Here is a 46259-nt window from a genome sequence, read left to right as displayed (position 1 = left end):
GTGGCCCGGGCCCCCCCCCTCCCGCGCTCCGTGGCGCACCTCCGCGCGCCTCCCCCAGGCGTGGCGCGGGCGCGCGCCGCCCGCCGCCTGCCGCCCCTCGCCGTCCTGCTGGCGTCCGCGCTGCTCGCCTCGGCGTGCGGCGGGGACGGCGGCTCGGCGGCCCCGAAGCGCGGCGGCGTCGCGGACGCGCCGCGCACCACCGCCCCCGCGCCGCGCAAGATCGTCATCATGGTCGACGCGAAGAAGACCGAGACCATGACGACCGGCGCGACCGTCGGCCAGGTGCTGGAGCAGGCGAAGATCGCGCTCGGCCCGCACGACCTGGTCGAGCCGGCCGCCGACAAGCCCGCCGGCGACGTCATCAAGATCATGCGGCTGCTGTCGGAGCCGGTGACCAAGGTCGTGAAGACGACCGCCCCGACGGTCCGCAAGAAGAGCTCGTCCGTCGCGCCGTGGAGCGAGAAGGAGCTGCGCAAGGGCCGTCCCGGCATCACGATCGTGAAGGTCGCCTACGTCCGGCGCAAGGGCCGCAAGGTCGTGAAGGTTCTCGCGAGGAAGGTCAAGCGCAAGCCCGTCGCGCAGATCATCGCGGTGGGGCCGAAGTCGGCGAACAGCGGCTCGGTGACGCAGTTGAACTGGCACGGCCTCGCCAACTGCGAGTCCCACAACAACCCCAAGGCCGTGAACCCGGCCGGGTACTACGGCCTCTACCAGTTCTCCCTGGCGTCGTGGGCGTCGGTCGGCGGCTCGGGGAAGCCGTCGGACGCCAGCTCGGCCGAGCAGACCTACCGGGCCCAGCTGCTCTACAAGCGGGTGAACGGCCGCTGGCAGGGCCAGTGGCCCAACTGCGGGAAGTTCCTGTTCTCCTGACCGGCGCCCGCGGGGCCCTGGGGACCGGGCCCGCGCGATGACAGGAGAGACTTGACGCATGGGGGACACCAGGGGCCTGCTCGGGCCGGCGGACGTGCGGGAGCTGGCCGGGCGGCTCGGCATCAGGCCGACGAAGACGCTCGGGCAGAACTTCGTCATCGACGCCAACACCGTCCGGCGGATCGTCCGGGCCGCCGAGCTGGACCCGGGCGACGTCGTCATCGAGGTGGGGCCCGGGCTGGGGTCGCTCACGCTGGCACTGCTGCCGCGGGTGCGGCGGGTCGTCGCCGTGGAGATCGACCCGGTGCTGGCCGCCGAGCTGCCGGCCACGGCCGCCGCCCGGGAGCCGGACCTCGCGGGGCGCCTTGAGGTCGTGCGCGCCGACGCGATGAGGATCGCGGAGCCGCCGGGGCCCGCGCCGACCGCCCTCGTGGCGAACCTGCCCTACAACGTCGCCGTCCCCGTCGTGCTGCACCTTCTGGCGACGCTGCCGTCGCTGCGGTCCGCGCTGGTGATGGTGCAGGCCGAGGTCGCCGACCGGATGGCCGCCGCGCCCGGCTCCAAGATCTACGGGGTGCCGTCGGTGAAGCTCGCCTGGTACGGGGAGGCCCGGCGGGCCGGGGCCGTCGGGCGCGCCGTGTTCTGGCCCGCGCCGAACGTCGACTCCGGGCTCGTGGCGTTCACCCGCCGCGACCCGCCGCCGACCGGGGCGACCCGGGAGGAGGTGTTTGCCGTGGTCGACGCCGCGTTCGCGCAGCGCCGCAAGACGCTGCGCGCGGCCCTCGCGGGATGGGCCGGGTCGGCGCCCGCCGCCGAGGAGGCGCTGCGCGCCGCGGGCGTCGACCCGCGGACCCGGGGCGAAGCGCTGGACGTGGCCGCCTTCGCCCGAATTGCCGAGTATGGTCCTTCTCGCCGGGGTGATCTCTCTCGATCCCCCGAGGCCAGAGCTCCCCGCGGGGGATGAGACAGCATCAGCACGAGCCGGAGGTCGATGTGAAGGCGCGTTCGCGGGCGGCGCGGACCCGGATGCCGATCGTGGGGACGGCACTGCTCGCGATCGCGGGCACGATCGCCACGGTCGCGGCGGGCTGCGGGGGCGGCGCCGGCGCGGCACCCAAGATCACGACGACGGCGCGGGCGGGCGTGGCGCCGGTCCCGCCGGGCCAGGGGGCCTACTTCGGGGCGTGGGTGCCGCCGGAGGGCGGCCTGCCGTCCGCCTCCGCCTCGCCGTCCCCGTCCGGCTCGCCGTCGGAGTCGCCGCCGGACTCCGGGGCGCCTTCGGGGTCGCCGTCCGGGAAGGACGCCGGCAAGCCGGGCATGGCGCCCGTCGCCGGTTTCGAGCAGCGGCTCGGCCGCCGGCTCGACATCGTGCAGAGCTACCGCGGCTGGAAGAGCGACTTCCCGGGCGCGCTGGAGAAGTCCGTCGCCGACGGCAACCGCTACCTGCTGCTGACCTGGGACGGCGGCGACGCCCGCGAGATCGTCCAGGGCGAGCACGACGACCTGATCGCCAAGCGCGCCCGCGCCGTCAAGGCCCTCGGCAAGCCCGTGTTCCTGCGCTGGTCGCGGGACATGGACAGGGCGTCCGAGCAGAAGCGCGTCCACTCGGCCGCCGACTTCACGGCCGCGTGGAAGCACCTGCGGGCGATCTTCAAGCGGGAGGGCGTCGACAACGTCGCCTGGGTGTGGTGCCCCACCGCCCGCGGCTTCAACGGCGCGAACGCGGGCTCGTACTACCCCGGCGACGACCAGGTCGACTGGATCTGCGCCGACGCCCAGCCCGGCGCCGACTACGACTACCGCGACCTGTCGGAGGCGCTGAAGCTCTTCACCGAGTGGGCCCGGGGACGCCACAAGCCCATCATGATCGCCGAGTTCGGGGTGCCGAAGTCCTACGGCCCGCGCCGCGCCGAATGGCTCCGCGAGGCCGCCAAGACCCTGCAGGACCCGCAGGTCAAGGCCGTCGTGTACTTCAACTCCGACGAGCAGGCGAAGAACGCCCGCGACAGGCGCCGCTCCTACTCGGTGACCGGCGACACGCACGCGATGTCGGCGCTGCGCGAACTCGCCACGACGCCGTACTTCAACCCCCGCAACCTCCCCGTCACAAGCGGCGGCTGAGGGTCCCGTAGGGTTTCGCGAGTGAACGCAGTGACGGTGCGGGTCCCCGCCAAGGTGAACCTCCAGTTGGGCGTCGGGCCGATCCGCGACGACGGCTACCACGACCTCGTCAACGTGTTCCACGCCGTGTCGCTGTTCGACGAGGTGACGGCCGAGCCCGCCGAGCGGCTGGCGGTGGAGGTCCGGGCGGCCCCGCACTCGCGCGTCGCGGTCGGCGGCGTCCCCACCGGCGAGGACAACCTCGCCGCCAGGGCGGCCCGGCTCGTCGCGGCGCGCCTCGGCGTCGAGACGGCCGTGCGGCTCTCGATCCGCAAGGCGATCCCGGTCGCGGGGGGCATGGCGGGCGGCAGCGCCGACGCCGCCGCCGCGCTCGTCGCGTGCGCCCGGCTCTGGGACGACCGCGAGGAGCCCGTCCTCACCCGCGACGACCTCATGGAGCTCGGCGGCGACCTCGGCAGCGACGTCCCGTTCGCGGTCCTCGGCGGCACGGCCGTCGGCGTCGGGCGCGGGGAGCGGCTCACCCCCGCCCTCACCCGCGGCGCCTTCCACTGGGTGTTCGCGACCGCCGACGGCGGCCTGTCCACGCCGGCCGTCTACGGCGAGTGCGACCGGCTCCGCCTGGCGGCGGGGGAGGCGGCCGCCTGGCCGACCGTGTCCGAGGCGCTGATGACCGCGCTCGCCACCGGGGACGCCAAGGCCCTCGGCGCCGCGCTGTCCAACGATCTGGAGCCCGCCGCGCTGTCGCTGCGCCCGTCGCTGCGCCGCACGCTCGACGCCGGCCGCGAGCTCGGCGCGATCGGGGCGCTCGTCTCCGGTTCCGGTCCCACCTGCGCGTTCCTCGCCGAGACCGACGAGGACGCCGCGGAGCTGGCGGACGCGCTGGACTCGGCCGGCGTCGCGGAGCAGATCGTCCGGGCTCACGGACCCGTCCCCGGGGCCACAGTCGTCTGACGGGACGGTGGGACGCCCCTGTCCCGGTAGCTGCCATCGTCACACAAGCGAACCTTGCTGTCGCAGAGCGCGTCTTCTATGCGTGACACCGGTTCCTCCGGGACTGACCCGACCGGCGAGGTGGAGCGATGACGTATCTGTCCGGGATGCTGAGCCTCGTGGCGATCGTCGTGATGGCGACGCTTGTTCTGCTGGCGGTGCGCCGCGACCGGGCTCTGCGCCGCAACGCCCCTGACAAGGTGGTGGCGGCCTCCGCGGGAACGGGCTCCCTGCCCGGTTCCGCCGTGCCGGGCCCCGGGGTCCCGGGGCCCGCCGTGCCGGGGCCCGTGGCGCCCGGCTCCGTGGTGCCGGGGGAGGCGGGCGGGCAGTAGGCTCGCCGCGCGGCCGGAGACCCGGGCCGCCCTGATCGATCGGTTCGCCTCCCACGGATTTCGGAACCTAGCGAAATGGCGCGTCTTGGCATGCTGACCCCCTTGATCCTCCTGCTCCTGCTCCTGCTCCTGGTCGTCGGCGTCGTCGTGGTGGTCGTGGTGGTGCTCGCCGCGAACTCGTCGAAGACCAAGAACTCCGGCGCGGCGTACGGGCCGCCCGGCGCCCCGTACCCGCCGCAGCCGCCCGGCCAGTACGGGCAGCCGGGTCAGTACGGCCAGCAGGGCCAGCCCGGCCAGTACGGCCAGCAGGGCCAGTACGGGCAGCCGGACCAGCCCGGTCAGTACGGGCAGCAGGGCCAGTACGGGCCGCCCGGCCAGCCCGGCCAGTACGGGCAACCGGATCAGCCGGGTCAGCCGGGTCAGTACGGGCAACCGGATCAGCCGGATCGGCCGGAGCAGCCCGGGTCCTCGGGCATGGCGCCACCGAACTGATCGTCTGAGCGGGGCGCGCCGTGCGAGCGGTGCGCGCGGGGCCCTACGCTTGAAGGCGCCGTGAATCTGATCAATCTTGAGAACGTCGCCAAGGCCTACGGGCCCGAACCGCTGCTCGACGCCGTGTCCCTCGGCCTGGACGAGGGCGACCGCGTCGGCGTCGTCGGACGCAACGGCGGCGGCAAGAGCACCCTCGTGTCCGTCCTCGCCCGGGAGACCGAGCCCGACGACGGGCGCGTCACCCACGCCCGCGGGATCCGGCTCGGCTACCTGACCCAGCGGGACGCGTTCGCCGAGAACGCGACCGTCCGGTCCGTGGTGCTCGGCGACCGCGCCGAGCACGAGTGGGCGGGCGACGTCCGGGCCCGCGACATCCTCGGCGGCCTGCTCGCCGACCTCGACCTGGACGCGCCGCTGGCCGGCATGTCCGGCGGGGAGCGCCGCCGCGTCGCGCTGGCCCGGCTCCTGGTCCCCGAGTCCGACCTGCTCCTGCTGGACGAGCCCACCAACCACCTCGACATCGAGGCGATCGACTGGCTGGCCCGGCACCTGAGGGGCCGCAAGGTCGCGCTGCTCGTCGTCACCCACGACCGCTGGTTCCTCGACGCGGTCACCGACCGCACGTGGGAGGTCGTCGACGGGCGCGTCGAACGCTACGAGGGCGGCTACTCCGCCTACGTCCTCGCCAAGGCCGAGCGCTCCCGGATCGCCGCCGCCACCGAGGCCAAGCGGCAGAACCTGCTCCGCAAGGAGCTGGCGTGGCTGCGCCGCGGCCCGCAGGCGCGCACGTCCAAGCCCAAGTTCCGGGTGGACGCCGCGCAGGCCCTCATCGCCGACGAGCCGCCGGCGCGCGACTCGGTGGAGCTGACCCGGTTCGCGACCGCGCGGCTCGGCAAGACCGTCTACGACATCGAGGACGTCAGCGTCCGCCTCGGCGACCGCGACCTGTTCCAGCGCATGACGTGGCGGCTCGGCCCGGGCGACCGGGTCGGTCTCGTCGGCGTCAACGGCAGCGGCAAGAGCACCCTGCTGCGCCTCCTCGACGGCTCCGTCCAGCCGGTCTCCGGCACGGTGGTGCAGGGCAAGACCGTCCAGCTCGCGCACCTGTCGCAGAACCTGGAGGAGCTCGACCCGGCCCGGCGCGTCCTGGAGTCGGTCGAGGAGATCCGCCGCCGCATCACCGTCGGCAAGCGCGAATGGACCGCGAGCCAGCTCCTCGAACGGCTCGGCTTCGCGGGCGACCGGCAGTGGACGCCCGTCGGCGACCTGTCCGGCGGTGAGCGCCGCCGCCTGCAACTGCTGCGCCTCCTGATGGCCGAGCCCAACGTCCTCCTGCTGGACGAGCCCACGAACGACCTCGACATCGAGACCCTCACCGAGGTCGAGGACCTCCTGGACGGCTGGCCCGGAACCCTCGTCGTCGTCAGCCACGACCGCTACTTCCTGGAGCGCATCACCGACCACGTCGTCGCGCTGCTCGGCGACGGCCGCGTGTCGCTGCTGCCCGGCGGCGTCGACGAGTACCTCGAACGCCGCGCCGCCGGGACCGCGCCCAAGCCCGGCGCGGTCCGCGACGAGCCCGCCGCGGCGCCGCCCAAGCCCAAGGCGGGCGGCCAGGACTGGAAGGCCCGCAAGGAGCTCGACCGCCTCGAACGCCGCCTGGAGAAGCTCGCCGGTCAGCAGGCCGCCCTCCACGAGCAGCTCGCCGCGCACGCCACCGACTACGCCAAGCTCCAGGAGCTGGACGCCCGGCTCAAGGAGGTCCAGGCCGAGGCCGCCGGCGTCGAGGAGGAGTGGCTCATGCTCGCCGAGGATCTCGGCTAGCAGGACGTTTCTGGCGGTTCGCGGGCGCACCGGGCATCATCCCTGAATGACGACCTGGATCATCAGGACGGACGAGCCGGGCGACGGCCCGCGGCTCGCCGTCAAGGACGCGATCGACGTGGCCGGGCTGCCCACCACCGCGGGCTGCCGGGCCGTCGCCGAGCGCGCCGAGCCCGCCGCCGCGGACGCGCCCGCCGTCGCGTCCGCCCGCGCGCAGGGTGCCCGCATCGCCGGGAAGACCAACCTGAACGAGCTGTGCATGGCCGCGGACGGCGTGAACCCCTGGTCGGGGACGCCGGTGAACCCGCTCGACCCGTCGCGGGTGCCGGGCGGCTCGTCGAGCGGCTCCGCCGTCGCCGTCGCCACCGGCGAGGCCGACGTCGCCTTCGGGACCGACACCTCCGGGTCGATCCGCATCCCGGCCGCCTGCTGCGGCATCGCGGGCCTGAAGACCACGAACGGCCGCGTCTCCCTGGACGGCGTGTATCCCCTGTCGCCGACGCTGGACGTCGTCGGGCCGATGGGCCGCGACGTCGCCGCGGTGGTGCTCGGCATGCGCCTGCTCGAACCCGGCTTCACGCCCGCCCCCTACGACCCGTCCATGACCGTCGCGCGCCTCCGCGTGGACGGCGTGGACCCGGCGATCGACGCCGCCGTCGACGAGGCCCTGCGCCGCCTCGGCCCCGTCACCGACGTCACGTCCGAGCACTATGCCGGCGCCGCCACCGCCAACGGCCTGATCATCAGCGACGAGGCCCCGCGCTGGAACGGGCGCCTGCTCGCCGAGCCGGACAAGCTGAGCGGCCGCATCGCGCGCCGCGTCCAGCACATGATCGACGTGTCCGGCGCCGGGATGCTCGACCAGGCGCTCGGCGTGCGGAAGGCGATCAGGGCGGAGCTCGACGCGATCCTCGCCCGGCACGCCGCCATCGCCCTGCCGGTCCTGCCGTGCCTGCCCCCGGAGCCTGATGAGGCGGACGAGTCCGACCTCGTCCTCACGACGCTCGTGGGTCAGGTCAACGTCGCCGGGCTTCCCGCCTTCGCCCTGCCCGTCCCGGTGCCCGGCTCGCACCTGCCCGCGTCCGTCCAGCTCATCGGCCCCGCCGGAGGCGAGGAACGCCTCTGCGCCCTGGCCGCCGCCCTGGAAGCCGCCCTAACGCCCTGAAACAGGGCCCTGAGCCGGGGCACGGGTCGGGCGGCCGGAAGGCGCTCTGGCGCCTGGAGGTCGCACGAACCGTCGAGCCGGGCGACCGCAGCGCCACCTCACGAACCCGCACGGGCACAGCACACCCGCACCGTGGCGTGAGGATCGCCCGGCTCGTGACGGGGGTTCCAGGGGGTCGCCCCCTGGGAGATGCCCCCCTGGGAGATCACGCGTCGAAGGGGATGAGGAGGGTGCGCAGGAGGTCGGCCAGGGCTTCGCGCTGGTCGGGGGAGAGGCCTTCCAGGATCGCCTGCTCGCGGCGGAGCAGGTCGGCGAAGGCGGCGTCGACGCGGGTCAGGCCCGCGTCGGTGAGGCGGACCTGCACGCCGCGCTTGTCCTGCGGGTCGGGATGCCGCTCCACCAGCCCCGCCGCCGCCAGCCGGTCGATGCGGTTCGTCATCGTGCCGGAGGTCACCAGGGTCGCGTGCAGGAGGCGGCCGGGGCTCAGCCGGTAGGGGGCGCCCGCCCGGCGCAGCGCGGTGAGCACGTCGAACTCCCACGGCTCCAGGCCGTGGTCGGCGAACACGGCGCGCCGGGCGCGGTCGAGGTGCCGGGCCAGGCGGGACACGCGGCTGAGGACCTGCAGCGGCCGGACGTCCAGGTCCGGGCGCTCGGTGTTCCACGCCTCGACCAGCCTGTCGACCTCATCGCGCATGCCGCCACCCTACCTGTCTTGATATCGAGAAAGACGGGGCGTGATCAGCGGTGGGCGGCCAGCGCGGCGGTGATCCGCTCGGCCGCCTCCGGCGCCTGCCGGCGCCCCTCCCGGTAGACGGGCGTCCACCGCGAGCGGTCCCCGAGGCTCGGCCCGAACGCCTCCAGCGCCCGCGCGTCCGGGACGATCCGGAGGCCACCGCCGCCGCCCCGCATGTTGGGCATCGGCTCCACCGCGACGAGCGGCCCGGCTCCCCGCGCCAGTTCCGCCTCCGACCATCCGGCGAACGCGCCGTCCATGTAGCGGCGCCCGCCGATCGGCACCGGCTCGGCGAAGCCGGGCGCCGCGCTGCTCGCGGCCACCGCCAGCGACAGCGGGACGCCGCTCGACGCGTCCCACAGCACCGGTTCGCCCGACGCGGCGTCCATCCCGGTGATCAGCAGCCGTGCGTCCGGCCACGTGTCGGTCCCGACCAGGTACCGCATGCTCGCGTGGTGGCGTTCGGCGGGAAGCGCGTCCGCCTCCAGGGCCAGCCGCCCGATCCGCCGCCTGGCCTCGTCCGGTTCCAGGCCCGGGGCGCTGCCGACCTCGAACACCCGCGCCATCACCGAGCCGTCCGCCGGCGCCGGGGGGCCGCCGCGCGGCGGCAGCTCCTCCAGCGCCGCCAGGTCCCTGCCGGTGGTGATCGCCGCGCCGGCGATGGCGCCCGCCGAGGTCCCGACGACCAGGCCCGCGGCCGCCGGGTCCACGCCCGCCTCGCGCAGCCCCGCCGCCAGCCCGATCAGCCACGCCGTCCCGACCGGCCCGCCGGGGCCGAGCACCAGCGCCCATCCGCTCTCGTCGTCCGTCATGCCGGTGAGCCTAGGAGCGCCGCGGGCGGGGGCGCATCCGTCAGGCGACCGGCCGGCGGGACACGCGCGCCAAGACTCTTGACATCAAGATATGCGCCGGGCATGATGTTTCTTGATGTCGAGACAAACCGCGGCCGTGTGGGACCCCGCGCAGTACGGGGTCTTCGGCGACGAGCGCGCCAGGCCCTTCACCGAGCTCGCCGGGCGGCTCGGCGGCGCCCCGCCCGCCCGCGTCGCCGACCTCGGCTGCGGGAGCGGAGAGCTGACCGCCACTCTGGCCGCCCGCTGGCCGGACGCCGTCATCGACGCCTTCGACAGCTCGCCGGAGATGATCGCGGCGGCCCGCGCGCACGAGATCCCGGGGCGCCTCGCCTTCCGCGTCGCCGACGTCGCCGCCTGGGAGCCCGAGCGGCCCCTCGACCTCGTCATCTCCAACGCCGTCCTGCACTGGCTCCCCGAGCACCCGCGCCTGCTGCCCCGCTGGGTCGGCGCCCTCGCCCCGGGCGGCCGCCTCGCCTTCCAGGTGCCCGGCAACTTCGACGCGCCGAGCCATGTCCTGCTCCGCGAGATGGGCCGCTCCGAACGGTGGCGTGGCAAGCTCGCCCACCTCCAGCACGACGCCCCCGTCCTCGACCCGGCCGGATACGTGGACCTCCTGGCCCGGCTCGGATGCGCCGTCGACGCCTGGGAGACCACCTACGCGCAGGTGCTGCACGGCGAGGACCCGGTCCTCGAATGGGTCAAGGGCAGCGCGCTGCGCCCCGTCCTCACCGCCCTCTCGCCCGCGGAGGCGGACGAGTTCCTCGCCGAGTACCGCGAGCGGCTCAGGCGCGCCTACCCCGCCGCCCCCTACGGCACCGTGTTCCCGTTCCGGAGGATCTTCGTGATCGCCACCACCCCCTAGACGGGATGCCGCCCGCCCCGCCCGAGGGAAGCGACTCGTTCCCCTGCGGTGTGCCATCTCCGGCGGACGGGCGGCGTCCGCGAAACCCGGCTCGCGACCCGAGACCGGCGACCCTGCCGGCGGCCTCCCGGACGAACTCCGGGCGGCCGCCGGTGCCATGTCCGGAGGCGACCATGATCATCGGTGTCCACCACGTCCAGCTCGCCGCACCGCCCGGCGCCGAGGACCGGCTCCGCGCCTTCTACGGCGGCGTCCTCGGCCTTGAGGAGGTGGCCAAGCCGCCCGAGCTCGCCAAGCGCGGGGGCGCCTGGTTCCGCGGCCCGGGCGTCGAGATCCACCTCGGCGTCGAGCCCGGCTTCCGGCCCGCCCGCAAGGCCCACCCGGGCCTGCTCGTCGACGACCTCGACGCCCTCGCGGCGCGCCTGCGGGCCGCCGGCCACGAGGTCACGCCGGACGACCTGTTCCCCGGACACCGCCGCTTCCACACCGACGACCCCGTGGGGAACCGGCTGGAGTTCCTGCGGCCTTCAGGCTGACGGGTCGGCGATCTCGTCGAAGTCGCGCAGCGTCCGGCGGTGGACCTTCTCCGCCTTCGCCGCGGCCTTCCCCTCGGCCCGCTCGGCCTTGGCGGCGGCCTTCTCCGCGCGCTTCTCCTGCCGCTCCATCTCCTTGCGGCGGCGGCGCGGGTCCAGCGACGGCCTCGGTTCGAGCCCGGACAGGCCGTTCCACGCCAGGTTCACGATGTGCGCGGCCACGTCCTCCCGGTGCGGTTTGCGGACGTCCAGCCACCACTGGCCCGTGAGCGCCACCATGCCGACCAGGCTCTGCGCGTACAGCGGCGCGAACTTGTCGTCGTAGCCGTGCCGGTCGAACTCCTGCGCCAGGATGTGCTCCACCTCGCCGGCGATCTCGCTCAGCAGGCTGGCGTAGCTGCCGGTGCCCGTCCCGCCGTGCGAGTCGCGGACGAGGATGCGGAACCCCTCCGGGCGCTCCTCGATGTACTCCAGCAGCGCCAGGGCCGCCTTCTCCAGCTTGCCCCGGTAGTGGACGGCCGAGTTCAGCGAGTCGGTGACGAGGCCCAGCAGCCGCTCGAACTCCCGGTCGACGACGACCGCGTAGAGCCCCTCCTTGCCGCCGAAGTGCTCGTACACCACCGGCTTGGACACCCCGGCGGCCGACGCGATCTCCTCCACCGAGGTGCCGTCCAGCCCGCGCTCGGCGAACAGGGTCCGGCCGATGTCGAGGAGCTGCTCGCGGCGTTCCTTGCCGGTCATCCGCTTTCTGCGGGTCCTGGGAGCGGGATCTGTCACGGGATCAATTGTGGCGGTCAAACCGCCTGCTTCGTGCGCTTCGCGGCCAGCCTGTCGGGGTTCGGCCACCGGACGTCGCGGGCCAGGCGCATCTTCTCGAACGCCCAGATGATGCGCGCGCTGATGTCGACCTGCCCCTTCAGCACGCCGTGCCGGGCGCAGGTCGGGTCCGAGTGGTGCAGGTTGTGCCACGACTCGCCCAGCGAGGGGATCGCCAGCCACCACACGTTGCGCGACTTGTCCCGGACCTCGAACTCCTCCTTGCCGAAGGTGTGGCAGATCGAGTTGATGGACCAGGTCACGTGGTGCACCAGGGTGATCCGGACGAAGCCGGCCCAGAACAGCGCCGTGAGGAAGCCCGCCCACGACATGGTGACCAGGCCGCCGATCACGGCCGGGAGCAGGAACGACACCGCGACCAGGCCGGGGAATGCCTGGTGGATGCGCCGGATGTCGCGGTCGTTGAGCAGGTCCTTGGCGAACCGCTGCTTGGAGGTCCTGTTGGCGTCGAACAGCCAGCCGTAGTGCGCCCAGGCCAGCCCCTTGGCGAGGGCCTTCCAGTCGTCGCCGAACCGCCACGGCGAGTGCGGGTCGAACTCCTTGTCGGAGTGCTTGTGGTGCCGCCGGTGGTCGGCCACCCAGGTGATGACCGGCCCCTCGATGGCCAGGCTCCCGGCCAGCGCCATGAAGATCTTCAGGCCGCGCGTGGCCTTGAAGGAGCCGTGGGTGAAGTACCGGTGGTAGCCGACCGTGATGCCGCCCGCGGACACCAGGTAGAAGACGGCCGTGAGGACGACGTCCGTCCAGCCGAGGAACCGTCCCCAGGCCAGCGGGACGGCGGCGAACAGTGCCAGGAAGGGCAGCGCGGTGAACGTGGCGATCAGCACCCGTTCTCCGTTGCCGCGCTGCTGGGGCGCGAGTTCGGGACGCCGCTGCGGGCGAGGTGGATCCATGGCCGGAGCTGTCGTCATGCGTCATCACTTCTTCCCGTGACTCGGGGCAGCCTTACCTACGCCAACGTAACCTACGAGTCCGTAGGTTGTGCAGATCCGAACAGTAAAATCAGCGGGAAACTGCCCCTTTGGCCACATAACACTCGTGCGTAACGGGGGCCGTCGGCCGCCCGCCGGGGGCGGTGGGCCCTGGCCGCTCGACCGGGCCCGGGCCGATCGGCACGCAGTGTGCTTGCTCCGTGATACACGTTCTAAACCGATCCGGACAAAACGACCATGGAGGGCGACGGTGGGCGCGTCCGGGTGGATGGCCATATGAGGTGGGCCCTCCCGGGCCCGTGTCGGTATCGTGGGGGCCGGTCGGTTCGCGGCTCTGTCCGGACCCGTCTGCTTTGATCCGGCGTGGTGTAATTGGCAGCACAAGGGTTTTTGGTGCCCTTAGACAAGGTTCGAGTCCTTGCGCCGGAGCTGTCTGAGACGCCCGACCGGGTCCCCCGGGGTGGGCGGTGGGGTGACAGGAGCGAGGTGGGCGGTATCCTGCCGGTGTCGGGTTCGCCCCGGCCTGCCGTGTCGTGCTGTCGCAGGTGGGCGGGCCCGCGACCGATCCCCGTCCGCGATGCCGAGGAGCCTCCTTGTGAGCGCTGCGAGCCGCCCGGCCGCCGTCATCGTCCTCGCCGCGGGCGAGGGCACCCGGATGAAGTCCCGTACCTCGAAGGTGCTGCACGAGCTGTGCGGGCGCAGCATGCTCGGCCACGTGCTCGCCGCCGCCCGCGAACTGGAGCCCGAGCGGCTCGTCGTGGTCGTCGGGCACCGGCGCGAGCAGGTCGTCGGGCATCTCGCCGAGCACGCCCCGGACGCCGAGGCCGCCGTGCAGGAGCGGCAGGGCGGGACGGGCCACGCCGTGCGGATGGCGCTGGAGCAGACCGGCGCGCTGGACGGGACGGTCGTCGTGACGAACGGCGACCACCCGCTGCTGCGGGGCGAGACGCTGCGGGCGCTGGTCCGGGCGCACGAGGACGAGGGCAACGCCGTCACCGTGCTGACCACCGAGATGCCGGACGCGACCGGCTACGGGCGCATGATCCGGGCGGCGGACGGCAGCGCCGAGGCGATCGTCGAGCACAAGGACGCCACCGAGGAGCAGCGCGCGATCAACGAGATCAACGTCGGGATGTACGCGTTCGACGGCGCGCTCCTGGCGGACGCGCTGAAGCGGGTGACGACCGACAACGCGGGCGGCGAGGAGTACCTCACCGACGTGGTGGCGATCCTGCGCGGCGACGGCCACCGGGCGGGGGCGCACCTGGCCGCCGACTGGGTGGAGACCCAGGGCGTCAACGACAAGGTCCAGCTCTCGCAGGCCCGCAGGCAGCTGAACGACCGCATCCTCGAAGCGCACATGCGCGCCGGGGTCACGATCATCGACCCGGCCTCCACGTGGATCGACGTGCACGTGACCGCCGAACCGGACGCGGAGATCCACCCGGGGACGCAGCTGCACGGCAGGACGCACCTCGGCGAGGGCGCGCGGGTCGGTCCCGGCTGCACGCTGACCGACACGACGGTCGGCGCCGGCGCGTCGGTGACGAACGCGGTGTGCGTCGGGGCGCGGATCGGGCCGGAGGCGTCGGTCGGGCCCTACGCCTACCTGCGGCCCGGGACGACGCTCGCGGCCGGGGCCAAGGTCGGCACGTACGTCGAGACCAAGAACGCCGACATCGGCGAGGGCACGAAGGTGCCGCATCTGACCTACGTCGGCGACGCCGAGATCGGCGCCGGCTCGAACATCGGCGCGAGCTCGGTGTTCGTCAACTACGACGGTGTGGAGAAGCACCGCAGCGTCATCGGGTCGCACGTGAAGGTCGGCAGCGACAACATGATCGTCGCGCCGGTGACGATCGGGGACGGCGCCTACACCGCGGCCGGCTCGGTGATCATCCAGGACGTCCCGCCCGGGGCGATGGCGGTCGCGCGAGGACGGCAGCGCAACGTCGAGGGCTGGGTCGAGCGGAAGCGGCCGGGGACGCCGGCGGCCGAGGCGGCCCGCCGGGCCCGGGCCGGCGAGGAGAGCGCGACTTAGCGCGCCCGAAGAGGACTGCCCCGCCTCAGGGCGGGGAGGTGGAGGACGACGGCGTCTTCCGGAACAACACAGGGCCGCCCGACCGGAGAGCGGCTCGACGACAAGACGACCCGCGCGCCGGCTCTTTGGTGCGCGGGAGTGGGGACGACAACCCACATGCAGGGCACGGTTCCATTGAGGGGGAGTTGTCAGAGGTGAGTGGGATAAAAACGAGCGGCCAGAAGAAGCTGATGCTCTTCACCGGCCGAGCCCACCCTGACCTGGCCAGGGAAGTAGCCGACAACCTCCAGGTCGAGCTGACGCCGACGTCCGCGTACGACTTCGCCAACGGCGAGACGTTCGTGCGGTTCCTGGAGTCGGTCCGCGGCTCCGACGCCTTCGTGGTCCAGAGTCACACGGCTCCCATCAATCAGTGGATCATGGAGCAGTTGATCATGGTGGACGCGCTCAAGCGCGCGTCGGCCAAGCGGATCACGGTGGTCGCGCCGTTCTTCGGCTACGCACGGCAGGACAAGAAGCACCGCGGCCGCGAGCCGATCTCGGCGCGGCTGATGGCCGACCTGTTCAAGACGGCGGGCGCCGACCGGCTGATCACCGTGGACCTGCACACCGCGCAGATCCAGGGCTTCTTCGACGGCCCGGTGGACCATCTGTTCGCGCTGGACCTGCTGGCCCGGCACTTCGAGAGCCGGCTGGACACCTCCCAGGTCACCGTGGTCGCGCCGGACGCGGGCCGGGTGCGGGTCACCGAGCGGTGGAGCGACCGGCTGGGCGGCGTCCCGATGGCGATCATCCACAAGAAGCGCGACCCGGACGTGGCCAACGAGGTCAAGGTGTTCGACGTGGTCGGCGAGGTCGCCGGCCGCACCTGCGTCGTGGTGGACGACATGATCGACACCGGTGGGACGATCGTGAAGGCGGCGGACGCGCTGTTCGACCAGGGCGCGACCAAGGTCGTCGTCGCGGCGACGCACGGGGTGCTGTCGGGCCCGGCGGTGGACCGGCTGAAGAACTCCCGGATCTCCGAGGTGGTGCTGACCAACACGCTGCCGATCCCGGAGGAGAAGCAGTTCGACAAGCTCACGGTGCTGTCGATCGCGCCGCTGGTCGCGCGTGCGATCAACGAGGTGTTCTCCGACGGCTCGGTCACGAGCCTGTTCGGCGGCCACAGCTAGACCTCGACCTCGGGCACGGCGCGTGCCGGCGGGCATGGCGGCGGCCATGGCGCCGGCAGGGCCGTGGCGTTGGGCGTTGCCGTGTTGGGCTAGACTTGTGCAACCGCGTATGCCCCAGGACGTTCAAGTGCGGTGCCCGCGAAGGGCCCGCACTCCCCGGGGAACGCAAACGAATCTTTGAGCGCGCCCGCCTTCGACGGCGCGCGAGGAACGCAACGCATCGTCCGTAGCGGACGTCCGATGCCGGACGGCCGTGGAAGCAACAACGAGGAGTTTTCGCCGTGTCCGAGGTACGCATTGCCGCCGAGCCGCGCACCGAGTTCGGTAAGGGTGCCGCGCGGCGCACCCGCCGGGCCGGCAAGGTGCCCGCCGTCCTCTACGGTCACGGCACCGACCCGCAGCACATCGCGCTGCCGGGCCACGACCTGATGCTCGCCCTGAAGACGCCGAACGTGCTGCTGACCATCGAGGGCCTCTCCGGGGGCTCCGAGCTGGCGCTGCCGAAGGACGTCCAGCGCGACCCGGTCAAGGGCTTCCTGGAGCACGTCGACCTGCTGCTGGTGAAGCGCGGCGAGAAGGTCGTCGTCGACCTGCCGGTCAACCTGGTCGGCGACGTCGTCGCGGGCGGCGTCGTCCAGCAGGAGCTGGTCCAGGTGTCGGTCGAGGCGGAGGCGACGCACATCCCCGAGGCCGTCGACCTGTCCATCGAGGGCCTGGAGGTCGGGACGCAGGTGCTGGCCGGCGACCTGAAGCTGCCGTCGGGCGTCACGCTGCAGGTCGACGCGGAGGCCCTCGTCCTGCAGATCGCCGACGCGACCGCGTCGGCCGGCGCGACCGAGACCGCGGCCGAGGCGGCCGAGGCGGCCGAGGCCGCCGCCGCCGCCGAGACCGAGGCCCCCGAGGGCGAGGCCGCCGCCGAGTGACGGCGGTGCCGCCGGGCCTCGGAGGCCCGGCGCGCGGCCGCCCCGGACGGCGGGCCGCAGGGTACTTCCACGGCCCCCGCGGGTGCGCGCACCGGCGGGGGCCGTGCTCGCGTGTGAGGAGTGCGGGTGGACGCGGATCTCTGGCTCGTGGTGGGGCTGGGCAACCCGGGGCCGTCGTATGCGAAGAACCGGCACAACGCGGGGTTCATGGTGCTGGACGTCCTGGCGGCGCGCGCCGGAGGCAGGTTCAGGTCGCACCGGGCGCGGGCGGACGTGCTCGAAGGCCGGCTGGCGGGGAAGCGGGTGGTGCTGGCGAAGCCCCGCACCTTCATGAACGAGTCGGGCGGTCCGGTGAAGGGGCTGCGCGACTTCTACAAGGTGCCGGTGGAGCGGGTGGTCGTCGTCCATGACGAGCTGGACATCCCCTTCGGGGCGGTGCGGCTGAAGCAGGGCGGCGGTGACAACGGCCACAACGGGTTGCGGTCCATCACCCGGTCGCTGGGCTCGAAGGAGTATCCGCGCGTGCGGTTCGGGGTGGGGCGCCCCCCGGGGCGTATGGACCCGGCGGCGTTCGTGCTGAAGGACTTCTCCGCGGGGGAGCGCAAGGAGCTCGACTTCGAGGTGGACCGTGCGGCGGACGCGGTCGAGGCGCTGCTGACCGAGGGGCTGGCGGCCGCGCAGAACACGTTCCACGCGGGTTGACCGATTTCGCCGCGCGACGGGCGGTGAAGAGGGTTGAATCGAGGGCGACCCGCCTTTTTCGGCCCTGCAATTGCGTCACTGTGACATAACTGACGGTGTCGGGCCGAAAATCCGTTCACCCGGGGTGACCGGTTGCGTTCGGTCGGGTGACCGCATCCGGCCTCACGATCGGTGAACGGCTGTGATCAAGGCGCAGTGGCGCCATCTTCGTGTGCGGTCGGGGCGGTTTGGGTGCGTTGTCCACGTGGGGGCTACGTTCCGCCCGTGACCACGGCAAAGCGACCGTAAGATGCAGGCCGATCGAGGTTCAGGTTCAATGTGAACCTCGGGCGACGTTCAGCCGTCTTCGGTGTGAATCGCGCTGACGAGGCGCGCGTTACACAGGATTGGTGAGTGATTTATGGCCGTCGTTGACAAGGTTCAGGCCGAGTCATCGATCCGCCATGAGCACGAGCGCGCGGCGTCGCAGAACTGGAGCCGCTCCTACCGGCGGATCGCGAGGGTTCTCGACTTCACCAGCATGCTGATGGCCGGTGTGATCGCCTTCGTGCTCAGGTTCCCGGGCGTCCCGACGGAGCTGGACGCGCCGTACGTGGTCCTGACCGTGGCCCTGCCGGTGGTGTGGGTTCCGACGCTGATGCTGTGCCGCGCCTACCAGCCGCGGTACGTGGGCGTCGGGTACGAGGAGTTCCACCGGGTGCTGCGCGCCGGGTTCATCCTGACGGCGGTGGTCGCGATCGTGGCGTACGCCACCAAGACCGACGTCGCGCGCGGCTACGTGGTGATGGCGCTGCCCCTCGGGACGTTCCTGGCGCTCCTGGCGCGGTACCGGCTGCGCAAGTGGCTGCACAAGAAGCGGTGGCACGGCGAGTGCATGCGGCGGGTCGTCGCCGTCGGGCACCGCACGTCGGTGTCCGACCTGATCCGCCTGCTGCAGAAGAAGCGTTACCACGGCATGGACATCGTGGCCGTGTGCCTGCCGCCCGCGCTCGCGGCGGGCGAGGACGCGGTCGCCGAGGTGGAGGGCGTCCCGGTGCTGGGCGACTTCGGCCAGGCGGCGGCGGTCGCCGACCGGATCGGCGCCGACTCGGTGGCCGTGCTGGCGTGCCCGGAGATGGACGGGGTGGCGCTGCGCCGGCTGGCGTGGCAGATCGAGCGCAACGACGTCGAACTGGTCGTGGCGCCCGCGCTGATGGACGTCACCGGCCCGCGGATCTCGATCCGCCCGGTGTCGGGCCTGCCGCTGCTGCACGTGGAGCATCCGGAGCTGGACGGGGGCCGCAAGGTCCTCAAGGGCCTGGTCGACCGGGTGGCGGCGCTCGGCGGGATCGTGGCGCTGAGCCCGCTGCTGCTGCTGATCGCGGTCCTGATCAAGATGTCCGGGGAGGGCCCGGTGCTGTTCCGGCAGACGCGCGTCGGGCGCGGGGGCCGGGAGTTCACGGTGCTGAAGTTCCGCACGATGGTCGCCGACGCCGAGGCGCGCCGGCTGGAGCTGCTGGCCGCCAACGACCACGACGGCGTGCTGTTCAAGATCAGGCAGGATCCGCGGGTCACGCGGGTGGGGCGCCGGCTGCGCCGGTACTCGCTGGACGAGCTGCCGCAGCTGTTCAACGTGCTGCGGGGCGAGATGTCGCTGGTGGGGCCGCGCCCGCCGCTGCCGGACGAGGTCGCCCAGTACGGCGGGGACGTCTACCGCCGCCTGGTCGTCAAGCCGGGCCTGACCGGCCTGTGGCAGGTGAGCGGCCGCTCGGACCTGTCGTGGGAGGAGTCGGTCCGCCTCGACCTGCGGTACGTGGACAACTGGTCCCTCGCCCTGGACCTGCAGATCATGTGGAAGACCTGGTCGGCCGTCTTCCGGGGCTCCGGCGCGTACTGAGCGCCCGCCGCCGGCGGCGGGCCGCTGAGCGAGACCTCGTCCCGTGGCCGGTGCGGGCCGCATGAGAAAGTAGACCGAGCAGACCAGTCGAGTCGGGAATGTGATCTCAGATGACCGAGCCAGGGGCCAGAGACGATCATTCGCTCGCGGCCGAGCTCGCCGGGACGGCGGGCCGGCTGCTGCTGGGCGTGCGGGACGAGATGGGCTTCGCCGACGCGAGGGCCCTGAAGGACACCGGCGACCTGCGGGCGCACGAGTACCTGATGGCGGCGCTCGCCGAGCGCTGTCCCGGCGACGCGGTCCTGTCCGAGGAGGGGCGGTCCTCGGTCGCCGGGAAGCGGTCCAAGGGCGACGACCGCGCACCGACCCGCAACACCGCCGACGCGGAGCGGCTCACGGCCTCCCGCGTGTGGATCGTGGACCCCCTGGACGGCACCCGCGAGTTCTCCGAGGAGGGCCGCCGCGACTGGGCCGTGCACGTGGCGCTGTGGGAGCGCGACGCGTCCGGCGCCGGCCGCCTGGCGGCCGGCGCCGTCGCGCTGCCGGCGCAGGGCCTGACGCTCCGCACGGACGCGGTGGGCGGCGCCTCGCTCGTCCGGACCGACCTCGCCGAGCCCGACCCCGTCACCGCCGGGCCCGCCGGGACGCCGCCGCCCCGCGAGGTGCCGCTGCACGTCCCGGCGCCGGACGCGGGGAAGCTGCGCATCGCCGTGAGCCGCACGCGGCCGCCGGAGTTCGTCCGGCGGCTGGCGGAGGTGATCGAGCCGGACGTGGAGCTGGTCCCGATCGGGTCGGCGGGGGCGAAGATCTCCGCGGTGCTGCTCGGCGAGGTGGACGCCTACGTGCACGCGGGCGGCCAGTACGAGTGGGATTCGGCGGCCCCGGCGGCCGTCGCGCTCGGCGCCGGGGCGCACGCGTCCCGGATCGACGGGTCGCCGCTGCGCTACAACCGTGAGGACCCCCGGCTCCCGGATATCCTGGTGTGCCATCCCATGTCGGCGTCAACGCTGCTGACCGGCATTCGGGAAGTGAGCGGCGCGCTGCCCTGACCGGTCCGCCCGTCTCCGTGCCATCGGTTGCCACTGCCAGAACAGCGTGAAAGAGCCCCATGACCATGCAGCGTCGCGATTACCTACTGTCCCAGCTGGACATCCTCGAAGCCGAGTCGATCCATATCTTCCGGGAGGTGGCGGCCGAGTTCGAACGGCCGGTGCTGCTGTTCTCCGGCGGCAAGGACAGCATCGTCATGCTGCGCCTGGCCCAGAAGGCGTTCTGGCCCGCCCCGATCCCGTTCCCGGTCATGCACGTCGACACCGGCCACAACTTCCCGGAGGTGATCGAGTACCGGGACCGCCGGGTGGCCGAGCTCGGCGTCCGGCTGGTCGTGGCGTCGGTGCAGGACGCGATCGACAGCGGCCGGGTGGTGGAGCAGAAGGGCCGCCGCGCGTCCCGCAACAGGCTGCAGATCACCCCGCTGCTGGACGCCATCGAGGAGCACCAGTTCGACGCGGCGTTCGGCGGCGCGCGCCGGGACGAGGAGAAGGCCCGCGCGAAGGAGCGGGTGGTCTCCTTCCGGGACGAGTTCGGGCAGTGGGACCCCAAGAACCAGCGCCCGGAGCTGTGGAACCTGTTCAACACCAAGATCGTGCAGGGTGAGCACGTCCGGGTGTTCCCGCTGTCGAACTGGACCGAGCTCGACATCTGGGACTACGTGCGCCGCGAGGAGCTCGAACTCCCGCCGATCTACTTCGCGCACACCCGGCAGGTGTTCGAGCGCGACGGGCTGCTCCTGGACGCCGAGACGGGCTTCGCGAACCGCGGCGACGACGAGCCCGAGTTCACGGCGACCGTCCGGTACCGGACGGTCGGCGACGCGTCCTGCACGGGCGCGGTGAAGTCGAACGCGGTGACGCTCGACGAGGTGATCGAGGAGATCGCGGCGACGCGGATCACCGAGCGCGGCCAGACCCGCGCCGACGACCGCACCAGCGAGGCCGCGATGGAGGACCGCAAGAAGGAGGGCTACTTCTGATGGCCAGCGCGAACGACCGGCTCGCCGGGGACCGGCCGGCCGAGGCCCGGCCGGCCAAGCAGATGGACCTCCTGCGGTTCGCCACCGCCGGCAGCGTCGACGACGGCAAGTCCACGCTGATCGGCCGGCTGCTGTTCGACTCCAAGTCGATCTTCGAGGACCAGCTGGAGTCGGTCGAGAAGACCAGCGCCGACCGCGGCGAGGAGTACACGAACCTGGCGCTGCTGACCGACGGCCTGCGGGCCGAGCGGGAGCAGGGCATCACCATCGACGTGGCGTACCGGTACTTCGCGACGCCGCGCCGCAAGTTCATCATCGCCGACACGCCGGGGCACATCCAGTACACCCGGAACATGGTGACCGGCGCCTCCACCGCCGACCTGGCGATCATCCTCGTGGACGCCCGGAAGGGCATCCTGGAGCAGTCGCGCCGGCACGCGTTCCTCACCACGCTCCTGCAGGTCCCGCACCTGGTCGTGGCGATCAACAAGATGGACCTGGTGGACTACGACCGGGGCGTGTACGAGCGGATCGTGGACGAGTTCACGGCGTTCGCCTCCAAGCTGGAGGTCACGGACCTGACGTTCATCCCGATCTCGGCGCTGCACGGCGACAACGTCGTCGAGCGCAGCGTGAACATGCCGTGGTACGAGGGCTCGTCGCTGCTGCACCACCTGGAGCACGTGCACATCGCCTCCGACCGCAACCTGATCGACGTGCGGTTCCCGGTGCAGTACGTGGTCCGGCCGCACGCGTCCACCGACCCCGACCTGCACGACTACCGCGGCTACGCGGGCCAGGTCGCGGGCGGCGTGCTGAAGCCGGGCGACGAGGTGGTGCACCTGCCGTCCGGGCTGACCACGACGATCACCCATATCGACGGGCCGGGCGGGCCGGTCGACGAGGCGTTCGCGCCGATGTCGGTGACGCTGCGCCTCGCCGACGACATCGACATCTCCCGCGGCGACATGATCGCCCGTCCGAACAACCGGCCCGAGGTCGCGCAGGACATCGACGCGATGGTCTGCTGGATGACCCCGGACCGCACGCTCACCCCGCGCTCGAAGCTGGTCATCAAGCACACGACCCGCACCGCGAAGGCGATGGTGAAGCAGCTGCACTACCGGCTGGACGTCAACACGCTGCACCGCGACGAGCAGGCGGCCTCCCTCGGCCTGAACGAGATCGGCCGCGTCTCGCTGCGGGTGACGCAGCCGCTGTTCGTCGACGACTACGGCCGCAACCGCCTCACCGGCGGCTTCATCCTGATCGACGAGGCCACCAACAACACCGTCGCCGCCGGAATGATCACCGGCGCGCGCTGACCCGGCTCCGCGGGGCCGGCGGGCCCCGCGGCGGCCGCCGGTCCGCCTCCTCCCGACCCCCTACGACAAGGCAGGCCCTGGATGCCCCCATCCGTCGGAGTCGTGCTTCCCACGCACGACCGGCCGGAGCTGCTGCGCCGCGCGCTGGAGTCGGTGCTGGCCCAGGAGTACGAGGGCGAGGTGCGCGCGGTCGTCGTCTTCGACCGGGCCGAGCCCGACGCGTCCCTCGCGGGGGACCGCGTCGAGGTGATCCGCAACACCCGGGCGCCGGGCCTGGCGGGCGCCCGCAACTCCGGGATCCTCGCCCTCGACACCGACCTGGTCGCGTTCTGCGACGACGACGACCTGTGGCTGCCCGGCAAGCTCGCCGCGCAGGTGAAGGCCCTGGAGAGCGAGCCGGACGCCGTGCTGTGCAGCTCCGGCATCCTGATCGACTTCGACGGGCGGGAGCTGCCCCGGCTGGCCGGGACGGACCGGGTGACCTACGACGCACTGATCCGCGACCGGATGATGAGCGTCCACTCCTCCACCTACGTGGCGCGCCGCGAACCGCTCATCGAGATCGGCATGGTGGACGAGACGATCCCCGGCAGCCAGGGCGAGGACTGGGACCTCGCGCTCCGCGCCGCCCGCCGCCACCCGGTGGTGAACGTGGACGAGCCGTACGTGCGGGTCCTGTGGGGGCTGACGTCCTACTACGCGCAGGCGTGGGAGACGAAGGTCGCCGCGCTGGAGTGGTTCCTGGAGCACTACCCGGAGATCGGCGAGGAGCCGGGCGCGGCCGGGCGCGTCTACGGGCAGCTCGCCTTCGGCTGCGCGACCGTGGGCCGCCGCAGGGACGCGCTGCGCTGGTCGGCGCGCGCCCTCAGGGCGAACCCGGCCGAGCGCCGCGTCCCGTTCGCGCTGGCCGTGGCGTCGGGGGTCGTGTCCGGCAAACGCGTCCTGCTGGCCCTGCACACCCGAGGCCGCGGCATCTGACCGCGGCGATGCCGATTCCCCTGCTTTGGCCACCTTTCCCCAAGTGGCGCCGGTAATGTCGATGGCCATCCCAGCGTTGAAGGAGCCTCTTCCGTGAACCACTTCTCCCGCCGCATCGTCGCGTCCGGGACGCTGGCGCTGGCCCTCGTGCCGGCGTTCGGAATGACCGCCGCGCCCGCCTTCGCGGGCGTCGACCTCGACGCGGTCGCCGAGGGCATCAGCGAGAGCGGCTACTACGTCGACTCCCACGCCAAGTACTACCAGTCGGACGGCGCGCAGGAACTGCTCCGCAGCGCGCAGGGCCGGTCCGTCGCGGTGTTCATCGCGATCCTGCCGCCCGGGAACGACCCCGGACAGGTCCTCGGCCGGCTGCCGGGCCTGATGAAGCGGAAGGGCACCTACGCGGTGCTGGCGGGCGACCAGCTCCGGGTGTCCTCCACGGCGCTGCCGGGCGCCCGGGTGAAGTCCATCTACGACGGGGCCGTGAAGGGCAGCAAGGGCAAGCCCGACCTGGCGCTGCTGCGCTTCGTGCAGACGCTCCCGGAGTCGAAGTACGCGCCGCCGAAGCCCGGCAAGCGCGGCAACAACGGCAAGCCCGCGCCGGAGGCGTCGGTCAAGCAGCAGGAGCAGGAGGAGCGCACGCTCGCCCAGTCGCAGCCGACCGTTCCCGCCGCCGGATACGAGCCCCCGAAGGACGACGGATCGCCCATGCCGTACGTGCTCGGCGGCGCCGGGGTGGTGGCCGTGGCGGCCGCCGGCGGCGGGTTCCTGCTGTGGCGCCGCCGCTCCGCGACCCCCGCTCCCGCCGGCGGGACCGGAGCCCCGGGCGCGGCCGCCGCGCCTCCCGCGCCCGGAGCCCAGCCTCCCGCGCCCCAGCCCCCGGTGGACGGTCCCCGGCCCGGCGACGCCAGGCCGGAACCGCCCAAGGAGTCCTGAAGGCTCCGGAGAGCTACGGCGCTCCGGAGCCCAGCAGCAGGATCAGGTGGCGCTCGCCGACGCCCACCGACAGGGCGTCGGCCGGCACCGTGCCCGCGGTCGTCAGCGCCGTGCCGGGACGGCTGCGGGGCGCCCTCTTCCCCGAGCCGAGCTGGCCGCTGCCGCCCGCGCCCCACGTCAGCAGCGTCCCGTCGGCCAGGATCGCCGCGCCGTAGGCCTCCCCGGCGAACACGCGGGCGGCGCCGCGCAGCTTCGGGGCGCTGCGCCCGACGACGGTGACCGGGGCGGTCCGCGGCTTCACCGTGCCGTCGCCGAGCTGGCCGGCGGTGTTGTTGCCCCAGGCGACGATGGTGCCGTCCCCGCGGAGGGCGTAGTTGTGCTTCTCCGCCGAGGCGACCGCGGTGACGCCGTCGAGGACGCCCTCGCCGCCCACCCCCGAGACGAGGACGGGCGTGAGCCGGTCCTGGCGCGTGCCGTCACCGAGCTGGCCGAGCTCGTTGCGGCCCCATGACGCGACCCGCCCGTCCCGCAGCAGCGCCAGCCCGTGCTGGCCGCCGATCGCGATGCGGACGGCGCCGTCCAGCCGCGCGGCGCCGCCCAGCCCGCGCACCGGGACGGGCAGGGCCCGGTCCTCGCGGGTGCCGTCGCCGACCATGCCGCCCGCGTTGGCGCCCCAGGCGAGCACCTGCCCGTCGCCGCGCAGCACCAGCTCGGTGTGCCCGTCCGCGGCGATCGCCGTGACGCCGGTGAGCGCGCCGCGCCCGTCCGGCGCGCGCACGGTCGTCGGGACGGGAGGGGTGGTGCGCGCGCCGGTGCCGCGCTGGCCGGACGATCCCTCGCCCCAGGTCACGACGGTGCCGTCGCGGCGCAGCGCCATGGAGAAGTCGTTGTTGGCGGCGACCGCGACGGCGTCGTCCAGCCGGCCGGGCCGCCCGTCCGGCGCGCGGACGCGCACGGGCACGCCGCTGCCGCGGGTGGTGCCGTCGCCGAGCTGGCCGTCGCCGTTGGCGCCCCACGCGACGACCTGCCCGCCGTCGAGGACGGCCAGCGAGTGGCGGGCGCCCCCGGCGACGGCCACGACCCGGTCGAGCCGCCCCCGGCCGCCGACGCCGGTGACGGGGGCGAGCCGGGGGTCGGCGGCCGGCCCCGGCCGGCCGAGCTGCCCGTCGGAGTTGAACCCGCTCGTCCACACGGTGCCGCTGCGCGCGCCGGCGGAGCCGGCGGCGGGCGGCGGGGAGACCTGCGGCCCGCTCGCGGGAGCGGGCGACCCGCCGCAGGCCGCCGCCGCGAGGAGCGCCGGGAGGGCGATGAGCGCGGCGACCGGGCGGCGCGCCGCCGGCCGCCTCCGGTGGGTCACGCCGAGCGGACGCAGGCGAACAGGTGCCTGCCGTAGTTGTCCTCGTAGGGCGGCCGGGCGTCGTCGTCGGGCCCGAGGTCGACGATCTCGTCGAACCCGGTGTTCTCCCGCAGGAACGCCGCGACGCGGGCGGGGTCCCAGCCGCGCAGCGACTCGGCGAACCACGCCTCGTTGTCCTGGCCGGTGTCGAAGAACAGGACCCGGCCGGTGGCGCGGTCCAGCAGCCGGATCAGCTCCTCGGCGCTCACCGAGCCGCGGCCGAGGACGAAGTGGTGCAGGAGGCTGAAGCAGGACACCACGTCCCAGCGGCCGGCGTCGTGCCCGCCGAGGAAGTCGACGCAGTCGCCGGTGGAGACGGCGCCGTCCGGGAGCCCGTAGACGGCCCGGCCGAGCGGGACGGCCAGAGGGTCGCGCTCGATGCCCTCGGCGTCGAAGCCGCGCTCGGCCATCTTCGCGACGAACCAGCCGTAGCAGCTCGCGACGTCCAGGTAGCGGCCCCCGGCGATGCCGCGCTCGGCGAGGAACGCGTCCATCTTCGCGAGCCGGTCGGTGCACTGCCGGACGGTCGTCCAGCCGGTCCTCAGTTCGGGCGCGTCGATCGGCTGGTAGAGCTCGTGGGTGCCGTCGAGCCAGCTCATCTTCAGCAGGAGATCCTGCAGGGGCGTGGTGACGGGCAGCCACTTGGCGACGACGTTGGCGCCGTCGGCGCCGCTCATCGCGGCGATGGCGAGCCGGTGGTGGCCGTCGAGGATCTGGTACTGGTCGGAGCCGCGGACGGGGGCGACGAGCACCGGGTCCTGCGGCCCGCTCTGCTGCGGGCGGGGCGCCGTGCCGGGCGCCTCCTCGCCGCGGTACCGCGCGACGAACGCGCGGGCGGCGGCGAGGACGCCGGCCTCGTCGGTGCCGCCGAAGTAGGCGCCGCCCGCCTCGATGCAGCGCATCCCGAGCCGGCCGTAGGCGCTGGACAGGATCTCGGCGTCGGTGAGCTCCGGCCGCTCGTCGGCGAGCCGCAGCAGCCCGACGTGCGGGCCGTCCAGGAACGGGGTCGACGGCCACAGCAGGTCGCCGGTGCGGTCGGCGAACTCGCGGGCCGTCCAGCCGCCCTGCGCGCCGACGAGGAGCTGGTCGAACCGGACCGGGACCTTCCACGGGCGCCGCAGCACGGCGGTGGACACCGCGACGCGCGCCGCGGCCGGGATCGGCAGCGAGCGCCCGGCGTCGACCAGCCGGCCGTACACCGGGCCGCTCGGGGCGAGCCCGCTCTTGCGAAGCACCGCGCGGGACTTGCGGCGCACTTGGTCAATTCCCGTGGGCATGCATGCTCCTGGCAGATGTCGTTTCGGTGGCGGGCGCGGCGGCGGCGCCCGCGGGTGCGGCACGGCCGCGCCTCCCCGGCAGCAGGGAGGCGAAGGCGGTGAGGGACAGCCGCTCGCGGCCGGCCCAGAGCAGGGCGAGGTACAGCATCGCGCCCGGGATCAGCCCGCCGGCGAGGGCGGCCTCGCTGGAGCCGGCGGCCAGCCGGACGGCCAGCGGCACCGCCGCGAAGCTGACCAGCGCGGAGCCGCCCGCCCAGAACAGCCCGGCGCTCGCCGGGGTCATGTCGAGGATCCGCCGGACCTGGACCAGGGCCAGCAGCGTCCGCACGAGCAGCCCGCACGCCCGCGCGACCGCCGCCCCGGCGATCCCGAACGGCGGGATCAGCAGCACGTTCAGCACCAGGTTCACGCCGAGCGCGGCGCTCTGGTTGACCAGGCTGAGCCCGCTGCGGCCCGCCATCAGCAGCATCACGTCGCGGGCGCCCGTCGCGGTCGCCACCAGCATCGCCATCGCCAGGATGACCGTGACGACCTCGCCGGTCCCGCGGTAGCCCTCGCCGAAGGAGCCCACGTACACCGGGGCGCCGACCGCGATCGACAGGTGCACCGGCCAGGCGAGCGCGAGGTTCCAGGACGCGCACACCGCGAACACCCGCTGCGCGCCCGCGCGGTCGGCGAGCGCCATCAGCCGGCTCACCGCGGGCTGCATGACGTTCTGCACGGCCTGGGTGACGAGCTGGCTGATCACGATGAACCGGGTCGCGGCGGTGTAGATCGCCGCCTCGCGCGGCGAGCTGAGCGCCGCGACGAGCACGATGTCGGCGCGCTGGAACGCCGTCTGGCAGATCTGCGCGAACGCGCGCGGCGCCGTGAAGCGCCAGAAGTCGCCGGCCAGGGGCCGCCAGCCGGACGGCGTCCCGGCCTCCGCGGCCACCGGCGCCTCGGCGCGGCTCCGGCGGCTGATCTTCAGGTACCAGAGGAGGGCGACGACCAGGCACGGCAGGTACGGCGCCGCCCACGCCAGGGCGAGCCACACCGCGTCGTCGGTCAGCAGCGCCGCCACGACGACCCCGGCGACCTGGAGCGTCTGCCGCATGATCTTGTCGACGAGGACGGTCGGCCGCATCGAGCCGTGCCCGCGGGTCGCCGCGAGCAGCGCGTCGTGCGCCCCCGCGAGGGGCAGGAACAGCGCCAGCACCCGCACCATGCCCACGGCCTGGCCGGGGTCGTCGGCGCCGATGTGGCCCGCCGTCCACGGCGCGGTGAGGGCCAGCACGAGACCCGCGGCCAGCGCCGTCGCCGCGACCGGGACGAGCGCCACCGGCACCGTCCGGCGCGCCGCGCCGCGGTCGCCGAGCGCCAGGTGGCGGGGCAGCCAGCGCAGCAGGCCCGCGTCGGTGCCGAGCCCCGACACGGCCTGCAGGATGATGAACAGCGACGTCGCCGCGAAGAAGGTGCCCGCGATCCGCTGCGAGTACAGGTGCGCGACCAGGAAGACGAGCGCGAGGCCCTGGACGCCGGCGACGGCGGCGCCGACGAGGTTCAGCGCGCCGCCCCTCGCCAGCCTGTTCAGGTTCGGCCCGCCCGGACCGGACGGCTTCGGCTCGTCCGCCGCTGCTCCGTCGGAATCAGGGGCCGGCATGCCGGCCGGCCTTGTGCGGCTTCTTGCCGTAGCGGGGCGAGACGTCCGGCGCGGCGTCCTTCGGCCCCGCCGGGGGCTTGCCGTCCGCGCCGTCCTCCGGCAGATCCGGCGGCATGAACTTGGAGATGTCCTCCTGGGTCCGCGTCGCGGCCGACTCCAGCCCGTCGTCGGCGGCCGCGTCGGCCGGCTCGGCGGGCTCGGCGCCGGCGGGCGCCGCCGGGCGCGGACGCGCCGTCCCCGTGCCCTGGGTGACCTCCGTGGGGGACACGGGCTTGGGGGCGACGGGCTTGCCCGGCCCGGCCGGGGGTTCGAGCGCGGGCGGAAGGGGACGGCGCCGCGGCTCTGGCTGCGGCTGCGGCGCGCCGCGCCGCCCGGACGGCGCCGGCCGCGCCTCGCCCGTGCGGGGCGGCTGCTTGACCTGCGGCAGCGCCTGCGTGACCAGGGACCCGGAGTCGGCCGGCTCCTCGTCGGGCTCGTCCTGCCCGCCGCGCGACGGGTCCTCGGCCCACGCGAGGGGGGCCTCCGGGGCGCGGCGCCGGCCGGCGCGCGCCTCCGGCTGGCGGGGCTCGGAGCCCTGAGGCGGGTGGGGCTGGCGGGCGGGCGGAGCCTGCCGCGCCGCGCGCCCTCCCCGCGGCTCCGGCGGCTCCAGCAGGGCGCCGAGCACCGTGACGCCGGCGCGCTCGGCCTCCACGTACGCCTGCCGCAGCTCCTCGCGGGTCGTGACGCCCTGGTTGATCACGAGCACGACCGCGTCCACGAAGGTGCACAGGGCCTGCGCGTCGGCGTCGTGCAGGCTCGCCGCGTTCACGATGAGGTACTCGCTGCGGCGGCGCAGCACCTTGACGGTCTCGCGCATCCGCGGGCCGCTGAACCGGTGCGCGGCCTCGCGGGCGCGCGGGCCGCGCGGCAGCAGCCGCAGCTGCGAGTCGGTGTGGATCAGCAGGGTCGCCGGGTCCGTGCCGCTGAGCAGGGTGTCCGACAGCCCCTTGCCGCCGGGCCGGGCGCCGAACAGGGTGCTGACGTCGGCGTCCTCGGTGGTCGCGTCGATCATGATGGTCTTGGCGCCGGCGAAGGCGAGCGAGACCGCGAGGTTGGCGCTGGCCATGCGGGCGCTGCCCCCCGGGGTGGCGTTGCTGATCAGCAGCGCCACCGGGGTCTGCGGCGCGGTCGCCACGACCGCGGCGCGCAGCCGCCGGTACGCCTCGCCGACCGGGCTCTTGGGCGCGCTGACCAGGGCCAGCGTGTCGCCGGGCGGGCCGCCCGCCGGGATGGTGGACAGCGTCCGGACGCCGAGCCCCTCGATCGACTCGGCGTTGCGCAGCCGCTGGTTGAGCCGCTCCCGCAGCAGCATGACCACGAACCCGGCGACCAGCCCGAGCACGAGGCCGCCCGCGCCGTACATCGCGGGCCGGACGATGCCGGGCCCGGCCGGCGCGTCCGCCGGGGTGATCACCTGTCCGGGGTCGAGGGGGGTGCTGGCGATGTCGTTGGACTGCTCGTCGATGACGCCGAGCTGGTTGGTGTAGGCGGTGACGCGCTGCTGGAGGGTGGAGCGCCGGGAGCCGGAGGAGGCGGCCAGCTCGTTGTTCGCCCGCTGCAGCAGGTGCTCGACCCTGGCCGACTGCGCCTTCAGCTTCGCGAGCTGGTTGTTCACCACGGCCTGCGCGCGCTGCGTGCGGTACTCCAGGTAGGCGTCGGCGAAGGCCTGCGCGCCCGCGCGGGCGTTGCCGGAGCTGTTCGCGGTGTAGGTCAGGTTGAGCACCTGGGTGTTGGGCGGGACCGAGACCCCGATGTCGCCCTCCGCCTCGTGCCCGAGCTTCTTCTGGACGATCTTGGCGACGCTGTCGGTGGCGACCAGCTGCGCCTCCGTCTGCAGGTTCACCAGGTCGTCGCCGCGGCCCTCCGGGGAGTACGGGTTGCCCTCCAGCGGGCTGACCAGCACCGTCGCGGTGGCCTTGAACGGCGGCGGCACGGCGATCTCCAGGGCGACGCCGGCCGCGGTGCCGAGCACGGCGAGCCCGATCAGCGCCCCCAGATAGCGCCGGACCAGGGCGAGCAGGTGCCCCCCCTGGGCGTCGGCCGTCTGGTCAGCTCCCACGACGATCCCCCTCATCGATCAGGCTCGTTCTTGACGGAGTGTTCATCTCGACTTTAACCGCGCCTTGCAAGAAGACGGTTCTGTTCATCTCAACCTTGTCCAGGAGCGGCGACCCCGACCGGGGACGGGCGGGCGGCGCGCCGCGGCGCCGGGGACGCGGGCCCGCGCAGGACGGGAGCGGTCAGCACGATCACGCGTGCGGGGTTGGCCGCCTGGTCGAGGGCCAGTACCCCGCTCGCGACCTCGCGGTCCAGGGCCCGTCCCCGTTCGACGACCACCAGGGCGATGTCACTGGCGGCGGCCGCGGCGATGGTGTCCGCGCCGTTGATGTCGGGCGTGGTGATGACGACGATGCGGGACACGCGGCCCGCCTTGTCGACGGCCCGGGTGAGCTGGCGGTCGTCGTCGCTGCGCACCAGCCGGACGGTGAACGAGTGGCCGGTCCCGGCCGCGGCCGGCGGCTCGTGGAAGGGCTCGCCGTCGGCGACGATGCGCAGGACCGTCGTGGCCGATCCGCCCTCGGTGCACATCTCGGCCAGCTCGTAGGCCACCTCGGTGCCGGCCGATCCCGGGACCCCGGTGACGAGCACGGTGGCGGCGTCGGCGTCGAAGACCAGGTTGCGGAGCCGCCGCGCGACCTCGCGGTGCCCGGCGCCGAGCGCCGCCCCCTCCACCATGATCGGAAGCCGGCTGTGCAGCCGCAGGTCGGCGGGGCGCCGGATGCGGCGCGGCCGCACCTCGCGGACCACCACGTAGGCGATCCAGCAGAGCAGGCCGATGCCGATTCCGGACGCGACGGCCACGTCGCGTCCGGGATCGTCGCCCCGCCGGGGGAGCGGGGCCCCGCGCAGCACCTCGCCGGGCTGCTCCTGCTTGCTCTTGATGGCCGCCACCTGCTTCTCCACGTCGCGGATCTGCTTCACCAGCGCCTGGCGACGGGTGCGGGTGGTGAGCCGGCGCAGCTCGTCCTCGTCGCCGGGCAGCGCCGCGAGCTGCTTCTTCAGCAGCTCGGCGTTGTTCTCCAGCGCCTGGCGGTTGTGCTCCAGCACCTGGCCGAGGATCCGGTTCCGCAGCGCCAGGTAGGAGTCGGCGACGACCCGGGCGCCGTCCTGGGCGGTCCGCGGCGTTCCGGCCCGCACCGAGATCGTGAGCACGTGGGTGTTGGACGGCACCGTCAGGCCGATCCGGTCGCGCAGTTCGGCGTCGGACGCGTCGAAGCCCGGCCGCTCCGCCAGCTTGGACAGCACCGGGCGGGACCAGACGAGCTGGGCCTCGGTGTCCATCGTCGTCTCGCGGGGGGCGCGGGTGTTGGTGTCGATCGCCGAGCCGATGTCGATGGAGGGGTGCAGCGCCACCGGCGGCGCCAGCACGTAGATCTGCGCGGTGTAGGTCGTCGGCGTCAGCACGATCTTCACGACCCCGAGCGCGCACCCGGCCAGCAGCGCGATGAGCAGCGCGGCCAGGTGGCGGCGGACGACGCCCGCGTACCGGGTGACCGGGACGGAGTCCGGCGCGAGCGGCGGTTCCGCCTGCACGCTGGCCGGGCCGAGGGTGCGTTTGCTCATCGCCGCCTCATCGCCGCCAGGCGGGCTCGGCGCCGAGGAGCGCGGCGAGCTTGTCGTCCCAGGGGGCGTAGTACTCGGCCAGGCGGCGCTGCAGGTGGTCCGGCAGCGGGGAGCCCGGCCGCGCGTTGTGCCGTTCGAACGACGCGGGCCGCCAGGCCGGCAGCCCCAGGAACTCCAGGATGGAGTCGTAGCAGGGCTCGGGTTCGGTGAAGAAGTCCTCCGCGAACGCCACGTGCACCCTGTCCCGTCCGAAGAGGGCGAACAGCCGCTCGATCTGCTCGGCGTAGCGACCGCGGTCGAGGTAGGAGTGGTGCCGGTGGCTGTGGCTCACGTAGGCGGGGTCGGCCTTGATCTTGTCGATCTCGCCGGAGAGCCGCTCGGGCTCCAGGTCCAGGGCCCGCTCGAAGGGCTCGGTCTCGAACCCCCGCGCCAGCTCGTGCTTGTGGGCGGAGTAGGCCCGCACCACCGGGTCGCGCAGCAGGACGACGAGCTTCACCCCGGGCAGGTCGCGGGCGATCCGCTCCGGCGCCAGCGGGTGGTGCATGTAGTAGCCGGCGGACTCGAACGCCTGGGGGGCGGCGTCCCGGGCGCGGCGCTCGGCGAGCGCGCGGACCGGGAAGTGCCCCCGGTACCAGCCGAGGCCGCGCGTGTAGTTGACGTCGAAGTAGTGCACACCCTTGTGGAAGTTGGGCTGGACGGTCGCCGGGTGCGCGGCCAGGGCGCGGAACAGCGAGGTGGTGCCGCCGCGCTGCGTGCCGACCATGAGGAAGTCGGGCAGCATCCGGGCGCCCGAGGTCAGCCGCCCTCCGGCGCGGGTCGCGGCCCGTCCGGCCTCCTTGACCCACGGAGGGGCGTCACGGCGTGAGATCACGGGGTTCCTCCCGAGGGCGTGTCCGGTGGAGTGGTGTGCAGGAGCGTCAGCAGCCGCTCGGTGTCGGCGCGCAGCGGCCCGCCGATCGGCTCCTGGGCGGCCAGCAGGTAGCGGCGGCACAGCTCCAGGAGGTAGAGCCGGACGGTCGCCTCCGCGGCGGGGCCCGTCGGCCCGAGCGGCTCCAGGAGGGCGGCGGCGCCGTCCGGCCAGGCGGCGTAGGGCGGCCCGGACGCGGTGCGCATCGCCTCCTGGAGGCGGTAGTGCAGCAGGTCGAACCCGTTCGGGACGCCGCGCGAGAACCGCTCCCAGTCCCACAGGCGCAGCACGCCGCGGTGCCAGGCCATGTTCCACGGCGTCCAGTCGCCGTGCCAGGCGCCGAAGTCCAGGACCAGGTCGCCGTGCGCCTTGCCGACGCCTTCGACGACCTCGCCGAAGACGGCGCGCTGCCGCTCGTCCCGGACCAGGCCGGGGCTCGCGGCCATCTCCTCCCAGTAGGCGCTGGCGCGCAGCGGCGCCCGCTCGACGCCGCCGACCTCGAACAGCGCCCGCATCTCCGAGACGGGGGCCCGCCCCCGCGGGCGCCAGCCGAGCGCGCTGGTCGGGAGCGGTTCGAGGACGAGCAGGTCGAGGCCGTGCCACGTGCCGTGGTGCAGCAGCCGCGGGACGTGCAGGCGCCCGCCCGGCCCCGGCGCGGGCAGGTGGGCGTTCAGGTAGGTGAGGGCGGCGGCCTCGCCCTCCAGGAGGGCGCGGGCCGTGCCGGTGTCGCCGATCTTGACGAAGGCCGCGGGCTCGCCGCGCGGCGTCAGCACGTGCAGGATCGGCTTGCGGTTGGCGCGGGCGCTCCCGAGCCCCACGCTGACCACCACCGGCCGCCCGAGCAGCTCCGCCAGCCGGTCCTCGATGGAGGGGCCGCCGCCGGTGATGCTGAGCCGGTCGCGCAGCGTGCGCTCCGGCAGGCCGGTGCGCACCGCCGCCGCCGTCAGGCCGCGGGAGGCGCGCTGCTTCGGGCCGAGGTCGTGGCTGTAGCGGCGCAGCGCGGCCGCAGTGGCGCGCGGCATCCCCGCCGGGACGAGCAGCCGCGGCCGCTCCGCGTCCGGCAGGAACGCCAGTTCCCGGCGCGCCCCCTCGGAGCGTCCCGGTCCGACGGCCTCCACCCGCGCGTCCGGCCACAGGTCCCGCACCGCCGCGATCCAGGCGGCCCGCGTCTCCTCCGGGGCGCTCACAGCGACGCCTCCTCGGCGGTGCCGGCGGGCGCCGCCTCGGCGGTGTCGGCCGGCGCCGCGACGCGGGCACGGGCGCGCGGCCGGGCCTCGGCGCGGGCGTCCCTGCTCGCCCGCCACATCAGCCCCACAGCGATCATCACCGTGTACAGCGGTACCTCCACCATGTCGTAAGTGATCATGAACAGGCCGCAGGCGATCAGGACGGCGCAGCCCGCCAGCGAGTACGCGCCGCGCTCCCGCCAGTGCCGCAGGAACCGGACGGCGAAGAACGCGCAGAACGCGATCGTCCCGACGACGCCGTTGGCGAACAGCAGGAGCCACAGATGGCCCTGGGTGCCGAGCGGCGGGGAGCCGCACGCCTTGCAGCCGATCTTGTCGCCGCCGGACACCTGGCCGAGGTCGCCCTGGACGTTGCGGGTGGACCCGAATCCGACCAGCGGGGAGCCGCTCAGGGCGCTGCGGGTGGTCTCCTCGGCCAGCAGCGTGCGGCGGTTGTTGCTGTGCGGGTTGTCGAGGCGGTCCTGGACGAGGCCGGGCAGCGGCGACAGCGCCACGACGATCGCGCCCGCCGCGGCCATCCCGGCCGTCCAGGCGATCACGCGGGGGCCGCCGACCTGGAGCAGCTTCGCGACGCCGAACAGGCCGATCGCGCCGAGCGCCCCCCACAGCCCCCGGTTCAGGGAGTACACGACGGGCCACAGCGACGCGGCGAGGACGGCCAGCCCGAACGCGCGGCGCCGCATGTCGGCGCGGACGATCCAGGTCAGCAGGAAGTACGGGAGGAAGAAGGCGTAGGCGGAGCCCCAGGTGTTGGCGTACGCGAACGGCGCCATCGGCCGTGACTGCTCGAACCCGAGGATCGACTCGATGTCGGCGACCTTCGGGTGGACGATGTCGCGGACGAAGGAGTTGGCGGTCAGCCCGTGCGGCAGCACCATCTCCACCGGCGAGGTGAGCTGGATCGAGGGGAAGAAGGACCCGACCAGCCCGCCGACGGTCGTCACGATGAACATGTAGCCGAGGAGCCGGCCGATCTTGCCCGACGGCAGCTCCCGCTCGCTCATGTTGCCGATGTAGAGCAGCACGATGGTGGACGACAGGTACCAGGCGAGCCGGTAGCCGTACACCAGGAGCCGGCTGAACCCGCCGCCCGGTTCGGCGAGGGGCGCGTCGGCCCACAGCACCAGCACGCCCAGCACGACCCAGAGCAGGAAGAAGAGCCACGTCCCGAAGCCGCCGGGCGCCACCAGGGTGCCGCGCCGCCGCCACAGCGTCATCGCCATGGGCACGCTGATGACCAGCAGCACGATGTTCGCCAGGCCGAGGATCCACCACACGGGGAAGCCGAGGAGCGCGACGGCGAGCGGCCAGCCCGGCCGCAGGCGCCAGGGCAGCAGCCGCGGCGTCGCGAGAGGTGTGCTCCCCGCGATCCCTCGCATCCCGGCCAATCACCGCTCCGTTTCCGTGGGACGCGCCTGCGGGCGCGCGGACCGCGCCGTCCGGTTCCGGACGCACGTCGCCCATGGAAGGACGTCCTGTCTCTTACCAGGGGCGACAGCGGATGATGGCCGAATTCGGCCACGCGATCCGGTCGTCCGGTGAGACCCGGCAAGCGTCCTTTCGAGGTGCGCAGCGTACCTCGCGAGACGTGATGGGCGTGCCCGCCGGGGCGCGTCCGGGGGGCCTGCCGCAGGCCGATCACCGGGCGGGCCGGTGGCCGAAACCGAATAGTTAGTGATCAAACGGCGGTCCCGGCTGCCCGCTGGCTACGATTGCGCGGCGCTATGTGCCTTCACGAGGAACATGGCGGCTTACTTCTATCTTGCACGGAGGGGTCGATGGGCAGACGCAGGTGGGGGCCTCTGGCCGTGGGGGCGGTGCTCGCGCTGGGGACGCTGACGGGGAGCCTCGCCGCGGGCGCCCCGGCGAGCGCGGACCAGAGGGGATCCGAGCCCGCGCACGGCAAGGTCGTCAACGCGGACCCGGCGAACTACACGCCGAACGTCCTGGACGGCGAGGTCAAGTCGATCATCAAGATCGGCGGCAAGATCTACGTCGGCGGCTCGTTCACCCAGGTGAAGGAGCCCGGGGCCAACAAGCCGACGCTGGTCCGCAACCGGCTGTTCGCCTTCGACGCCGCCACCGGCGCCATCGACCCCGACTTCGCGCCCAGCCTCGACAAGGGCGAGGCCAGCGCGCTGCTGCCCGCCCCCGACGGCCAGTCGATCTACGTCGGCGGGAGCTTCGGCCAGATCAACGGCGTCCGGCACTTCGTGCTCGCCAGGATCAACGCCCAGACCGGCGCCCCCATCGCCTCGTTCGACCCGCAGTTCGACGCCAAGGTCCGCGACCTGCGGCTGGCGGGCGGCCGGCTGTACGTCGGCGGCACCTTCGCGACCGTCGGCGGCGTCGCGCGGCCGGCCCTCGCCGCCCTCGACCCGCAGACCGGGGCCCGCGACGACTTCCTGAACCTCGACGTCACCGGCACCCAGACCGGCGACGGCGTCACCCAGATCTACAAGATGGACGTCAGCCCTGACGGCTCCAAGCTCGTCGGCATCGGCAACTTCAGCTCGGTCGCGGGCAGCACCCGGCGCCAGATCGTCATGGTGGACCTCACCGGCCCGTCCGCCCAGCTCGCGAACTGGGACACCACCCGCTACGCCGACCAGTGCTCGCAGTCGTTCGACACGTACATGCGCGACGTCGAGTTCTCTCCCGACGGCGCGTACTTCGTGGTGACGACCACCGGCGCGTACGGCGGCTCCGCGAAGCTGTGCGACACCCAGGCCCGCTGGGAGAGCGCCGCCTCCGGCGGCGGCCAGCAGCCGACCTGGGTGAACTACACCGGGGGCGACACCACCTACGCCGTGGAGATCACCGACACGGCCGTCTACACCGGCGGCCACTTCCGGTGGGCGAACAACCCGTTCGCGGGCGACAACCCCGGCCAGGGCGCCGTCGGGCGCGAGGGCATCGTCGCGCTCGACCCGGTCAGCGGCCTGCCGTTCAGCTGGAACCCCGGCCGCGACAAGGGCGTCGGCGTCTTCGACATGCTGGCCACCGACGAGGGCCTGTGGATCGGCAGCGACACCGACAACGTCGGCGGCGAGTTCCACCAGAAGCTCGCGCTGTTCCCCGTGGCCGGGGGCGCGGTCATCCCCGCCTACAGCACCGGTGAACTGCCCGGGAACGTCTACTCCGGCGGCGGCATCGGCTTCGGGGCCGCCAACTACCTGAGGCACCGCTCGTTCGACGGCACCACCGCCGGCGCCGCGGTCGACGACGGCACGGCGGGCGTCGACTGGCGCACCGCGCGCGGCGCCTTCATGGTCAACGGGGAGCTCTTCTACGGGTCGTCGGACGGCGCGTTCCGGCGCCGGTCCTTCGACGGCACGGCGCTCGGCACGCCGACCACCATCGACACCGCCGACCAGCTCACCGCCATGACGACCTGGCACTCGCAGGTGCCGAACATCACCGGCATGTTCTTCGCCAAGGGCCGGATCTACTACACGCGCGGGCAGTCCTCGCTCTACTACCGGACGTTCAACCCGGAGAGCAACGTCGTCGGCGCGCAGGAGTTCACCGCGGTGGGCAACCTGCCCGGCATGAGCTGGAGCTCGGTCGGCGGCATGTTCGTCAACGGCGCGAACCTCTACTACGTCAACAACGGCAACGGCCGGCTCTACCGGGTCGCGTTCTCCGCGGCGGGAGTGCCGTCCGGCTCGCCGACCGAGGTCAGCACCGCCGACTGGCGCGGCCGGACGGTCTTCCTGTACGCGGGGACGCCGAACCAGCCGCCGACCGCCGCGTTCACCGGCGACTGCGACGGGCTCACCTGCACCTTCAACGCCGCCGGCTCGTCCGACTCCGACGGCTCGATCGCCTCCTACGCCTGGGACTTCGGCGACGGCGGCACCGGCACGGGCGTCGCGCCGCAGCACGCGTTCGCCGCGGCCGGCACCTACACGGTCAAGCTGACGGTGACCGACGACCGCGGCGGCAAGGGCACCCGGTCCCAGGACGTGACGGTCGCGTCGAACCAGGTGAACATCGGCTACCGCGGCGGAGCGGGCGGCAACGGCAACGTCCAGACCGCCACGGCGCAGGTTCCGCCGGCGGTCCAGCCCGGCGACGGCATGCTCCTGTTGCTGACGTTCAACAGCAGCGAGGCGACGCTGGCGACCCCGCCGGCCGGCTGGACGCAGGTCGGCACGCAGGCGGCGGGCACCGCGACGTCCGTCGTCTGGAAGCGCGTCGCCCAGGCCGGTGACGCCGGCACGCAGGTCGGCATCGGGTTCAGCGCCTACACCAAGGCCGACATCCGGCTGCTCGCCTACGAGGGCACCAACGCCACCGACCCGGTCGCGGCGGTGGCGAAGAGCAGCGACGCCGGCACCGTCACCGACCACACCGGCCCGTCGGCCCAGGTGGACGCGGCCGGGTCGTGGGTGGTGACGTACTGGGCGGACAAGTCGTCCACCACCACGTCCTGGACGGCCCCGGCCGGCGTGGAGGCCCGCGGCACCGGGATCGGCTCGGGCAGCGGCCGCATCACGGCCCTGGTCGCCGACAGCAACGGCACGGTCGCCACCGGCGCCTACGGCGGCAAGACGGCGACGACCGACGCCGCCAGCCGCGCCGCGATGTGGACCATCGTCCTGGCCCGCAAGTAGGACGCGTCACCCGCACGCGCCGCGCCCCCCGCCGGATCTCCGGCGGGGGGCGCGGCATGTCGGCGGCGGGTGCGGCCGTCAGCAGAAGTCGCTCCAGGCCTTGCGGCTCTGGGTGTCGAGGAGGCGGAAGTCGCCGGTGCTCCAGTCGAGGTCGAAGTAGGAGACCCACAGGGCGCGGTGCTTGGCGAGGTAGGCGTTGGTGGCGTTGAGCCAGGCGGCGCGCCTGTCGCCGTTGTCGCCCTTGACCAGGTAGCTGCCGGTCTCGGCGATGCCGAAGGGCAGGTCCTCGCCCTTGCTGACGGCGACGACGCGGTCGTACATGGTGGCCGGGTCGTCGTAGCGGCCCTTCTTCCAGCCGAGGTTGTACACGTCCCAGCCGAGGACCTGGATGACGTCGCGGCCCGGGTAGTAGTCGCGCCAGTCGCGCTTGGACAGCGGGTCGAGGCTCCAGCCCATCAGGACGAGGGTGGCGTGGACGCGGGGGTTGCCCGCCTTGTCGGCGAGGGACCGCAGCCGCCGCCACGCGGCGCGGTAGTCGGCGGCGGTGAACTCGCCGGAGGCGATGTTGTCCTCGGGCTCGTGGTAGTAGACCCAGTAGAGGTCGCGGTCGCGGGGCGCGGTCGCGAACCAGCGGGTCATCTCCCGGTCGTACTTGCCGGCGAGGACGTCCTTGGGCGCCAGCTTGAACGAGATGATCGGCGGGCGGTTCCCGGTGTCGGGCTTGCCCGGCCACGCCGGCGGGACGCCCTGGTAGAACAGCCGGACGGTCTCCAGGCCGCCGTAGGCGGCGTCCAGGCGGGTGAGGGCCTTCTGGAAGGTCTCACCCGGCTGGAGTTCGAGGGAGAGGCCGCAGAGCGTCCGCCCGCCCGCGGGGGACGTGCCGGGGGTCTTCACCGGCTGCGGGGTCTGCCAGGTGGGTTCGGGCCCGGGCGCGGGAAGCGCCGTGCCGGACGTCTCCGGCGACCTGCTCGGCGTCGGCGGGGGCGCGCCCGGCCGGGTCCGCAGGAGCAGGCGCGGGCCCTCGCCGGTCTCCCGTGAGCGCAGCGAGACCGCCGTCCGGGGGCCCTGGCCGGTGATGGCGAACGCGTAGAGGCCGGGGCCGGTCACCACCTGGCCCACGTCGAAGGACACCGTGCCCCCCGACCCGGCGGGGGCGCTCGCCACGACGGATCCGGCGACCGGGCGGTTGCCCCAGGACGTGCCCTCCTCCGTCCACGCGCCGGGCAGCGTGCGCAGCTCGACCCGCCGCGGCCGGTTCTCCAACCGGTCGAACGTCATCTCCACGCGGGCCCGGGTGACCGCCGGGGTGCCGGGCGGCACCTCGAACGCGACGTAGGCCTCGGTGTGCCAGCCGGGCCACGCGGAGGCGGTGATCTTCCGCGCGTCCCCGAACGCCGTGCCGGGCATCTCGCGCACCACGTAGGTGTCGGCCGAGGCGGGGACGACCGTGCTCGCGCCCGCGGCGGCCGTCCGGGCGTGGTGGGCCGTGCCGGTCCCCGACAGGGCGATCGCGCCCGAGCCGCCCAGGACCAGCAGCGCGCCCGCGGAGGTGACGTAGAAGAACGGGCGGGGGCCGCGGCGCCGGTCGCGCCGCCGCGGCCCGTCCGGCGGGACGGGCAGCGAGCGGCGCGCGTCGGGGCGGTGATGGCCGCCGCGGACCACCTCGCGCTGTTCGTGATGGACCAAGGCCCCCGCCCCTTCCCGCAGAACGTCCCCCGCCCTTTATCTCATGGGAGCCGCCGGCTCACCCCGCGGGGAACATCCCGAGGCGTCCGTGGTACTCGTGCCCGAGCTGGTCGGTGTCGCTGCCGACGAGCAGCCCCTTCGGGTGGGCGACCAGCGTCTCGACGCCGTGGCCGAGCGTCCGCGTGGGGTTCCACGCCAGCGCCTTGCCGGTCTTCGGGTCGAGCGCGCCGATGCCGGGGCGCGACACGGCGCCGGGGCCGGCGGAGTCGTGCCCGTAGGGGTTGTCCAGCCAGCGCTGGTGCCCGCCGACGTAGACCGCGGCGCCGGTCACCGAGGTGGACAGCAGCGTGTCGCCGCCCGTCCAGTTGACCCAGGTCGGCTTCTGCCCCGACCCGGTGGGGGACGACTCCCAGCGGGCGGCCGAGTCGCACAGCTGGCTCTGGCCGTAGGGGCCGCCCGTGGTGACGACCACGAAGTACTTGCCGTCGGGGGAGAAGTCCATGCCGCGCATGTAGGTGTCGAACGCGGCGAGGTTGCAGGGGGTGGAGTAGCGCTCGGTCGACCAGGTCGACAGCTTCGCGGTGCCCTTGCCCAGCGTGATCATCGCGATCTGGACGCGGCGCTGGCCGTTCACCCGGGTGAACGTCCCGTTGATGACCATGCGGGTGTCGGTGGGGTCGACCGCCATCCGGTACACCTTGAGGTCGCCCGACCTCGGCTCGGTGACGGTGAAGTTGAACGCGTTGTCGGCGACGCCCGTGAGCCTGTCGACCCGCGCGAGACCGGTGCGCGCCTTGCCGCCCGCCTTGGTGAACATGCCGCCGATGTAGAGGCGGGAGCCGCGCACCACCATGGTGTAGACCCGGTAGTTCACGTTCGGCTTGAAGCCGGTGTGGACCTTGTTGGTGGAGATCTTGAGCGCGGTCACCGTGCCGGTCTTGACGCCGTTGACGGTCGTGAACGTCCCGGCCGCGTAGATCCAGTCGCTGGACCCGGGCTGCAGGGCGTGGACGGTTCCGTTGACCTTCGGGACGAAGGCCGTGCTGATCTTCCCGGTCCGGATGTCGTAGGCGAACAGGTTGTGCCGCTTGATCGTCTTCTTGCCGCTGCCGGCCTCGCGGACCTCCTCGAAGTTCCCGCCCACGACGACCCAGTTCCCGACGGTGGTGATGGCGCGGACGGTGCCGTCCAGCACGTGCGGGGTGATGTTCACCGGGTTGGCGGAGACGACCGCCGGCTGGGCGATGTCGGCGGAGGCGGTGCCCGCGGCGGCGGGGACGGCGAGCGCCGCGAGCGCGGCGGCCGTGAGGCGGGCGATGGTGGGGCGCATGAAGGTGCTCCGGGAAGCGGCCGGGGACGCTGATGGCATCTTGTCCTACCACATGGCTAGAGGACGAGTAGGGGTTCCGGAAAAGTGCGGCATAGGAGGCGTCCCGCTCAGTCGGCGGGCGCCCTGCCGTGCCGCAGGCGATGGTAGAGGACCCGGGCGAGATAGGCGCCGAGTTCGACGGTGTAGCGGCGCCAAAGGCGGCGGGGCTCGCGCGCCAGGCGGTAGAGGAAGCCCACGCGCAGCCTCAGGACCCAGGCGGGGTAGTAGTCGCGCCGTTCGGCGAGGTGCTCGAAGTAGGCGCCGCACGTGATGACGACCGGTGCGGTGAGGCGGTCGCGGTACTCGGCGACGAACCGCTGCTGGAGGGGCGTCCCGAGGCCGACGTGCAGGATGTCGGGGGCCGCGTCGTTGATCTCGGCGACGAGGCGCTCGGCGGTCTCGGCGGGAATGCTGCCCTGCCCGTCCGCCCAGTGCCCGTGCAGGGTGCCCGCGACGTCCAGGCCCGGGTACCAGGCGCGGACGTTCGCGGCGGCGGCCTCGGCGACGCCGGGCGCGTTGCCGAACAGGAAGACGCGCCAGCCCTCCTCGGCGGGCTGGCCGAACAGGTCGTCGGTGAGGTCGTCGTTGGCCATCCGGCCGGGGACGGGACGGCCGAAGACCTTCGCGGCCAGAACGACGCCCCAGCCGTCGGGGAGGTTCAGGTCGAAGCCGTTCATCAGGTCGCGCAGCCCCGGATCCTTCTGCGCCCTGAGCACGTAGTCGGGGTTGGCGAAGGTGACCGTCAGCTTCGAGCGCTCCTTGACGGCCGCCGCGACGAAGGAGCGGAACCGGGCGACGTCCACGCGGCTGACCCGTACACCGAGGACGTCGACGGTGTCATGCGGCCATCGTGGGTCCACGTCTGCTCTGCTCTCCTGGGGCACCGGCGATGCCGGGGGAAACGACCGGAGAGGAGAGCGTATCCCGGTGCGGCGCGGCCCGGTGGCGAAGGACGAGCCAGGCGGCGACCGTGGCGGCGATGAGGACGACCATGGTCCAGGCGAGCGGGACGGGCGCGACGCCGAACATCTTCAGCGAGGAGGCGACGAGCACGAGGGCCAGCACCCGCCGGATCAGGGCGCTCGGGGCCCGGGAGGAGATCTTGGAGCCGAGGTAGACGCCGGGGATCGAGCCGGCGAGCAGCGCGGCGGTGACCTCCATGCGGAAGTCGCCGAACAGCAGGTGGCCGATGGCGGCCGCGAAGACCAGCGGGACGGCCTGGAGCAGGTCGGTGCCGACGAGCTGGTTGGCCTTGAGCGACGGGTAGAGGGCGAGCAGCGCGACGATGATGAGGGAGCCGGAGCCGACCGAGGTGATGCCGACGACGAGGCCGCCGACGACGCCGATCAGCACGGTCGGGACGGGGCGGACCGTGATCTTTGGGGACCGGTCGGCGTCCCCGGCGGAGCCGGCGCGCCCCCGGTAGGCGAGGTAGCCGCGCAGCGCCAGGCCCGCCGCGGCGATCATCAGGGCGGCGCCCATCGCCTTGCCGATGACGTTCTCCACGGAGTCGCCGTGCCCGAGCGCGCGGGCGAGCAGGACTCCGGAGAACGCGGCGGGCACCGAGCCCGCGCACAGCCACCCGACCAGCCGCATGTCGATGGTGCCCTGCCGGTAGTGGACGGCGCTGCCCACCGGTTTCATGACGGCGGCGGCGACCAGGTCGCTGGACACGGCGGCGAGCGGGCTCACCCCGAAGAACGTCACGAGCATCGGCGTCATCAGCGCGCCGCCGCCCATGCCGGTCAGCCCGACGATGATGGCGACGAGGAACGACCCGAGCGCCATCGTCCAATCGAAGTCCATCGGCATGACCTACCTGTCATGTAGGAATTATGGCTAACACGATAGGTGATGCCCTCCGGATCCGGAAATACCGGGTAAGGGGGTACGAGTGGGACGGAAGGGGTTATTCCGCTCGCACCCAGCCGCCGTCGACCAGCAGGTCGAGGACCCGGGCGACCGCCTCGTCCGGCGTCAGCCGCGAGGTGTCGAGGGTCAGGTCGGCGTCGTCCGGCTCCTCGTAGGGGTCGGAGATGCCGGTGAACTCGGGGATCTGCCCGGCGCGGGCCTTGGCGTACAGGCCCTTGCGGTCGCGGCGCTCGCACTCCTCCAGCGGCGTCGCCACGTGCACGAGGATGAAGTCGCCCACGGCGGACACCATCCGCCGCACCTCGGCGCGGGTGGCCGCGTAGGGGGCGATCGGCGCGCAGATCGCGGTGCCGCCGTGCCGGGTGATCTCGGCGGCGACGAACCCGATGCGGCGGATGTTGAGGTCGCGGTCGGCGCGGGAGAACGTCAGGCCCGCCGACAGCATCCGCCGGACGACGTCGCCGTCCAGCAGCGTGACCGTCCGGCCGCCGCGCTCCACCAGCGCGTCGGCCAGGCCGCGCGCGACCGTGGACTTCCCGGAGCCGGACAGGCCGGTGAAGAACACCGTGATGCCGCGCGAGCGCTTCGGCGGGCGCGCCAGCGCCAGCTCGGCGGCCACGGCGGGCGGGGTGAACCAGTCGGGCACGGGCTCGCCCGCGTCCAGCAGCTCGTCCAGCCGCTCGGGGGTCAGCTCCGCCTGGACGTGGTCGGGCTCGATGCGCGCGACGGGCCGCCAGACCTCGACGTCGGCGTCGTAGGCCCACGGCTCCGGGACGACGAGCGGGACGGCGGTGCCCTCCAGCTCCTGCTCGGCGAGCAGGTGGGTGGCGCCGTAGGCGGCGGCGACGTGCGCGCGGAGCCGGACGTCGCGCTCCCGGTCGCCGCGCGCCGGCAGGGGCACGGGAATGATCTGGGCGCCGTCCGGCAGCTCCCTGCGGACCCCGAGCAGCGCTCGGACGAGGGACTCGTCGTGCTCGCCGCCCAGCAGCGGCAGGACGAGGACCTTGGCGGCGAGCCGCTCGGCGACCTGGCGGAGCTGGCCGAGCTGCTTGCGGTGCAGGGGCTCGCGGGTGGCCACCGCGAGCACGGCGCCCTCGAACGCGTCGAGCTCGTCCGGGCGCCGGCGCAGGCGGTGGAACGGTCCGTGCGCGGGCGCGCGGAGGGCCTCCAGCGGCCCGGCGAGCCGCCAGCCCTGGGTCGTCGGGTCCTGCCACGCCTCGGCGACCCGCAGCACGGCGAGCGGCACGCCCTCGGGGTCCTGCAGCACGACCCGCTCCTGGCCGGTCAGCTCCTTGGGGACCGACAGCGTGACCGGGACCGGCCACGGGGTGCCGTCCGCGAGCCGCCCTCCGGCGATCACCATGGCGGTGTCGAACGAGCCGAGGAAGCCCGTCAGCGGGCGGTACACCCCCGCGAGGACGAGTTCGAGGTCGGCGAGCTCGACCGGGTCCGGGGTCCAGGCGGGCAGGTCGCGCAGCGTGTCGGGAAGGCCGGCTTCGGCGGTCACCGCGATCTCCGATCCCGCCCGGCGAGGCGGCCGGGCTCATCCATGGCGAGCAGGGTTTTCGCAGGAAAAATACTGCCCCGGCCTGGCCGCGCGCACGTCCGCCCCGGCCCGGGCCGCCCGCGGCCCCCGCTCAGATGACCCGCGCGAAACGGTTCTCCGGCTTGCGGATGACGAAGGTGACCTCGCTGTGGTCGGCCGTCAGCCGCCCCCGGGTGACCGCCGACACCAGCCGGCACAGCAGGTCGGCGAGGCCGGTTCCGGTCCCGAGGACGTCGAGCGCCTGACGCGAGGTGTACTCCTCGGCGACGACCAGCCCGCGCATGACGCAGTACCAGCGCAGGCCCGACCGGGAGGCGACCCGGTTGTAGAGCGCCGGGGGCGGGCTCGTCCGGACGACCGGCACCGGCCGGGACGCGGCCTGCTCCGGGCCCGCCGCCGGCGGGGCCTGCCCGTCCTCGGGGGCCCCGGGCCCGCCGCCCGCCGGGTACGGGACGCGGGCGTGGGCGCCGCGGGCGCGCCGCCCGCGCTCGGCGGCCGGGGC

The 46259-nt window shown here is 73.7% G+C and carries 38 protein-coding genes, 1 tRNA gene and 1 pseudogene; 22 read left to right on the top strand and 18 right to left on the bottom strand.

Annotated elements, in window-relative coordinates:
• The 8 genes from AB0C87_RS41710 to AB0C87_RS41675 all read left to right on the top strand — a co-directional run.
• Nucleotides 1-870: transglycosylase family protein (locus AB0C87_RS41710; RefSeq protein WP_360582083.1), on the top strand; the 870-nt coding region annotated here is incomplete at its 5' end.
• Nucleotides 871-928: 58 nt separating this feature from the next.
• Entirely contained in the window at nt 929-1834 is a 906-nt protein-coding gene (rsmA, locus tag AB0C87_RS41705) for a 16S rRNA (adenine(1518)-N(6)/adenine(1519)-N(6))-dimethyltransferase RsmA (RefSeq protein WP_360582081.1), read from the top strand.
• On the top strand, nt 1831-2991 hold the full coding sequence (locus AB0C87_RS41700) for a hypothetical protein (protein ID WP_360582079.1): 1161 nt from the start codon (nt 1831-1833) through the stop codon (nt 2989-2991). Before rsmA ends, AB0C87_RS41700 begins: the two co-directional genes overlap by 4 nt.
• Before the next feature lie 21 nt (nt 2992-3012).
• The gene (locus tag AB0C87_RS41695) at nt 3013-3942 is read left to right on the top strand and encodes a 4-(cytidine 5'-diphospho)-2-C-methyl-D-erythritol kinase (RefSeq protein WP_345173532.1); all 930 of its coding nucleotides are present in this window, start codon (nt 3013-3015) and stop codon (nt 3940-3942) included.
• A gap of 128 nt (nt 3943-4070) precedes the next feature.
• The gene (locus tag AB0C87_RS41690) at nt 4071-4313 is read left to right on the top strand and encodes a hypothetical protein (protein WP_360353573.1); all 243 of its coding nucleotides are present in this window, start codon (nt 4071-4073) and stop codon (nt 4311-4313) included.
• A 90-nt stretch (nt 4314-4403) separates the two neighbouring features.
• On the top strand, nt 4404-4805 hold the full coding sequence (locus tag AB0C87_RS41685; RefSeq protein WP_360582077.1) for a hypothetical protein: 402 nt from the start codon (nt 4404-4406) through the stop codon (nt 4803-4805).
• Between the two features lie 60 nt (nt 4806-4865).
• A complete protein-coding gene (locus AB0C87_RS41680; RefSeq protein WP_345173537.1) occupies nt 4866-6629 on the top strand; it encodes an ABC-F family ATP-binding cassette domain-containing protein in 1764 nt (587 codons plus the stop codon).
• Nucleotides 6630-6675: 46 nt separating this feature from the next.
• Complete coding sequence (locus tag AB0C87_RS41675) at nt 6676-7794, top strand: amidase family protein (RefSeq protein ID WP_360582075.1); 1119 nt, start codon at nt 6676-6678, stop codon at nt 7792-7794.
• Nucleotides 7795-7999: 205 nt separating this feature from the next.
• Here AB0C87_RS41675 and AB0C87_RS41670 read toward each other — a convergent pair whose 3' ends face one another.
• Both AB0C87_RS41670 and AB0C87_RS41665 read right to left on the bottom strand, forming a co-directional pair.
• Nucleotides 8000-8488: a MarR family transcriptional regulator gene (locus tag AB0C87_RS41670; RefSeq protein WP_360582073.1), complete on the bottom strand. Its 489-nt coding sequence runs from the start codon at nt 8486-8488 to the stop codon at nt 8000-8002.
• A gap of 44 nt (nt 8489-8532) precedes the next feature.
• A complete protein-coding gene (locus tag AB0C87_RS41665) occupies nt 8533-9339 on the bottom strand; it encodes a patatin-like phospholipase family protein (RefSeq protein ID WP_353834864.1) in 807 nt (268 codons plus the stop codon).
• A 115-nt stretch (nt 9340-9454) separates the two neighbouring features.
• Here AB0C87_RS41665 and AB0C87_RS41660 point away from each other — a divergent pair, with 115 nt between their 5' ends.
• On the top strand, nt 9455-10243 hold the full coding sequence (locus AB0C87_RS41660) for a trans-aconitate 2-methyltransferase (protein WP_345173544.1): 789 nt from the start codon (nt 9455-9457) through the stop codon (nt 10241-10243).
• Nucleotides 10244-10416: 173 nt separating this feature from the next.
• Nucleotides 10417-10779, top strand: coding sequence for a VOC family protein (locus AB0C87_RS41655; protein ID WP_345173546.1), 363 nt, complete (start codon nt 10417-10419; stop codon nt 10777-10779).
• Here the strand turns inward: AB0C87_RS41655 and AB0C87_RS41650 are convergent.
• Together AB0C87_RS41650 and AB0C87_RS41645 are read right to left on the bottom strand one after the other, a co-directional pair.
• On the bottom strand, nt 10771-11553 hold the full coding sequence (locus AB0C87_RS41650; protein ID WP_360582071.1) for a TetR/AcrR family transcriptional regulator: 783 nt from the start codon (nt 11551-11553) through the stop codon (nt 10771-10773). The genes AB0C87_RS41655 and AB0C87_RS41650 overlap by 9 nt on opposite strands.
• Before the next feature lie 17 nt (nt 11554-11570).
• Nucleotides 11571-12524 (bottom strand): acyl-CoA desaturase, encoded by a 954-nt coding sequence (locus AB0C87_RS41645; RefSeq protein WP_345173550.1) that lies wholly within the window; start codon nt 12522-12524, stop codon nt 11571-11573.
• Between the two features lie 378 nt (nt 12525-12902).
• On the opposite strand from AB0C87_RS41645, the gene AB0C87_RS41640 reads away from it, so the two are divergent.
• The 11 genes from AB0C87_RS41640 to AB0C87_RS41590 all read left to right on the top strand — a co-directional run bounded on the left by AB0C87_RS41640 (nt 12903) and on the right by AB0C87_RS41590 (nt 24533).
• A tRNA-Gln gene (locus AB0C87_RS41640) sits at nt 12903-12974 on the top strand.
• A gap of 166 nt (nt 12975-13140) precedes the next feature.
• Nucleotides 13141-14586 (top strand): bifunctional UDP-N-acetylglucosamine diphosphorylase/glucosamine-1-phosphate N-acetyltransferase GlmU, encoded by a 1446-nt coding sequence (gene glmU / locus AB0C87_RS41635; RefSeq protein WP_345173553.1) that lies wholly within the window; start codon nt 13141-13143, stop codon nt 14584-14586.
• Nucleotides 14587-14780: 194 nt separating this feature from the next.
• Entirely contained in the window at nt 14781-15761 is a 981-nt protein-coding gene (locus tag AB0C87_RS41630) for a ribose-phosphate diphosphokinase (protein ID WP_141578287.1), read from the top strand.
• Between the two features lie 281 nt (nt 15762-16042).
• A complete protein-coding gene (locus AB0C87_RS41625; protein ID WP_345173556.1) occupies nt 16043-16684 on the top strand; it encodes a 50S ribosomal protein L25/general stress protein Ctc in 642 nt (213 codons plus the stop codon).
• A 126-nt stretch (nt 16685-16810) separates the two neighbouring features.
• A complete protein-coding gene (pth, locus tag AB0C87_RS41620; protein ID WP_345173558.1) occupies nt 16811-17386 on the top strand; it encodes an aminoacyl-tRNA hydrolase in 576 nt (191 codons plus the stop codon).
• Nucleotides 17387-17786: 400 nt separating this feature from the next.
• Nucleotides 17787-19262, top strand: a complete 1476-nt coding sequence (locus AB0C87_RS41615) for a sugar transferase (protein ID WP_345173561.1) — start codon at nt 17787-17789, stop codon at nt 19260-19262.
• A gap of 110 nt (nt 19263-19372) precedes the next feature.
• Nucleotides 19373-20311, top strand: coding sequence for an inositol monophosphatase family protein (locus AB0C87_RS41610; RefSeq protein ID WP_353835692.1), 939 nt, complete (start codon nt 19373-19375; stop codon nt 20309-20311).
• A gap of 65 nt (nt 20312-20376) precedes the next feature.
• Nucleotides 20377-21294 carry a sulfate adenylyltransferase subunit CysD gene (cysD, locus tag AB0C87_RS41605; protein ID WP_345173624.1) on the top strand — a complete coding sequence of 306 codons (918 nt, stop codon included), beginning with the start codon at nt 20377-20379 and terminating at the stop codon, nt 21292-21294.
• A 62-nt stretch (nt 21295-21356) separates the two neighbouring features.
• On the top strand, nt 21357-22619 hold the full coding sequence (locus AB0C87_RS41600) for a GTP-binding protein (protein WP_345173626.1): 1263 nt from the start codon (nt 21357-21359) through the stop codon (nt 22617-22619).
• Nucleotides 22620-22700: 81 nt separating this feature from the next.
• Complete coding sequence (locus AB0C87_RS41595; RefSeq protein ID WP_345173564.1) at nt 22701-23597, top strand: glycosyltransferase family A protein; 897 nt, start codon at nt 22701-22703, stop codon at nt 23595-23597.
• Nucleotides 23598-23690: 93 nt separating this feature from the next.
• Complete coding sequence (locus tag AB0C87_RS41590) at nt 23691-24533, top strand: hypothetical protein (RefSeq protein WP_353835690.1); 843 nt, start codon at nt 23691-23693, stop codon at nt 24531-24533.
• Nucleotides 24534-24546: 13 nt separating this feature from the next.
• Here AB0C87_RS41590 and AB0C87_RS41585 read toward each other — a convergent pair whose 3' ends face one another.
• The 8 genes from AB0C87_RS41585 to AB0C87_RS41550 form a co-directional block, all read right to left on the bottom strand.
• Entirely contained in the window at nt 24547-25890 is a 1344-nt protein-coding gene (locus AB0C87_RS41585; RefSeq protein ID WP_360582068.1) for a chromosome condensation regulator RCC1, read from the bottom strand.
• Complete coding sequence (locus tag AB0C87_RS41580) at nt 25887-27206, bottom strand: ParB N-terminal domain-containing protein (RefSeq protein WP_360582066.1); 1320 nt, start codon at nt 27204-27206, stop codon at nt 25887-25889. Before AB0C87_RS41580 ends, AB0C87_RS41585 begins: the two co-directional genes overlap by 4 nt.
• The gene (locus AB0C87_RS41575) at nt 27190-28848 is read right to left on the bottom strand and encodes a polysaccharide biosynthesis C-terminal domain-containing protein (protein WP_360582064.1); all 1659 of its coding nucleotides are present in this window, start codon (nt 28846-28848) and stop codon (nt 27190-27192) included. Before AB0C87_RS41575 ends, AB0C87_RS41580 begins: the two co-directional genes overlap by 17 nt.
• A complete protein-coding gene (locus AB0C87_RS41570) occupies nt 28835-30946 on the bottom strand; it encodes a hypothetical protein (RefSeq protein ID WP_360582062.1) in 2112 nt (703 codons plus the stop codon). The genes AB0C87_RS41575 and AB0C87_RS41570 overlap by 14 nt, the downstream gene beginning before the upstream one ends.
• Nucleotides 30947-31035: 89 nt before the next feature.
• A complete protein-coding gene (locus AB0C87_RS41565) occupies nt 31036-32511 on the bottom strand; it encodes a hypothetical protein (protein ID WP_345173575.1) in 1476 nt (491 codons plus the stop codon).
• 7 nt (nt 32512-32518) lie between these two features.
• The gene (locus tag AB0C87_RS41560) at nt 32519-33382 is read right to left on the bottom strand and encodes a sulfotransferase domain-containing protein (RefSeq protein WP_345173577.1); all 864 of its coding nucleotides are present in this window, start codon (nt 33380-33382) and stop codon (nt 32519-32521) included.
• Nucleotides 33379-34605 (bottom strand): hypothetical protein, encoded by a 1227-nt coding sequence (locus AB0C87_RS41555; RefSeq protein ID WP_345173579.1) that lies wholly within the window; start codon nt 34603-34605, stop codon nt 33379-33381. Before AB0C87_RS41555 ends, AB0C87_RS41560 begins: the two co-directional genes overlap by 4 nt.
• Nucleotides 34602-36044, bottom strand: coding sequence for a hypothetical protein (locus tag AB0C87_RS41550; protein WP_345173628.1), 1443 nt, complete (start codon nt 36042-36044; stop codon nt 34602-34604). The genes AB0C87_RS41555 and AB0C87_RS41550 overlap by 4 nt, the downstream gene beginning before the upstream one ends.
• 399 nt (nt 36045-36443) lie before the next feature.
• Here AB0C87_RS41550 and AB0C87_RS41545 point away from each other — a divergent pair, with 399 nt between their 5' ends.
• Entirely contained in the window at nt 36444-39284 is a 2841-nt protein-coding gene (locus tag AB0C87_RS41545) for a PKD domain-containing protein (RefSeq protein ID WP_345173581.1), read from the top strand.
• 78 nt (nt 39285-39362) lie between these two features.
• On the opposite strand, the gene AB0C87_RS41540 is transcribed toward AB0C87_RS41545, so the two are convergent.
• From AB0C87_RS41540 to AB0C87_RS41515, 6 genes and pseudogenes are all read right to left on the bottom strand, one after another.
• The gene (locus AB0C87_RS41540; RefSeq protein WP_345173583.1) at nt 39363-40970 is read right to left on the bottom strand and encodes a DNRLRE domain-containing protein; all 1608 of its coding nucleotides are present in this window, start codon (nt 40968-40970) and stop codon (nt 39363-39365) included.
• A 58-nt stretch (nt 40971-41028) separates the two neighbouring features.
• Nucleotides 41029-42300 carry a hypothetical protein gene (locus AB0C87_RS41535; protein ID WP_345173585.1) on the bottom strand — a complete coding sequence of 424 codons (1272 nt, stop codon included), beginning with the start codon at nt 42298-42300 and terminating at the stop codon, nt 41029-41031.
• Between the two features lie 107 nt (nt 42301-42407).
• Nucleotides 42408-43199 (bottom strand): WecB/TagA/CpsF family glycosyltransferase, encoded by a 792-nt coding sequence (locus AB0C87_RS41530; protein WP_345173587.1) that lies wholly within the window; start codon nt 43197-43199, stop codon nt 42408-42410.
• The gene (locus AB0C87_RS41525; protein ID WP_360582059.1) at nt 43177-44145 is read right to left on the bottom strand and encodes a sulfite exporter TauE/SafE family protein; all 969 of its coding nucleotides are present in this window, start codon (nt 44143-44145) and stop codon (nt 43177-43179) included. The genes AB0C87_RS41530 and AB0C87_RS41525 overlap by 23 nt, the downstream gene beginning before the upstream one ends.
• A gap of 103 nt (nt 44146-44248) precedes the next feature.
• Nucleotides 44249-45718, bottom strand: a complete 1470-nt coding sequence (gene cysC / locus AB0C87_RS41520; RefSeq protein WP_360582057.1) for an adenylyl-sulfate kinase — start codon at nt 45716-45718, stop codon at nt 44249-44251.
• 130 nt (nt 45719-45848) lie between these two features.
• Nucleotides 45849-46259: pseudogene (locus AB0C87_RS41515) on the bottom strand (hypothetical protein); the annotation flags it as partial.

It is taken from the genome of Actinomadura sp. NPDC048021 (assembly GCF_040653135.1).
GTDB classification, from domain to species: Bacteria; Actinomycetota; Actinomycetes; order Streptosporangiales; family Streptosporangiaceae; genus Spirillospora; species Spirillospora verrucosospora.
The sequence above is the reverse complement of the archived record's forward strand: the minus strand, read 5'-3'. Positions and strand labels throughout refer to the sequence as shown.

Excerpts from the sequence above, each read along its gene's own strand:
- rsmA (WP_360582081.1), top strand. The coding sequence starts at position 929 with ATGGGGGACACCAGGGGCCTGCTCGGGCCGGCGGACGTGCGGGAGCTG.
- AB0C87_RS41700 (WP_360582079.1), top strand. The coding sequence starts at position 1,831 with ATGAGACAGCATCAGCACGAGCCGGAGGTCGATGTGAAGGCGCGTTCG.
- AB0C87_RS41690 (WP_360353573.1), top strand. The coding sequence starts at position 4,071 with ATGACGTATCTGTCCGGGATGCTGAGCCTCGTGGCGATCGTCGTGATG.
- AB0C87_RS41685 (WP_360582077.1), top strand. The coding sequence starts at position 4,404 with ATGCTGACCCCCTTGATCCTCCTGCTCCTGCTCCTGCTCCTGGTCGTC.
- AB0C87_RS41675 (WP_360582075.1), top strand. The coding sequence starts at position 6,676 with ATGACGACCTGGATCATCAGGACGGACGAGCCGGGCGACGGCCCGCGG.
- AB0C87_RS41670 (WP_360582073.1), bottom strand. The coding sequence starts at position 8,488 with ATGCGCGATGAGGTCGACAGGCTGGTCGAGGCGTGGAACACCGAGCGC.
- AB0C87_RS41665 (WP_353834864.1), bottom strand. The coding sequence starts at position 9,339 with ATGACGGACGACGAGAGCGGATGGGCGCTGGTGCTCGGCCCCGGCGGG.
- AB0C87_RS41660 (WP_345173544.1), top strand. The coding sequence starts at position 9,455 with ATGTCGAGACAAACCGCGGCCGTGTGGGACCCCGCGCAGTACGGGGTC.
- AB0C87_RS41655 (WP_345173546.1), top strand. The coding sequence starts at position 10,417 with ATGATCATCGGTGTCCACCACGTCCAGCTCGCCGCACCGCCCGGCGCC.
- AB0C87_RS41645 (WP_345173550.1), bottom strand. The coding sequence starts at position 12,524 with ATGACGACAGCTCCGGCCATGGATCCACCTCGCCCGCAGCGGCGTCCC.
- AB0C87_RS41615 (WP_345173561.1), top strand. The coding sequence starts at position 17,787 with ATGGCCGTCGTTGACAAGGTTCAGGCCGAGTCATCGATCCGCCATGAG.
- AB0C87_RS41610 (WP_353835692.1), top strand. The coding sequence starts at position 19,373 with ATGACCGAGCCAGGGGCCAGAGACGATCATTCGCTCGCGGCCGAGCTC.
- cysD (WP_345173624.1), top strand. The coding sequence starts at position 20,377 with ATGCAGCGTCGCGATTACCTACTGTCCCAGCTGGACATCCTCGAAGCC.
- AB0C87_RS41600 (WP_345173626.1), top strand. The coding sequence starts at position 21,357 with ATGGACCTCCTGCGGTTCGCCACCGCCGGCAGCGTCGACGACGGCAAG.
- AB0C87_RS41595 (WP_345173564.1), top strand. The coding sequence starts at position 22,701 with ATGCCCCCATCCGTCGGAGTCGTGCTTCCCACGCACGACCGGCCGGAG.
- AB0C87_RS41580 (WP_360582066.1), bottom strand. The coding sequence starts at position 27,206 with ATGCCCACGGGAATTGACCAAGTGCGCCGCAAGTCCCGCGCGGTGCTT.
- AB0C87_RS41575 (WP_360582064.1), bottom strand. The coding sequence starts at position 28,848 with ATGCCGGCCCCTGATTCCGACGGAGCAGCGGCGGACGAGCCGAAGCCG.
- AB0C87_RS41565 (WP_345173575.1), bottom strand. The coding sequence starts at position 32,511 with ATGAGCAAACGCACCCTCGGCCCGGCCAGCGTGCAGGCGGAACCGCCG.
- AB0C87_RS41550 (WP_345173628.1), bottom strand. The coding sequence starts at position 36,044 with ATGCGAGGGATCGCGGGGAGCACACCTCTCGCGACGCCGCGGCTGCTG.
- AB0C87_RS41545 (WP_345173581.1), top strand. The coding sequence starts at position 36,444 with ATGGGCAGACGCAGGTGGGGGCCTCTGGCCGTGGGGGCGGTGCTCGCG.
- AB0C87_RS41535 (WP_345173585.1), bottom strand. The coding sequence starts at position 42,300 with ATGCGCCCCACCATCGCCCGCCTCACGGCCGCCGCGCTCGCGGCGCTC.
- AB0C87_RS41525 (WP_360582059.1), bottom strand. The coding sequence starts at position 44,145 with ATGGACTTCGATTGGACGATGGCGCTCGGGTCGTTCCTCGTCGCCATC.